The sequence below is a fragment of the Gemmobacter lutimaris genome (assembly GCF_003570715.1).
Lineage (GTDB): Bacteria > Pseudomonadota > Alphaproteobacteria > Rhodobacterales > Rhodobacteraceae > Gemmobacter > Gemmobacter lutimaris.
This window is the reverse complement of the sequence record NZ_QXXQ01000011.1, coordinates 1-57266: the sequence shown is the minus strand read 5'-3', so window position 1 is coordinate 57266 and position 57266 is coordinate 1. Positions and strand designations below refer to the sequence as shown.

Annotated in this window: 50 protein-coding genes (1 of these 50 running past the window's edge); 18 read left to right on the top strand and 32 right to left on the bottom strand. The window is 65.9% G+C overall.

Annotated features, from left to right (window positions below; all coding sequences use genetic code 11):
• The 6 genes from D2N39_RS16675 to hutI all read right to left on the bottom strand — a co-directional run.
• Window positions 1-156: the beginning of a flavin reductase family protein gene (locus tag D2N39_RS16675; RefSeq protein ID WP_119135914.1), read on the bottom strand. Its footprint begins 498 nt before the window's first position; 156 of the gene's 654 nt are visible here — the first part of the coding sequence; it begins with the start codon at window positions 154-156; the stop codon falls past the left edge of the window.
• Between the two features lie 95 nt (window positions 157-251).
• Window positions 252-1934 (bottom strand): urocanate hydratase, encoded by a 1683-nt coding sequence (hutU, locus tag D2N39_RS16670; RefSeq protein WP_119135913.1) that lies wholly within the window; start codon window positions 1932-1934, stop codon window positions 252-254.
• 11 nt (window positions 1935-1945) lie between these two features.
• Window positions 1946-3085: an acyl-CoA dehydrogenase family protein gene (locus D2N39_RS16665; protein WP_119135912.1), complete on the bottom strand. Its 1140-nt coding sequence runs from the start codon at window positions 3083-3085 to the stop codon at window positions 1946-1948.
• A complete protein-coding gene (locus D2N39_RS16660) occupies window positions 3078-4217 on the bottom strand; it encodes a CaiB/BaiF CoA transferase family protein (RefSeq protein WP_119135911.1) in 1140 nt (379 codons plus the stop codon). Before D2N39_RS16660 ends, D2N39_RS16665 begins: the two co-directional genes overlap by 8 nt.
• Entirely contained in the window at window positions 4214-5746 is a 1533-nt protein-coding gene (gene hutH / locus D2N39_RS16655; RefSeq protein WP_233557220.1) for a histidine ammonia-lyase, read from the bottom strand. Before hutH ends, D2N39_RS16660 begins: the two co-directional genes overlap by 4 nt.
• Window positions 5736-6923, bottom strand: a complete 1188-nt coding sequence (hutI, locus tag D2N39_RS16650) for an imidazolonepropionase (protein ID WP_233557218.1) — start codon at window positions 6921-6923, stop codon at window positions 5736-5738. The genes hutH and hutI overlap by 11 nt, the downstream gene beginning before the upstream one ends.
• A gap of 75 nt (window positions 6924-6998) precedes the next feature.
• Between hutI and D2N39_RS16645 the strand changes: the two genes are divergently transcribed.
• Together D2N39_RS16645 and D2N39_RS16640 are read left to right on the top strand one after the other, a co-directional pair.
• Window positions 6999-8348: a formimidoylglutamate deiminase gene (locus D2N39_RS16645; RefSeq protein ID WP_119135976.1), complete on the top strand. Its 1350-nt coding sequence runs from the start codon at window positions 6999-7001 to the stop codon at window positions 8346-8348.
• A complete protein-coding gene (locus tag D2N39_RS16640) occupies window positions 8345-9034 on the top strand; it encodes a GntR family transcriptional regulator (RefSeq protein WP_199725279.1) in 690 nt (229 codons plus the stop codon). The genes D2N39_RS16645 and D2N39_RS16640 overlap by 4 nt, the downstream gene beginning before the upstream one ends.
• A gap of 93 nt (window positions 9035-9127) precedes the next feature.
• On the opposite strand, the gene D2N39_RS16635 is transcribed toward D2N39_RS16640, so the two are convergent.
• Entirely contained in the window at window positions 9128-9436 is a 309-nt protein-coding gene (locus D2N39_RS16635; protein ID WP_119135909.1) for a monooxygenase, read from the bottom strand.
• A gap of 31 nt (window positions 9437-9467) precedes the next feature.
• Window positions 9468-10385: a LysR family transcriptional regulator gene (locus D2N39_RS16630; RefSeq protein WP_233557217.1), complete on the bottom strand. Its 918-nt coding sequence runs from the start codon at window positions 10383-10385 to the stop codon at window positions 9468-9470.
• Between the two features lie 70 nt (window positions 10386-10455).
• On the opposite strand from D2N39_RS16630, the gene D2N39_RS16625 reads away from it, so the two are divergent.
• The 5 genes from D2N39_RS16625 (at window position 10456) to D2N39_RS16605 (ending at window position 19450) form a co-directional block, all read left to right on the top strand.
• The gene (locus D2N39_RS16625; protein ID WP_119135907.1) at window positions 10456-12897 is read left to right on the top strand and encodes a GcvT family protein; all 2442 of its coding nucleotides are present in this window, start codon (window positions 10456-10458) and stop codon (window positions 12895-12897) included.
• A gap of 78 nt (window positions 12898-12975) precedes the next feature.
• Window positions 12976-15426: a GcvT family protein gene (locus D2N39_RS16620; protein WP_119135906.1), complete on the top strand. Its 2451-nt coding sequence runs from the start codon at window positions 12976-12978 to the stop codon at window positions 15424-15426.
• Window positions 15427-15547: 121 nt separating this feature from the next.
• Complete coding sequence (locus D2N39_RS16615; protein ID WP_119135905.1) at window positions 15548-17113, top strand: trimethylamine methyltransferase family protein; 1566 nt, start codon at window positions 15548-15550, stop codon at window positions 17111-17113.
• Between the two features lie 4 nt (window positions 17114-17117).
• Window positions 17118-18551, top strand: coding sequence for an aldehyde dehydrogenase family protein (locus D2N39_RS16610; RefSeq protein WP_119135974.1), 1434 nt, complete (start codon window positions 17118-17120; stop codon window positions 18549-18551).
• Window positions 18551-19450, top strand: coding sequence for an NAD(P)-dependent oxidoreductase (locus tag D2N39_RS16605; RefSeq protein WP_119135904.1), 900 nt, complete (start codon window positions 18551-18553; stop codon window positions 19448-19450). The genes D2N39_RS16610 and D2N39_RS16605 overlap by 1 nt, the downstream gene beginning before the upstream one ends.
• 36 nt (window positions 19451-19486) lie before the next feature.
• Here D2N39_RS16605 and D2N39_RS16600 read toward each other — a convergent pair whose 3' ends face one another.
• The 14 genes from D2N39_RS16600 to pyrC all read right to left on the bottom strand — a co-directional run bounded on the left by D2N39_RS16600 (window position 19487) and on the right by pyrC (window position 34011).
• The gene (locus D2N39_RS16600; RefSeq protein WP_119135903.1) at window positions 19487-20146 is read right to left on the bottom strand and encodes an SDR family NAD(P)-dependent oxidoreductase; all 660 of its coding nucleotides are present in this window, start codon (window positions 20144-20146) and stop codon (window positions 19487-19489) included.
• A gap of 124 nt (window positions 20147-20270) precedes the next feature.
• Window positions 20271-21746 carry an amidophosphoribosyltransferase gene (gene purF / locus D2N39_RS16595; protein ID WP_119135902.1) on the bottom strand — a complete coding sequence of 492 codons (1476 nt, stop codon included), beginning with the start codon at window positions 21744-21746 and terminating at the stop codon, window positions 20271-20273.
• 78 nt (window positions 21747-21824) lie between these two features.
• The gene (locus D2N39_RS16590; RefSeq protein WP_119135901.1) at window positions 21825-22421 is read right to left on the bottom strand and encodes a CvpA family protein; all 597 of its coding nucleotides are present in this window, start codon (window positions 22419-22421) and stop codon (window positions 21825-21827) included.
• Window positions 22422-22440: 19 nt separating this feature from the next.
• Window positions 22441-23796 (bottom strand): DNA repair protein RadA, encoded by a 1356-nt coding sequence (radA, locus tag D2N39_RS16585; protein WP_054303230.1) that lies wholly within the window; start codon window positions 23794-23796, stop codon window positions 22441-22443.
• The gene (locus D2N39_RS16580) at window positions 23796-24773 is read right to left on the bottom strand and encodes an LLM class flavin-dependent oxidoreductase (protein WP_119135900.1); all 978 of its coding nucleotides are present in this window, start codon (window positions 24771-24773) and stop codon (window positions 23796-23798) included. The genes radA and D2N39_RS16580 overlap by 1 nt, the downstream gene beginning before the upstream one ends.
• Window positions 24770-25186 (bottom strand): paraquat-inducible protein A, encoded by a 417-nt coding sequence (locus D2N39_RS16575; protein WP_119135973.1) that lies wholly within the window; start codon window positions 25184-25186, stop codon window positions 24770-24772. The genes D2N39_RS16580 and D2N39_RS16575 overlap by 4 nt, the downstream gene beginning before the upstream one ends.
• 46 nt (window positions 25187-25232) lie before the next feature.
• Window positions 25233-26027, bottom strand: coding sequence for a DNA repair protein (locus D2N39_RS16570; protein WP_119135899.1), 795 nt, complete (start codon window positions 26025-26027; stop codon window positions 25233-25235).
• Window positions 26028-26202: 175 nt separating this feature from the next.
• Window positions 26203-26949 carry an ABC transporter ATP-binding protein gene (locus D2N39_RS16565; RefSeq protein ID WP_119135898.1) on the bottom strand — a complete coding sequence of 249 codons (747 nt, stop codon included), beginning with the start codon at window positions 26947-26949 and terminating at the stop codon, window positions 26203-26205.
• Window positions 26946-27716 carry an MlaE family ABC transporter permease gene (locus tag D2N39_RS16560; RefSeq protein WP_407645595.1) on the bottom strand — a complete coding sequence of 257 codons (771 nt, stop codon included), beginning with the start codon at window positions 27714-27716 and terminating at the stop codon, window positions 26946-26948. Before D2N39_RS16560 ends, D2N39_RS16565 begins: the two co-directional genes overlap by 4 nt.
• A gap of 5 nt (window positions 27717-27721) precedes the next feature.
• Window positions 27722-28783, bottom strand: a complete 1062-nt coding sequence (gene alr, locus D2N39_RS16555) for an alanine racemase (RefSeq protein WP_119135897.1) — start codon at window positions 28781-28783, stop codon at window positions 27722-27724.
• 132 nt (window positions 28784-28915) lie between these two features.
• Complete coding sequence (locus D2N39_RS16550) at window positions 28916-30403, bottom strand: replicative DNA helicase (protein WP_119135896.1); 1488 nt, start codon at window positions 30401-30403, stop codon at window positions 28916-28918.
• 299 nt (window positions 30404-30702) lie between these two features.
• Window positions 30703-31380, bottom strand: a complete 678-nt coding sequence (locus tag D2N39_RS16545; protein ID WP_119135895.1) for an orotate phosphoribosyltransferase — start codon at window positions 31378-31380, stop codon at window positions 30703-30705.
• Between the two features lie 109 nt (window positions 31381-31489).
• On the bottom strand, window positions 31490-32839 hold the full coding sequence (locus D2N39_RS16540) for a calcium-binding protein (protein ID WP_119135894.1): 1350 nt from the start codon (window positions 32837-32839) through the stop codon (window positions 31490-31492).
• 131 nt (window positions 32840-32970) lie between these two features.
• Window positions 32971-34011 (bottom strand): dihydroorotase, encoded by a 1041-nt coding sequence (gene pyrC, locus D2N39_RS16535; protein WP_119135893.1) that lies wholly within the window; start codon window positions 34009-34011, stop codon window positions 32971-32973.
• A gap of 93 nt (window positions 34012-34104) precedes the next feature.
• Between pyrC and D2N39_RS16530 the strand changes: the two genes are divergently transcribed.
• Both D2N39_RS16530 and D2N39_RS16525 read left to right on the top strand, forming a co-directional pair.
• Window positions 34105-34458, top strand: a complete 354-nt coding sequence (locus tag D2N39_RS16530) for a GFA family protein (RefSeq protein ID WP_119135892.1) — start codon at window positions 34105-34107, stop codon at window positions 34456-34458.
• Window positions 34458-34850, top strand: a complete 393-nt coding sequence (locus tag D2N39_RS16525; RefSeq protein ID WP_119135891.1) for a lysozyme inhibitor LprI family protein — start codon at window positions 34458-34460, stop codon at window positions 34848-34850. Before D2N39_RS16530 ends, D2N39_RS16525 begins: the two co-directional genes overlap by 1 nt.
• Window positions 34851-34871: 21 nt before the next feature.
• Here D2N39_RS16525 and D2N39_RS16520 read toward each other — a convergent pair whose 3' ends face one another.
• The 4 genes from D2N39_RS16520 to D2N39_RS16505 form a co-directional block, all read right to left on the bottom strand.
• Window positions 34872-35816, bottom strand: a complete 945-nt coding sequence (locus D2N39_RS16520) for a phosphoadenosine phosphosulfate reductase (RefSeq protein WP_199725278.1) — start codon at window positions 35814-35816, stop codon at window positions 34872-34874.
• Between the two features lie 136 nt (window positions 35817-35952).
• Window positions 35953-36996, bottom strand: a complete 1044-nt coding sequence (locus D2N39_RS16515) for a glycosyltransferase family 2 protein (RefSeq protein ID WP_119135890.1) — start codon at window positions 36994-36996, stop codon at window positions 35953-35955.
• On the bottom strand, window positions 36996-38057 hold the full coding sequence (locus D2N39_RS16510; RefSeq protein WP_119135889.1) for a glycosyltransferase family 2 protein: 1062 nt from the start codon (window positions 38055-38057) through the stop codon (window positions 36996-36998). Before D2N39_RS16510 ends, D2N39_RS16515 begins: the two co-directional genes overlap by 1 nt.
• Window positions 38058-38068: 11 nt before the next feature.
• Complete coding sequence (locus D2N39_RS16505) at window positions 38069-40393, bottom strand: glycosyltransferase family 2 protein (protein ID WP_119135888.1); 2325 nt, start codon at window positions 40391-40393, stop codon at window positions 38069-38071.
• Between the two features lie 240 nt (window positions 40394-40633).
• Here D2N39_RS16505 and D2N39_RS16500 point away from each other — a divergent pair, with 240 nt between their 5' ends.
• Window positions 40634-42865 (top strand): glycosyltransferase family 32 protein, encoded by a 2232-nt coding sequence (locus D2N39_RS16500; RefSeq protein ID WP_119135887.1) that lies wholly within the window; start codon window positions 40634-40636, stop codon window positions 42863-42865.
• Here the strand turns inward: D2N39_RS16500 and D2N39_RS16495 are convergent.
• Window positions 42862-43896, bottom strand: coding sequence for an AbrB family transcriptional regulator (locus D2N39_RS16495; RefSeq protein ID WP_119135886.1), 1035 nt, complete (start codon window positions 43894-43896; stop codon window positions 42862-42864). The two genes, D2N39_RS16500 and D2N39_RS16495, sit on opposite strands and share 4 nt — an antisense overlap.
• 145 nt (window positions 43897-44041) lie before the next feature.
• Here D2N39_RS16495 and D2N39_RS16490 point away from each other — a divergent pair, with 145 nt between their 5' ends.
• The 3 genes from D2N39_RS16490 (at window position 44042) to D2N39_RS16480 (ending at window position 46667) form a co-directional block, all read left to right on the top strand.
• Window positions 44042-44914: an AAA family ATPase gene (locus D2N39_RS16490; RefSeq protein ID WP_119135972.1), complete on the top strand. Its 873-nt coding sequence runs from the start codon at window positions 44042-44044 to the stop codon at window positions 44912-44914.
• Between the two features lie 75 nt (window positions 44915-44989).
• The gene (locus D2N39_RS16485; protein ID WP_119135885.1) at window positions 44990-46246 is read left to right on the top strand and encodes a vWA domain-containing protein; all 1257 of its coding nucleotides are present in this window, start codon (window positions 44990-44992) and stop codon (window positions 46244-46246) included.
• Window position 46247: 1 nt separating this feature from the next.
• Complete coding sequence (locus D2N39_RS16480; RefSeq protein WP_119135884.1) at window positions 46248-46667, top strand: bleomycin resistance protein; 420 nt, start codon at window positions 46248-46250, stop codon at window positions 46665-46667.
• 154 nt (window positions 46668-46821) lie between these two features.
• Here the strand turns inward: D2N39_RS16480 and D2N39_RS16475 are convergent, their stop codons facing one another.
• A complete protein-coding gene (locus D2N39_RS16475) occupies window positions 46822-48012 on the bottom strand; it encodes a cytochrome b/b6 domain-containing protein (protein WP_119135883.1) in 1191 nt (396 codons plus the stop codon).
• 169 nt (window positions 48013-48181) lie between these two features.
• Between D2N39_RS16475 and fabD the strand changes: the two genes are divergently transcribed.
• From fabD to D2N39_RS16460, 3 genes are all read left to right on the top strand, one after another.
• Window positions 48182-49111: an ACP S-malonyltransferase gene (gene fabD / locus D2N39_RS16470; protein WP_119135882.1), complete on the top strand. Its 930-nt coding sequence runs from the start codon at window positions 48182-48184 to the stop codon at window positions 49109-49111.
• Between the two features lie 161 nt (window positions 49112-49272).
• Window positions 49273-50010: a 3-oxoacyl-ACP reductase FabG gene (gene fabG / locus D2N39_RS16465; protein WP_119135971.1), complete on the top strand. Its 738-nt coding sequence runs from the start codon at window positions 49273-49275 to the stop codon at window positions 50008-50010.
• Window positions 50011-50200: 190 nt separating this feature from the next.
• Complete coding sequence (locus tag D2N39_RS16460; protein ID WP_091300786.1) at window positions 50201-50434, top strand: acyl carrier protein; 234 nt, start codon at window positions 50201-50203, stop codon at window positions 50432-50434.
• A 114-nt stretch (window positions 50435-50548) separates the two neighbouring features.
• Here the strand turns inward: D2N39_RS16460 and D2N39_RS16455 are convergent, their stop codons facing one another.
• Entirely contained in the window at window positions 50549-51184 is a 636-nt protein-coding gene (locus tag D2N39_RS16455; protein ID WP_119135881.1) for a hypothetical protein, read from the bottom strand.
• Between the two features lie 193 nt (window positions 51185-51377).
• Between D2N39_RS16455 and fabF the strand changes: the two genes are divergently transcribed.
• The gene (gene fabF, locus D2N39_RS16450; RefSeq protein ID WP_119135880.1) at window positions 51378-52640 is read left to right on the top strand and encodes a beta-ketoacyl-ACP synthase II; all 1263 of its coding nucleotides are present in this window, start codon (window positions 51378-51380) and stop codon (window positions 52638-52640) included.
• Entirely contained in the window at window positions 52640-53818 is a 1179-nt protein-coding gene (mltG, locus tag D2N39_RS16445) for an endolytic transglycosylase MltG (RefSeq protein ID WP_119135879.1), read from the top strand. Before fabF ends, mltG begins: the two co-directional genes overlap by 1 nt.
• Before the next feature lie 9 nt (window positions 53819-53827).
• Here the strand turns inward: mltG and D2N39_RS16440 are convergent, their stop codons facing one another.
• The 3 genes from D2N39_RS16440 to D2N39_RS16430 form a co-directional block, all read right to left on the bottom strand.
• A complete protein-coding gene (locus tag D2N39_RS16440; protein ID WP_119135970.1) occupies window positions 53828-55063 on the bottom strand; it encodes an AGE family epimerase/isomerase in 1236 nt (411 codons plus the stop codon).
• Between the two features lie 64 nt (window positions 55064-55127).
• Window positions 55128-56165 (bottom strand): 5-oxoprolinase subunit C family protein, encoded by a 1038-nt coding sequence (locus D2N39_RS16435; protein WP_119135878.1) that lies wholly within the window; start codon window positions 56163-56165, stop codon window positions 55128-55130.
• The gene (locus D2N39_RS16430) at window positions 56162-56953 is read right to left on the bottom strand and encodes a 5-oxoprolinase subunit B family protein (RefSeq protein WP_119135877.1); all 792 of its coding nucleotides are present in this window, start codon (window positions 56951-56953) and stop codon (window positions 56162-56164) included. Before D2N39_RS16430 ends, D2N39_RS16435 begins: the two co-directional genes overlap by 4 nt.
• Window positions 56954-57266: the final 313 nt, after the last annotated feature.

Here is a 57266-nt window from a genome sequence, read left to right as displayed (position 1 = left end):
ATCGAAGGTCAGGTTCTGCCACTGGCTGTAGGGCGCGAGATTGGGAATGCCCGATTTCGAAATCGTCGAAAGCCAGCCGATCGGGCGCGGCACGGTGCAGGCCTTGAACGGGGAGTAGGGCAGCGGGCAGGGCTCGGACCCCGGAGCGTAATGCATGTAAGGTTCCTTCCGTTGGCGCGGGTTTTGCGGTGCGGACCGGGGGTTTCACACCCCCGGACCCCCGTGGAGTATTTTGGCAAGAAGCAAGAGCCTCAGTTGCCGAGGATGCCGGGCAGGCGCAGGCCGTGGTCGCGGGCGCAATCCAACGCGATGTCATAGCCTGCATCGGCATGGCGCATGACGCCCGAGGCCGGGTCGTTCCACAGCACGCGTTCGAGGCGTTTGGCGGCCTCGGGCGTGCCGTCGGCCACGATGACCACGCCTGCATGTTGCGAAAAGCCCATGCCGACGCCGCCGCCGTGATGCAGGCTGACCCAGGTGGCGCCCGAGGCAGTATTGGTCAGCGCGTTCAGAAGCGGCCAGTCCGACACGGCATCCGAGCCGTCGCGCATGGCCTCGGTCTCGCGGTTGGGCGAGGCGACGGAGCCGCTATCGAGGTGGTCGCGGCCGATGACGACAGGCGCCTTGAGTTCGCCGCTGGCAACCATGTCATTGAACATCAGCCCCGCGCGGTGGCGGTCGCCAAGGCCGATCCAGCAGATGCGCGCGGGCAGGCCCTGAAAGGCGATGCGTTCGGCGGCCATGTCCAGCCAGCGGTGAAGATGCTTGTTTTCCGGGAATAGTTTCTTCATCGCGGCGTCGGTTTTCGCGATGTCCTCGGGGTCGCCCGACAGCGCGGCCCAGCGGAACGGACCGATGCCCTTGCAGAACAGCGGGCGGATATAGGCCGGCACGAAGCCGGGGAAGGCGAAGGCGTTGTCCAGCCCCTCGTCCGTGGCCACCTGACGGATGTTGTTGCCGTAATCGAGGGTGGGCACGCCGGCCTCATGGAAGCCGACCATGGCCGCGACATGCTGTTTCATCGAGGCGCGGGCGGCGCGTTCGACCTCGGCCGGCGCGGTTTCCTGTTTTGCGCGCCAGTCGCCGACGCTCCATCCCGCAGGGCAATAGCCGTGCAGCGGATCATGGGCGGAGGTCTGGTCGGTCACGATATCGGGGCGGGGGCCGCCCGATTGCATGCGCTTCAGGAGTTCGGGGAAGACCTCGGCGGCATTGCCCAGAAGGCCCACCGATTTGGCTTCGCCCTTCGCGGTCCAGTCGTCGATCAGCGCCAGCGCCTCGTCCAGCGTTTTCGCCTTGGCATCGACGTAGCGGGTGCGCAGGCGGAAGTCGATCCGCGTCTCGTCCACCTCGACCGCGAGGCAGCAGGCCCCGGCCATCACGGCCGCCAGCGGCTGCGCGCCGCCCATGCCGCCAAGCCCGCCGGTCAGCACCCATTTGCCGGTCAGATCGCCCGCATAATGCTGGCGCCCGGCCTCGGCGAAGGTCTCGTAGGTGCCCTGCACGATGCCCTGGGTGCCGATATAGATCCATGACCCGGCGGTCATCTGGCCATACATCATCAGGCCCTTGCGATCCAACTCGTTGAAATGTTCCCAGGTGGCCCAATGCGGCACGAGGTTGGAATTGGCGATCAGCACGCGCGGGGCGTCGGCATGGGTGCGCACGATGGCGACGGGTTTGCCCGATTGCACCAGCAGCGTCTCGTCCGCCTCCAGATCCTTCAGCGCGGCGCAGATGCGGTCGAAATCCTCCCACGTGCGGGCGGCGCGGCCGATGCCGCCATAGACCACCAGCTCATGCGGGTTTTCCGCCACATCGGGGTGGAGGTTGTTCATCAGCATGCGCAGCGCGGCCTCGGCCTGCCAGTTCTTTGCGTTCAGTGTGGGGCCGGTGGGCGGAAAGATGTCGCGGGTGTTGTGACGGCTGTTCATGGAGGCGATCCTCAGGCAAGCAGATGGGCGGCGATGATGCCGCGCTGGATTTCGGAAGAGCCTTCGTAAATCCGCATGATGCGGACATCGCGGGCGTGGCGTTCAAGCGGGAAGTCGGCGGTGTAGCCATAGCCGCCATGCAGTTGCAGCGCGCCGTCGGTGACGCGCCCGGCCATTTCGGATGCGGCGAGTTTCGCCATGCTGGCGGCCTCGCTGAAGCGCAGGCCGAGGGCGCGTTGCCGCGCGGCCTCCAGCGCCAGAAGGCGGGCGGCGCGCAGGTCCAGCGCCATGTCGGCCAGTTGCCAGCGGATGCCCTGACGATTGGCCAGTGGCTCGCCGCCGATGATGCGGGTCTTGGTCCATGCGACGGCGGCATCAAGGGCGGCTTGCGCGATGCCAGTGCACATGGCAGCGACCTCGACCCGGCCATTGTCGAGCACCTTCATCGCGGTGCGAAAGCCGGTGCCCTCGTCGCCCAGCAAGGCGTCGGGGGGCAGGTGGCAATCCAGATCCAGTTCCCACACATGGCCGCCGCGCAGGCCCATGGTGCGTTCGGCGCGGCCGGGTGTCAGGCCGGGCGTGCCCCTGGGCACGAGGAAGGCGCTGATGCCCTTATGGGCTTTCGAGGGGTCGGTGACGGCGTAGACGATCAGGAAATCCGCGACACCGCCATTGGAGATGAAGCATTTGGCGCCCTTGAGGTGCCAGCCCTCCGCCGTGCGGGTGGCTCGGGTCCGCATATCGGCGGGGTCGGACCCGGCATTGCGTTCGGTCAGTGCAAAGGCGCCAAGCGCGGTGCCCTCGGCCGCCCGGGGCAGCCAGTGGTCGCGCTGCGCCGCGGTGCCGCCGATCAGGATGGAATCGGTCGCGAGGTAATGCGCGGTCAGCGCCGAGACGGTGGACCCGCAGCCGCCCGCCACCAGTTCAACGGCCCGCAGCAGCGCCTGCGCGCTGATGCCCGGCCCCCAGGGTTCGGGCAGGTTGGCGCCCATCATGCCGGTCGCGGCAAGGGCGGCAAGCTGGTCATGGACGAAGGCGCCGCTTTCATCTGTCGCGGCGGCTTTCGGCGCCAGTTCCTGCGCGCAAAAGCGGGCGAGCATGTCGAGGAAGGCGCGTTCCTCATCGCTGAGCATGTGGAAAAGGTCAGTCATGGTCGGTAAGTCCAAGGCGGTGCAGGATCGCGGCGCGGTCGGCGCCAAGCTGCGGCGCGGAGGTGGGTGATATCGGCTTTTCGCCATTGAAGCGAACGGGTTGCCCGATGATCTTCGCATTGCCCAGCACCGGATGCGGCAGGTCGGAGACCAGCCCACGCGCCTGCGCATGGGGGCTTTCCGCCGCCTGCGCCAGCGTTTGCACCTCGGCCGTGGGAATACCCGCTGCCGCAAGGGCGGCGACCACCTCGGCCGTCGAACGCGGGCCTGTCCAGCTCTCGATCATCGCGCGAACCTCGGGTTCATGTGCGGTGCGGGCCTCGTCCGTTGCCAGATGCGGTGCGGGCGTCACGCCGATCAGGGCGCAAAGCCGCTGCCACTGACCATCGCCCAGCACCGCGATCACCGCCTGCCCGTCGGCGCAGGTGAAACATCCGAAGGGCGTGGACAGCGGGTGACGGTTGCCGGTGCGCGCGGGCGCCTTCCCGGCGTAGAAATGCAGTGCGTGGCTGGTGGGCAAGAGCGAGAACAGCGCGTCAAACATCGCCACGTCGATCGTGGCGCCTTCGCCGGTGCGATCCCGCTGGTGCAGCGCGGCAAGAATGGCCCAGCTTGCGTAAAGACCGGCCATCAGATCGCCGTAGCTTTCGCCCACCTTGAGGGGGGCGCCGCCTTCCTCGCCGGTTGCGGCCATCAGGCCGGACATGGCCTGCGCCACAAGATCATAGGCCGGCAGATGCGCCGCCGGCCCGGATTGGCCGAAGCCCGAGATCGAGGCATAGATCAGCCCCGGTTTCGCCGCGCGCAGCGTCTCGGCGCCCAGCCCCAGACGGGCCGCGACGCCGGGGCGGAAGTTTTCCACCACCACATCGCATTGCAGGGCGATGTCGCGGGCAAGCGCCTGATCCGCCGGGGATTTCAGGTCCAGAACGATTGACTGTTTGCCGCGGTTCACCAGCGTGAACAGCGCGCTTTCACCCTGCACGAAGGGGCCGATATGGCGGTAATCATCGCCTGCGGGCGGCTCCAGCTTGATCACCTCGGCGCCCAGATCTGCCAGCAGCGCGGTGCAGAACGGACCCGCCAGAACGCGGGTCAGATCCAGCACGCGCAGACCGTCCAGCGGCTTCATGCCAGCGCCGGGGGCGCGATGCCCGCCGCCTCCACCAACGCGCCGCTGCTGGCCAGCCTTGCGGCGGTGGCCAGATCTGGCGCCATGTAGCGGTCGTCCTTCAACGCAGGAACTTCGGCCCGCAGCCGTGCCACCACCCCGGCCAGCGGCGCAGAGGTCGCCAACGGTGCGCGGAACTCCACGCCCTGCGCGGCACACAGCGCCTCGACCCCCAGAATGACGTTCAGGTTCTCGACCATCCGCCCCAGCCGCCGCGCACCATGCGCAGCCATGGAGACGTGATCCTCTTGGTTGGCGGAGGTAGGCGTGCTGTCGGTGACGCAAGGGTGCGCCAGATGCTTGTTCTCGCTCATCAGCGCGGCGGTGGTGACCTCGGCGATCATCAGGCCCGAATTGAGGCCGGGGTTCGGCGTCAGGAAGGGCGGCAGGTCGAAGCTGAGCGTCGGGTCCACCATCAGGGCCACGCGGCGTTGTGCGATGGCGCCGGTCTCGCTGATCGCAAGTGCAATCATATCCGCTGCAAAACCAACAGGTTCCGCGTGAAAGTTACCACCCGAGACGATGGCCCCGTCGCTGAGCACCAGCGGGTTGTCGGTGGCGGCATTGGCCTCGATCTCCAGCGTGCGGGCGGCCTGACGCAGGATGTCCATCGCCGCGCCGGTCACCTGCGGCTGGCAGCGGATGCAGTAAGGGTCCTGCACCCGGCTGTCGCCCTCGCGGTGGCTTTCGCGGATTTCCGAACCGTCCAGCAGCGCACGCATGAATCCGGCGGCCTCGATCTGACCGGCATGGCCGCGCAGGGTGTGGATTTCCGGCCGCAGCGGTGCGGTCGAGCCCATGATGGCGTCGGTCGACAGGGCCGAGACGGTCAGCGCGGTCGTCGCCGCACGCCATGCGCCGAACAGACCGGCCAGCGCATAGGCGGTGGAAAACTGTGTGCCGTTGATGAGCGCCAGACCCTCTTTCGGGCCAAGCGTGATCGGAGAAAGCCCTGCATGTGCAAGAGCTTCTGCGGCGGGCTTTACCCTGCCTGCGAATTCGGCCTCGCCCGCGCCCAGCATGGCAGCCGCCATATGCGCCAGCGGCGCCAGATCGCCCGAGGCCCCGACGGACCCCTGCGCCGGGATCACCGGGGTCACGCCCTTGTCGAGCATGGCCTCCAGCATCGCCACAACCTCCCACCGCACGCCCGAGGCGCCACGGCCCAGCGACAGGAGTTTCAGCGCCATCATCAGCCGTGCGGTGGCACGAGGCATCGGTTCGCCCACGCCGCAGCAATGGCTAAGGATCAGGTTTTTCTGAAGTTTGGCGGTATCTTGCGCGGCGATCTTCAGGCTTGCCAGCTTGCCGAAGCCGGTGTTCACGCCATAAACAGGCACGTCACCCGCAGCGGCGGCAGCGATCTTTGCGGCGGCGGCCTCGACGCCCGCGCGGGCCTCGGGGGCCAGCCGTGCCGGGGCCTCATTGCGCCACAGCCGTTCAAGCTGGTCAAGCGTGGTTTGGCCGGGGATCAGAATTTCAGGCGTCAAGGCGGCCTCCGAAAATGCGGGCGTGAAGGGGTGTGGCCCCGATGCGATAGGCAAGCTCGGCCGGGTGCCGGGCCTGCCAGATCGCCACATCGGCGCGGAAGTCGGGGGCGATCTGGCCTTCCTCGGCCTGACCCAGCGCGCGGGCGGCGATGCAGGTGGTGCCCGACAGCGCTTCCAGCGGGGTCAGGCGGAACAGGGTGCAGGCCATGTTCATGGCAAGGCAAAGCGAAGTCATCGGTGCGGTGCCGGGGTTGCAATCGGTGGCCACCGCCATCGCCACACCGGCCTCGCGCAAAACCGCCACAGGCGGCAGTTGCGTTTCGCGCAGGGCATAGAAGGCGCCGGGCAGGATCACCGCCACCGTGCCCGCCGCCGCCATGGCGCGCGCGCCTTCGGCATCCAGATACTCCAGATGGTCGGCACTCAACGCCCTGTGCCGCGCCGCCAGCGCCGCGCCATGCAGGTTCGACAATTGCTCGGCATGCAGCTTGACGGGCAGGTTCAGGGCGCGGGCCTCGGCGAAGACGCGGGCGATCTGGTCGGGCGAAAAGGCGATGCCCTCGCAGAAGCCGTCTACCGCATCGACCAGCCCCTCGGCATGGGCGCGGCGCAGGGCGGGGATCACCTGTTCGGTGAGGTAATCATCGGCGCGGTCCTTGTATTCGGCCGGAATGGCATGGGCGCCCAGAAAGGTCGTGCTGATCCGCACCGGGCGCAGCGTTTCCAGCCGCCGCGCTACGCGCAGCATCCGCAGTTCGGTCTCGATGTCGAGGCCGTAACCCGATTTCACCTCGATCCGCGTCACGCCCTCGGCCAGCATCTGATCGAGCCGGGGCAGTGCCTGCGCGAGCAGGCTGTCCTCGGATGCCGCGCGTGTGGCGGTGACGGTGGAGACGATGCCGCCACCGGCGCGGGCGATGTCTTCGTAAGAGGCGCCGGTCAGCCGCATCTCGAATTCCCGCGCGCGGTCGCCGCCGAACACCAGATGGGTGTGGCAGTCGATCAGGCCCGGCGTCACCAGCCGGCCGCCAAGATCGGTCACCGGCGCGGCGCTGGCGGGCAGGTCGGCCATCGGCCCCACCCAGGCGATGCGGTCGCCCTCGATCACAATGGCAGCCTGCGGGATCAGCCCATAGCCCTCCTGCATCGTTGCCACGGTTGCATTGGTCAGAATCATCGCGCTCCCCGCTTGCTTTTGTCTGCGCTTGATGTGAATATGTCTGCACATAATAACGACTGTCAAGAGGATGCGATGACGGTGATCTGGGCGGAGGTGGCGCTGCTGCCGCAGGGCTGGGCCGAGGCGGTGCGGGTGGATCTGGCCGAAGGGCGCATTGCCGCCGTCACGCCGGGCGCGGCGCCGGAAGGCAGGCGCGTGGGCTGTCTGCTGGCGGCCGGGCAGAACCTGCATTCGCATGCCTTCCAGCGCGCCATGGCCGGGATGACCGAACGGCGCGGGGCGGGGCAGGATTCGTTCTGGACCTGGCGGACGCTGATGTATCGCTTTCTCGACCATCTGACGCCCGAGGATGTGCAGGCCATCGCCGCGCTGGTGCAGGTGGAAATGCTGGAGGCCGGTTTCGCCGGGGTCAGCGAGTTCCATTACCTGCATCACCAGCCGGGCGGCGCGCCCTATGCCGATCTGGCCGAGATGTCGGCGCGGATCGTGGCGGCGGCGCAGGAAACCGGCATCGGGCTGACACTGCTGCCGGTGGCTTACGAGCGCGGCGGTTGCGACGGGCGGGCGCTGACCACGGGGCAGTTGCGCTTCGGCAATGACCTTGACCGTTTTGCCCAGCTGCATGAGCGCGCGGCGCAGGCGGTGGCGGCGTTGCCGGACGGGGCGATCGGCGTGGCGCCGCATTCGCTGCGCGCGGTCAACCCGGACACGCTCGCCGCAATGCCGGGCTTCGGCGGGCCGGTGCATCTGCATCTGGCAGAGCAGGTGGCCGAGGTGGAGGAAGTGCAGGCGGCTTACGGCGCGCGGCCAACCGAATGGCTGCTGGACCATGCGCCGGTGGATGCGCGCTGGTGCCTGATCCATGCGACCCAGATGCTGCCGGCCGAGACCGCGGCGCTGGCCCGCACCGGCGCGGTGGCGGGGCTTTGCCCGATCACCGAGGCCAATCTGGGCGATGGCATCTTTGACGGCCTACGCTGGCAGGCGGCGGGCGGCGTGTTCGGCGTGGGGTCCGACAGCAATATCCGTATCTCGCAGGCCGAGGAGCTGCGATCCTACGAATATTCGCAACGCCTGCGCGATCGGGGGCGGGCGATGCTGGCGAGCGCCGAGGCCTCGAACGGCCGGGTGCTGGTGGAAGGTGCCGCGCGCGGCGGGGCGCAGGCGGCGGGACGGGCCGCCGGGGCGATTGCGCCGGGGCTCTGGGCCGATCTGGTGGCGCTGGACATGGGCGCGCTGATGCTGGAAGGACGGCGGGGCGATGCGATCCTCGACGCCTGGATTTTCGCGGGCGACGACCGGCTGGTGGCCGATCTGTGGTCGGCGGGGCGTCATGTGGTGCAGGGTGGGCGCCATGTAGCGCGGGACGGGATCGAGGCACGCTATCGCGCGGTGATGCGGCGGCTGGTGGGGGTGATGTGAAGGTTTCGGGCTGGGAGGACATCCGCGAAGAGGTGCTGCGCCGCATCCGCGCCCGCGACTGGGCGCCGGGCGCCGCCATTCCGACGGAAGAGGCGCTGGCGGGCGAATTCGGCGTGGCGCGGGCCACGGTGAACCGGGCCCTGCGTGAACTGGCCGAGGAGGGCGTGCTGGAACGGCGCCGCAAGGCCGGCACCCGCGTGGCGCTGCATCCGGTGCGGAAGGCGACGCTGGATATTCCCGTGACCCGGCTGGAGATTGAGGGGCGCGGCCAGCGCTATGGTTACCGCCTGCTGGCCGAAGACCGCGACGAGCCGCCGCCGGCCATCGCCTCGCGTCTGGGGCTGGCGAAAGGGGCCGCGCTGCTGCATCTGACCGCACTGCATCTGGCGGACGGGCGGCCTGTCCTGCTGGAGGACCGCTGGCTGAACCCCGAGGTTCTGGGGCGGGCCGCGCCGGATTTCCATGCGGTCAGCGCGAATGAATGGCTGCTGACGCATGTGCCCTATACCACCGGCGACATCGGTTTTTCCGCCGCCAACGCCAGTGCGGCGGAAGCGCGGTTGCTGGAGGTTGCGGAGGGGGCGGCGCTTTTCGTCATCGACCGCACCACATGGGAGGGCGAGCGGCCCATCACCTGCGTGCGGCTGGCCCATGCGCCGGGGTATCGGATGCAGACGATGGTCTGAGGCGTTGCGGTCCGAGGCGTTGCAAGGGGGGCGCTGCCCCCCGGCCTGCGGCCGTCCCCCGGGATATTTATGCCAAGATGAAAGGGGCGGGGTTCAGAGCACGGGTGCCTTGTCGATGCGTGACAATGTGTCGTTCACATCGAGGATCAGGCCCCGGATGCCGCTGACGCCGAAGCCCTGAAGCCGGGCGGTGTGCATGGTCAGATAGGCTTCGGCCTCCGTCCGGCTGGCAAATCCGTAGATGCCGCCCGCGATGCCCTGTGCCTGATCCTCGGTCCAGTATTTGAACAGGAAGCCCGGCTCGGCCGCGATGGATTGCGCCAGCCCTTCGAAGGCGGCGGCCATTTCGGCGCCCCAGGGGCCGGAATGGGGAAAATCGACCTGAACGAGGGTGACGGGCATCGGGACCTCCTGCATACGTTGCCGGGCGAGGCTAGGCGGCGCGGGGCGGGCTGTCCAGTGGCTCGGGGCCTGCGGCGGCAAGGCGGCGGCGCACGATGCGGGTGAGGCGGCGGTGCAGCGGCGAGATGCGGTGCCGCAGGTGCAACGCGGCATAGACCGGCTGGCGCAGCACCGGCGCATCGGTGACATGGCGGAAATGCCCGCTGGCAACGAGCCCGGTCGCGGTTTTCTCCAGCACATAACCCGCGCCGCCCATCGCGGTCAGCAGGCTGGCGACGGTGGCGCTTTGGCCCACCGAAATGGCGGAGCCCGCGAATTGCGGCGTCACCTCGCGGTGCATCCGCTCGAAGGCGGGCGAAAAATGCGCGAAGACAAAACTGTCGGGGCTGACCTGTTCCAGCGTCTCGGCCTCGGACGAGACCATGACATAGGGCACTTCGCCCACGGTTTCGAAATGCAGGTCGGGGTGGGGCTTGGGCGAGAACATCACCGCGAAATCCTGCACCCCGGTCAGCAGGTCGGCGCACATCTGGTTGGAATAATCCGGCTCGATATAAAAGGCGGTTTCCGGCAGGGCGCGGCGGAAATCGGCAACCCATTCGCCGATATGCTGGGCGGCAAGGTCATTCTGGATGCCCAGCCGGATCAGCTGTGCCGCGCGGTCGGGCAGGCGGATGCGGCGGCGCGCCTCGTTCCATTCATGGCGCAGGCTGCGGGCATGGGATTCGAAGCGCCGCCCTTCCATCGTCAGATCGGTGCCTGCGCGGGACCGGGCAAAAAGCCGGGCGCCCAACGCCGTTTCCAGCGCCGCGATCCGGGCCGAGACGGTGCTTTGTGTCACGTCCAGCCGTTCTGCGGTTCGGTTGAAGCTGCGCGTTTCACAAAGGTCGAGAAACGTGTCCAGAAGGTCGATCTGCATGGCGGCACCGTGATCGGGTTTTCCGATCAATAGGGCGCGTCCCGGTGAATTGAAAGCGCGAAAAAGCGGGCAGATACTCCGCCCAAACAGGGAGTGGATCATGGCGGATTTTCCGACAACGGCGCGGGTTGTGATCATCGGGGGCGGGGCGGTCGGAGCCTCTGCGCTTTACCATCTGGCGAAAGCGGGATGGAGCGACTGCGTGCTGCTGGAGAAGAACGAACTGACCGCCGGGTCCACCTGGCATGCGGCGGGCAATGTGCCGACGTTTTCCTCAAGCTGGTCGATCATGAACATGCAGCGCTATTCGGCGCAATTGTATCGTGGTCTGGGGGCCGAGGTCGATTATCCGATGAACTACCATGTCACCGGCTCGGTCCGGCTGGCGCATACGGCGGAACGCTTGCAGGAATTCAAGCGTGTCGTCGGCATGGGGCGCTATCAGGGGATGGACCTCGACATCCTGTCGCCCGAGGACATCCGCACGCGCTATCCCTTCCTTGAAACGCATGACCTGACCGGGGCGCTTTACGATCCCTATGACGGCGACATCGACCCGGCGCAGCTGACGCAGGCGCTGGCCAAGGGGGCGCGTTCCATGGGCGCGCGGATCGAGCGCTTCTGCCCGGCGACCGGCGTGCGACGCGAGGGCGAGGAATGGGTGGTTTCCACCCCCAAGGGAGAGATCCGCTGCGAGATCGTGGTGAATGCCGCCGGCTACTATGCCCGTGAGGTCAGCAAATGGTTCGGCCGCGACGTGCCGATGATGGTGATGAGCCATCAATACATGCTGTTCGACACCATCTCCGAGATCGAAAGCTGGTCGAAAGAGGTGGGCCACAAGCTGCCGCTGCTGCGCGACGTAGACAGCAGTTACTACCTGCGGCAGGAAAAATACGGCTTCAACCTTGGCCCCTATGAGCGGAACTGCAAGGCGCATTGGGTGACGAAGGACGATCCCTTCCCCGAGGATTTCAGCTTCCAGCTTTTCCCCGACGATCTGGAGCGGCTGGAATGGTATATCGCCGATGCCATGGCGCGGGTGCCCTTGCTGGAGAAGGCGGCACTGACCAAGGTGATCAACGGGCCGATCCCCTATACGCCGGACGGCAATCCGCTGATCGGGCCGATGCCGGGGGTGCCCAATGCCTTCGAGGCCTGCGTTTTCACCTTCGGCATCTGTCAGGCCGGCGGCGCGGGCAAGGTGCTGGCGGAATGGGTGACCGAGGGCGCGACCGAATGGGACATGTGGTCCTGCGACCCGCGCCGTTTCACCGGCTGGGAGGACCGCGACTATTGCGTGCAGAAGGGGATGGAGGTTTACGGTCACGAATATGCCATCCACTTCCCGCACCACGCCTGGCCGGTGGCGCGCGACCGCCGCCTCAGCCCGGTGCATGCACAGACCAGGGCGCTGGGGGCGCAATTCGGCGCCTATAACGGCTGGGAACGTGCGCTGTGGTATGCGCGGCCGGGCGATGACACTTCCGAGCAAGGCACCCAGACCTGGCGCCGCGACGGGCCGTGGTTCGGTGCGGTGGCCGAGGAATGCGCGGCGGTGCGCGATGCGGCGGGGATTCTGGACCTGCCGGGCTTCTCGCGCTTCCGGCTGACCGGACCGGGCGCGGCCGAGTGGCTGTCCCGGCAGATCAGCGGCAAGGTGCCGTCGGTCGGGCGGCTGGGGTTGGCCTATTTCGCCGATGACAAGGGCCGCATCGTGACCGAAATGTCGGTGGCGCGGCTGGCGGAGGACGAGCTTTGGCTCATCACCGCCGCCACGGCGCAGGCGCATGACCGCGAATGGCTGGAACGTCATCTGGAACCGGGGCTGAGCCTGACGGACGAAAGCGCCGATTGGGCGACGCAGATCCTGACCGGGCCGAATGCGCGCGCCATCCTTGCCGAAGTGGCGGAGGCAGATCTTTCCCGCCCTTGGCTGACCTGGCAGAAGGCGGTGATCGCCGGGGCCGACTGCCTGCTGATGCGCGTGAGCTTCGCGGGCGAGCTTGGCTGGGAAATCCATTCGCGCAACGCCGATACGCCGCGCATCTGGGAGGCGGTGATGGCTGCGGGCGAAGGCCACGGGCTGAAACCCTTCGGCATGTTCGCGCTGAACAGTCTGCGGGTGGAGAAGGGCTATCGCGCCTGGAAGGGTGACCTTTCGACCGATTACACCCTGCTGCAAGGCGGGCTGGAGCGCTTCATCGACTGGTCGAAACCCGCCTTCCGCGGCAAGGCGGCGCTGGAGGCGGAAAAGCAGGCGGGCGTCACCAAGCGCTTTGCCACGCTGGTGATCGAGACCGGCGATTTCGATCCGCCCTATATGTCGACGATCTGGCAGGACGGGCAGGTGGTGGGCGAGCTGACCAGTGGCTACTGGGGCCACCGCGTCGGCGCCTGCATCGGGCTGGGCATGATCCGCGCCGATCTGGCGGTGCCGGGCACCGAGGTCGAGGTGGAAGTCTTCGGCGAGCGGCTGAAAGCGCGGGTGCAGAAGGATGAACCGCTCTGGGATCCGGCGAATGCGCGGATCCGGGCGTGACGCAAATTTCTTGCAAAGAAATTTGCAAAAGTTTTCGGAAAACTTTTGCCTGCAAGCGGCGGGCGCAGGAGCGGTGACATGACGGAACTTCCGCAAAAGGCGCGGGCGGTGATCATCGGCGGCGGGGTCTCGGGTTGTTCGGTCGCCTATCATCTGGCGAAGGCCGGGTGGCGCGACATCGTGCTGCTGGAGCGCAAGCGGCTGACTTCAGGCACCACATGGCATGCGGCGGGGCTGATCGGGCAGTTGCGCGGTTCCGCCAACATGACGCGGCTGGCGAAATATTCGGCCGATCTTTACGTCCGGCTGGCGCAGGAAACCGGGGTTGAAACGGGGATGCGGCAGGTCGGCTCGATCTCGGTCGCGCTGACGAAGGAACGGCATGAGGAGTTGTTGCGTCAGGCCACGGTGGCGCGCATCTTCGACGTGGCGGTGCACGAGATTTCGCCCGCCGAGGTCAAGGCGATGTATCCGCATCTGAACACCGATGGCGTGGTGGGGGCGGTGCATCTGCCGCTGGACGGGCAATGCGACCCGGCCAATATTGCCATGGCGCTGGCCAAAGGCGCGCGGATGCAGGGCGCGACGATTGCCGAGAACGTCAAGGTCACCGGCGTCACCGAGGCGGCCGAGAATGGCCGCCGTCGTGTCACCGGCGTGTCCTGGCAGCGCGGCGAGGAGCAGGGCCATATCGCCGCCGATGTCGTCATCAACTGCGGCGGCATGTGGGGGCGTGATCTGGCGGCCTCCAGCGGTGTCACGCTGCCCCTGCATGCCTGCGAGCATTTCTATCTGGTGACGGAAGGCATTGACGGCCTCGGCCATCTGCCGGTGCTGCGGGTGCCGGACGAATGCGCCTATTACAAATCGGACGCGGGCAAGATGATGGTCGGCGCGTTTGAGCCGAAGGCGAAACCCTGGGGCATGGGCGGCATCCGCGAGGATTTCGAATTCGACACCCTGCCCGAGGACTGGGACCATTTCGCGCCGATCCTCGAGATGGCGACCAATCGTATGCCGCTGTTTGAAACGGCGGGCATCCATACCTTCTTCAACGGGCCGGAAAGTTTTACCCCCGATGATCGCTATTATCTGGGCGAGGCGCCGGAGCTGGGCGGCTACTGGATCGCGGCGGGGTATAATTCGGTGGGCATCGCCTCCTCTGGTGGGGCGGGCATGGCGCTGGCGCATTGGATCACCGAGGGCGAGGCGCCGTTTGACCTGTGGGAGGTGGACATCCGCCGCGCCCAGCCGTTCCAGAAGAACCGCCGCTACCTGAAAGAGCGGGTGAGCGAGACGCTGGGCCTGCTTTACGCCGATCATTTTCCCTATCGCCAGATGGCCACGGCGCGCGGGGTCCGGCGGTCACCGCTGCACGAACATCTGAAGGCGCGCGGCGCGGTCTTTGGCGAGGTTGCGGGATGGGAGCGGGCGAACTGGTTCGCGGCCGAGGGGCAGGAACGGGACTACCGCTATTCGTGGAAGCGGCAGAACTGGTTCGACAACCAGCGCGCAGAACATATGGCGGTGCGGACCGGCGTGGGCCTGTTCGACATGACGAGTTTCGGCAAGATCCGGGTCGAGGGGCGCGATGCGGCGGCTTTCCTCAACCGGGTCTGCGCCAATCAGATCGACGTGGCGCCGGGCCGGATCGTCTATACCCAGATGCTGAATGAACGCGGCGGCATCGAAAGCGACCTGACGGTGACGCGGTTGAGCGAAACCGCCTTCCTGCTGGTGGTGCCGGGGGCGACGCTGCAACGCGATCTGGCCTGGCTGCGGCGGCATCTGGGCGAGGATTTCGCGGTCATCACCGATGTGACGGCGGGCGAGGCGGTGCTGTGCCTGATGGGGCCAGAGGCGCGGGCGGTGATGGAACGGGTCAGCCCGAACGATTTTTCCAACGCCGCGCATCCCTTTGGCACTGCGCGCGAAATCGAGATCGGCATGGGCCTCGCCCGCGCGCATCGGGTGACCTATGTAGGCGAACTGGGCTGGGAGATCTATGTGCCGACCGATCAGGCCGCGCATGTTTTCGAGGCGCTAGAGGAAGCGGCGCCGGAGATGAAGCTGTGTGGTCTGCACACGCTCGACAGTTGCCGCATCGAAAAGGCCTTCCGCCATTTCGGCCACGACATCACCGACGAGGATCATGTGCTGGAGGCGGGGCTGGGCTTCGCGGTGCGGACCTCGAAACCCGGATTCATCGGGCGCGAGGCGGTGCTGCGGAAAGAAGAGGCCGGGCTTTCGCGCCGCATGGTGCAATTCCGCCTGACCGACCCCGAGCCGTTGCTGTTCCACAACGAGGCCATCGTGCGCGACGGCCGGATCGTCGGGCCGGTGACCAGCGGAAACTATGGCCACGCGCTCGGTGGCGCTATCGGCATGGGCTATGTGCCCTGCGCGGGCGAGAGTGAGGCGGAGGTTCTGGCCTCGCGCTACGAGATCGAGGTGGCGGGGGTGCGACATGCGGCCGAAGCCTCGCTGGTGCCGATGTATGACCCCAAGGCCGCGCGGGTGCGGATGTAGGGACGGACAGAAACCGGGGGGCTTTTTACCCCGCCGGACGGAACAAAAGCCGGGGGGCTGTCTGCCCCCCGGACCCCCCGAGGATATTTTTGCCAAGATGAAGGCAGGGCAGGAGCGTGCGATGAGTGAACAGGGCGAAGTTTGCGAGCCGTCGCGGGCGCGGCGGGCAGCGGGACGGACGGGCGGACGGGCGGCGCGGGTGGCAGAGCGGGCGGCGCCGCTGGCCGAGGCGCTGCGGCCGGTGCGGGCCGGGATGCCGGGCGGGCGCTACCGGCCGCTGAGTGATGCCGGTGTAGCGAAAATCCATGCGCAGGCTTTGGAGGCGCTGGAGGTCATCGGGCTGGCCAATGCGCCCGCCAGCGGGGTGGAGATCCTGACCGGGGCCGGGGCGGTGCTGGGCGATGACGGGCGTATCCGTTTTCCGCGCGCGCTGGTCGAGGACATGCTGGCGGTCGCCGCGCGCGACCTGACGCTGTATGGGCGCGACGAAAAGTATGACCTGCATTTGAGCGGCTCCAATGTGCATTTCGGCACGGCGGGCGCGGCGGTGCATATCGTCGATCCGGTGACATTGGAGTATCGTGAATCGACGGCGCAGGATCTGTATGACGCGGCGCGGCTGGTGCAGAACCTCGACAACATCCATTTCTACCAGCGAACCATGGTCTGCCGCGATGTGGTGGACAATTTCGACATGGATGTGAACACGCTCTATGGCTGCCTTGCGGGAACGCGCAAGCATGTCGGCACCTCGTTCAGCGACCCGGGCCATGTGGCGGGCTGTTTCGAGCTGCTGCATATGGTGGCGGGCGGCGAGGAGGCGTGGCGCGCGCGGCCTTTTGTCAGCAATTCCAATTGCTTTGTCGTGCCGCCGATGAAATTCGCCGAAGAAAGCTGCATGGTGATGGAGGATTGTGTGCGCCGCGGCATGCCGGTCCTGCTGCTGTCTGCCGGGCAGGCCGGGGCGACGGCACCCGCGCCCATCGCGCTGGCCATCGTGCAGGCCATGGCGGAATGTCTGGCCGGGGTGGTCTATGTGAACGCCATCCAGAAGGGCGCGCCCGCGATCTTCGGCACCTGGCCCTTTGTCAGCGATCTGCGCACCGGCGCCATGTCGGGGGGCAGTGCGGAACAGGCGCTGCTGACAGCGGGCTGCGCGCAGATGCACCGCTTCTACAACCTTCCCGGCGGTGCCGCCTCAGGCATCACCGACAGCAAGCTGCCCGACATGCAGGCGGGATGGGAACAGGGCATCACCAATACGCTGGCGGGCCTGTCCGGGCTGAACATGTGTTACGAAGCGGTCGGGATGCATGCCTCGCTGCTGGGCTTCTGTCTGGAAAGCCTGATCATGGGGGATGACATTCTGGGGCAGGTCATGCGGCTGGTGCGCGGCATTGACGTGACCGAGGATTCCACCTCGATCGACGCGATGAAGGAGGCCTGTCTGGGCGGGCCGGGCCATTACCTCGGCTCCGGCCAGACGCTGAGCCTGATGCAGACCGAATATGTCTATCCCGTGGTCGGCAATCGCATGTCCCCGAAGGAATGGAATGAGGCGGGCAAGCCGGTGTTGCTCGACCGGGCGATTGCGCGCAAGAATGACATCCTCGCCAAGGCCGGTTGCCAGATCGCCCCAGAGGTCGATGCGGCAATCCGCGCCCGTTTCAACATTCATTTCCGGTGATGCCATGATCCCTGCGAATCTGCTGAAATTCTATATCGACGGTGCGTGGGTCGATCCGCTGGGCGGCGAACGCATCGGCGTGGAAAATCCGGCGACGGAAGAGATCGTGGCCGAGGTGGCGCTGGGGTCGGAGGCCGATGCCGACCGTGCCATCATGGCTGCGCGTGCAGCTTTCGACAGCTATACCGCCACGCCGCTGGCGGATCGCATCGCGCTCGTCCGCCGGGTGCTGGAGGTCTATAACAGCCGCTATGAGGATTTCGCGCAGGCGATGAGCCTTGAGATGGGCGCGCCGATCGAATGGGCGCGCGGCGCGCAGGCATGGGCGGGGCAGGTGCATATCGAAAGCACCATCACCGCCGCCGAGGAAATGGTCTGGGAATATTCGCGCGGCAATACGCGGATCATTTACGAAGGCATCGGGGTCTGCGCGCTGATCACGCCATGGAACTGGCCGATGAACCAGATCGCCTGCAAGGTGGCGCCCGCGCTGATCGCCGGTTGCACCATGGTGCTGAAGCCCTCGGAAATCGCACCGCTGTCAGGCACGCTGTTTGCCGAGATCTGCCATGAGGCGGGCGTGCCGAAAGGCGTGTTCAACATGGTGAACGGCAATGGCCCGGTGGTCGGTGCGCGGATGAGCTGTCACCCCGAGGTGGATATGGTCAGCTTCACAGGATCGACCCGCGCAGGCACAGCCGTCGCGGCGGCGGCGGCGCCCACGGTGAAACGCGTGGCGCAGGAGCTGGGTGGCAAATCGGCCAATATCATCCTGCCCGGTGCCGATCTGGCGGCGGCGGTCAGCGGCGGGGTCGAGGGCTGCTTCGGCAATACCGGGCAAAGCTGTGACGCGCCGACGCGGATGTTCGTGCCGCGCGCCCAGCATGACGCGGCGCTGGAGATTGCGGCGGGCGCGGCGGCGGCCGTTGTCGTGGGCGATCCGCGCGACAGCGCCACCACCATGGGGCCGCTGGTCAGCCGCATGCAATTCGACAAGGTGCAGGCGCTGATCGAAAAGGGCATCGCCGAGGGCGCGACGCTGGTCTGCGGCGGACCGGGGCGACCCGAGGGCGTCAATCGCGGCTGGTTCGCGCGGCCGACGATCTTTGGCAATGTCACCAATGACATGACCATCGCGCGCGAGGAGATCTTTGGCCCGGTGCTGGCGATCCTGCCCTATGATACGGTCGATGAGGCCGTCGCCATGGCCAATGACACACCCTATGGGCTGGCCGCCTATGTGCAGGGGCCGGAGGCCGAGGCGCGCGCCGTCGGGCGGCGGCTGCGGGCAGGGCAGGTGAGCCTCAACTACCCCGACTGGGACACGTTCGCGCCCTTCGGCGGCTACAAGCAATCGGGCAACGGCCGGGAATATGCGGGCTGGGGCATCCATGACTTCTGCGAGGTCAAGGCGCTGGTCGGATACGGAGAGGCATGATGCGCTATGGCTATGTGGGTCTGGGCAATCTGGGCGGGCATCTTGCGGCCAGCCTGATCGGCGCGGGCTTCGATGTGACGGTCCATGACCGCAGCCCGGCGCTGGCGGAACGGCACCGGGCGCTGGGTGCGAAAGTCGCGGGGTCGGCAGCGGAACTGGCGGCGGAGGTCGATCACGTCTTCACCTGCCTGCCCTCGCCGCAGATCAGCGAAACGGTGCTGGCACAGATTCTGCCGGTGATGAAACCGGGCGCGCACTGGATCGAGAATTCCACGCTCGGCCGCGAGGATGTGCTACGGCTGGGTCAACTGGCGGCGGAACAGGGTGTCGCCATGCTTGAGGCGCCGGTGACCGGCGGCGTGCATCTGGCGGCGCGCGGCCAGATCACGGTTCTGGTAGGGGGCGAGCCTGCGCTTTACGAGACGCACAAGCCCGCGCTGGATGCCATCGGCGGGCAGCATTTCCACATGGGGCCGCTGGGCAGCGCGGCGGTGATCAAGGTCATCACCAACATGCTGGCCTTCATTCATCTGGTCGCCGATGGCGAGGCGCTGATGCTGGCCAAACGCGGCGGGCTGGATCTGAAAACCGCGTGGGAGGCGATCCGGGCCTCATCCGGCAACAGCTTCGTGCATGAAACCGAAGGTCAGCTGATCCTGAACGGCAGCTATGACATCGCCTTCACCATGGATCTGGCGCTGAAGGATCTGGGCTTTGCCATGGGCTTTGGCCGCGAATTCGGCGTGCCGCTGGATCTGGCCTCGGTGACCAACCAGACCTTCCTCAAGGGCAAGGCGGCCTATGGCGGCGCGGCGCAATCCTCGCAGATCGTCAAGCTGCTGGAGGATCTGCTGGGCACCGACCTGCGCGCCGAAGGCTTCCCGGCACGGCTGGAATAAGCCGCCGCCGTCCCACATCTGCCGCGAGGGCCGGTCTCAGATCAGCGCGACCAGACGCGCTGCCTCGGCCCGCACATCCGCCAGCGCGCTGCGGTCCTCGCCGGGGTGGAAGCGGGCGCGGGTGGCGGTGGCCATCGGTGCGGGCGTTTCGATCAGCACACGCGGCCCGACCTTGGCGGCCTCGGCCTGCCAGGATCGCGCCAGCGCGATCTGCGCCGCCTTGGTGGCACCATAAGCGCCGTAATACATCTCGCCGCCATGCGGATCGTCCAAAAACAGCGCCGTTGCCTGGTCGGAGCCGCGCAGCAGCGGCTCCATCATCGGGATCAGCACGCCGGTCGCCCGCACATTGGTGGCGATGGATTTGTCCCAATCCTTCACATCAAGGAAGTTCGCCGGGGCCAGCGGGGCGGCATGGATGGCGGCATGGACCCAGAGATCGGCATGGCCCCAGCGGTCATAGACCGCGCGGCACAGATGCGCCATGGCATCGTCATTGGTGATGTCCATGGGGGCGAGGGTCAGCTCGCCCGCGCCGGGCTGGCGGGCAGCCTTCACCCGGTCATCCACCTCTTCCAGCCCGCCAGTGGTGCGCGCCACCGCGACGACATGCCAGCCCCGGCAGGCCAGTTCCTCGGCCATGGCGGCGCCGAGACCGCGCGAAGCGCCGGTGACAATTGCGATGCGTTGGCTCATCGGGGTGACCTCCAGCCGGGGGAATGCGTTTGCCCCCGGGGGTTTCACACCCCCGGACCCCCGTGGGATATTTGAGCCAAGATGAAAGGACAAGAGCGGCGGCTGCGACGCGGCCGCGCAGGGCTTATTCGGCGGCCTTCATCTCGAAGCCTTCGGCGAGTTTGTCCGATGGCGCGATGGGGTATTCGCCCGAGAAGCAGGCGTCACAGAATTTCGGCGATTTCGGATCGCGGCCCGCCGCCTCGCCCGCAGCCCTGTAAAGCCCGTCGAGCGAGATGAACTTCAGGCTGTCAACGCCGATCCAGTCGCGCATCTCGTCTTCCGTCATGGTGGCGGCAAGGAGCTTGGAGCGTTCGGGCGTGTCCACACCGTAGAAGCAGGGCCAGGCGGTCGGTGGCGAGGCGATGCGGAAATGCACCTCGGCGGCCCCGGCGTCGAGGATCATGTCCTTGATCTTCCGCGAAGTGGTGCCGCGCACCACCGAATCGTCCACGAGGATCACGCGCTTGCCCCGGATCAGGGCGCGGTTCACGTTCAGCTTCAGCCGGACGCCCATGTTGCGGATCGCGTCGGTCGGCTCGATGAAAGTGCGGCCCATGTATTGGTTGCGGATGATCCCCATGGCGTAGGGGATGCCGGATTGCTGTGAATAGCCGATGGCGGCGGGGGTGCCGCTGTCCGGGACCGGGCAGACCAGATCGGCCTCGACCGGGGCTTCCTTCGCCAGTTCCACACCGATCTGGCGGCGGGTTTCATAGACCGAGCGGCCTTGCAGGATCGAATCGGGGCGCGAGAAATAGACCTGTTCGAAGATGCAAAAGCGCGAGGCGGCCTGATTGAAGGGGCGGGTGCTTTCGACCTTGTTGCCCTCGATCACCACCATTTCGCCCGGCTCGATCTCGCGCACGAATTCGGCGCCGATGATGTCAAGGGCGCAGGTTTCGGACGAGAGGGCCCAGCCGCTGTCCCCGATCCGGCCCAGCACCAGCGGGCGCACGCCATGCGGATCGCGCACGCCGATCAGTTTGGTCCGCGTCATGGCGACCACCGAGAAGGCGCCCTCCACCCGGCGCAGCGCATCCTTGATGCGTTCGGCGATGTTCTTCTGGATCGAGCGCGCCATCAGGTGAATGATGCATTCGCTGTCCGAGGAGGACTGGAAGATCGAGCCGCGCTCGATCAACTCCTTGCGCAGGGCGGCGGCATTGGTGAGGTTGCCGTTATGGGCGATGGCGGCGCCGCCCATGGAAAACTCACCGAAGAAGGGCTGCACGTCGCGGATGGCTGTCGCGCCTTTGGAACCGGCGGTGGAATAGCGCACATGGCCGATGCCCAGCGCGCCGGGCAGGGTGGCCATGACATCGGCGCGAGTGAAATTGTCGCGCACATAGCCGAAGCGACGGGCCGAGTTGAACCCCTGTTCCGGGTCATAGGTGACGATGCCACCGGCCTCCTGCCCGCGATGTTGCAGGGCATGCAGGCCAAGCGCCACGAAGTTTGCGGCATCGCTGACGCCGGTCACACCGAAGACGCCGCATTCTTCCTTGAGCTTGTCGCCGTCCTCGACGGGGTCGAAAGGGGTGCCGGGGATGGCGCGCATGGTGGCTCTCCGAATCCGAGGGGGGCTTTCGCGCCCCATGTAATGCGAAGGGGCGTGAGTGTCACGCCCCTTACACATTCAGTTGTTCGCTGCCGGGGCCTCGGGTGAGGCGGGTTGTGTCGGGGCGGCACAGATCCCCACCAGCCCTTCGTATTTGCTGACGATCCAGCCCGGCGCATCCGAGGGGATCTGATCGTCGATATTCCCTTGGAACGAGGCAAAAACCTTGGCCGAGCGCGAGTTGTCCACCATGGGGATGGAATTGTCGGCCACCGCACGGTCATAGACGATGAAGGCAATGGCGACGAGGACGACGCCGCGAATGACGCCGAACAGGAAGCCAAGCCCCTGGTCGAGACCGCCGAGCATCGTCTGGTTGACCCAGCCCGACAGCAGTGGCGTGAAGATCGCGGCGACCACAAGCCCCACGGCAAAGACGGCGGCGAAGGCGGCGATGACCGAAAGTTCGCAGCTGTCCGCCAGCATCGGGCCGACGACCGGCAGTTCCTTCACCAGTGGCTGTGCCTCGGCGGCAAACAGATAGGCCAGCAGTGCCGCGCCGATCCAGCCAAGGATGGCCATGGCCTCGCGGATCAGACCGCGCGAATAGGCGAGGATCGCCGACAGCACGATGACCCCGGCCACCACGCCGTCAATGATGGTGAAACCTTCCATTCCCGTCTCCCCTCGGGGCTTATCCTGCCCCGAACATTTCGCCGACAAGGGCCGTCAGATCGGCCATCTCGCGCAGGCGCATTCCCTCGGCCTGCCCGGATTTCGACCGGGCGGGCAGTGTCGCCTGTGAAAAACCAAGTTTCGCCGCTTCTTTCAACCTGTTTTCGGTCTGGCCGACCGGACGCAGGGCACCTGACAGCGAGATTTCCCCGAAAAGCACCATGTCGGGCGGAATTGCCACATCCTCGCGCGCGCTCAGAAGTGCTGCGGCCACGGCCATGTCGGCGGCGGGTTCTGTGACGCGCATGCCGCCCGCGACGTTCAGGAAGACATCAAGCCCGGCGAAGGGGATGCCGCAACGCGCCTCCAGCACCGCGAGGATGGTGGAAAGCCGCCCCGAATCGAGCCCGACGACCGTGCGGCGCGGCGTGCCGAGGTTGGAGGGCGCGACCAGCGCCTGAATCTCGGTCAGCACCGGGCGCGTGCCCTCGATCCCGGCAAAGACGGCAGAGCCGGGGGTGGCGGCCTCGCGGTCCGACAGAAACAGGGCCGAGGGGTTCAGCACTTCGGTCAGCCCGTCGCCTGCCATTTCGAACACGCCGATTTCATCGGCGGGACCAAAGCGGTTCTTCACCGCGCGCAGGATGCGGAACTGGTGGCCGCGCTCGCCCTCAAAATAAAGGACGGTATCAACCATATGTTCCAGCACGCGGGGTCCGGCAATGGCGCCTTCCTTCGTCACATGGCCCACGATCACCACCGCCGTGCCGCGGCGTTTGGCGAAGTTTACCAACTCATGCGCGGCGGCGCGCACCTGGCTGACCGAGCCGGGTGCGCTTTCGACATTATCGAGCCACATGGTCTGGATCGAATCAATGATGGCCAGTGCCGGGCGTTCGGTATCCAGTGTGGTCAGGATGTCGCGCAGGTTGGTTTCGGCGCCAAGGCCGACGGGGGCCTGTTGCAGGCCAAGGCGTTGCGCGCGCATGCGGACCTGCGCCGCCGCTTCCTCGCCCGAGATATACAGGCATTTCAGCCCCTTGCGTGCGAAACTGGCGGCGGCTTGCAGAAGCAGCGTCGATTTTCCGATGCCCGGATCGCCACCGACCAGAATGGCCGAGGCGGGGACGAGGCCACCACCCAGCACGCGGTCCAGCTCGCCAATGCCGCTTTGGGCGCGGGGCGGCGGGGCTTCCTCGGTCGCCAGATCGGTCAGGGGGATGGTGCGACCGCGCGCGGTGGGTTTGGGCCCGGCGGACAGGGCCGCTTCCTCGGCGATGGAGTTCCACGCCCCGCAGGCGTCGCATTTGCCCGCCCATTTGGTATAGGCCGCCCCGCAGGCGGAACAGACGTAGCTGACCGTTGCCTTCGCCATCAGACCCACGCCTCGGCGGTCAGGGTCAGCGAGCGTTTGCGCGCTTCGAAATCCCAGGTATCGGTGACGAGGATCAGCTCATCCGCCTGCGTGGCGGCGATGATCCCTTCCAGCCCCGCGCGCACCTGATCCGGGGTGCCGACGGCATGGCTGCTGAGCATTGCTGCCACATGCGCCTGTTCGCGCGGCGTCCAGTCCAGATCGCCGGGCGGCATCTGATAGCGGCGGTTGTTGCGGATCAGGCCCAGAAAGCCCTTCTGCATGGTGGTGAACAGATGCCGCGCCTCGGCCTCGGTTTCGGCGCAGACCACATTGGCGGCAACGATGGCATGCGGCGCCTTCAGCCGGTCCGAGGGTTTGAAATGCGCGCGGTAAAGATGCAGCGCCTCATGCAATGCCGCAGGGGCGAAATGCGAGGCGAAAGCATAGGGCAGGCCCAGTTCGGCGGCCAACATCGCACCGAAATGCGACGAGCCGAGGATGATGGTCTGCACCTCGGTCCCGGCGGCGGGAACGGCGGTGATGCCCAGATTGTTTTCGGGCGCGAACCAGCCCATCAGCTCCACCACATCCTGCGGGAAATGATCGGCCCCATGCGGGTTGCGGCGCAGCGCGCGGATCAGCGTCGCGCCGTCGGTGCCCGGCGCGCGGCCAAGGCCAAGGTCGATCCGGCCGGGGAACAGTTGCGCCAGCGTGCCGAATTGTTCGGCCACCACATAGGGCGCGTGATTGGGCAGCATGACGCCCCCTGCGCCAATGCGGATGCGCGAGGTCGCGGCGCCGACATGGGCGATAACCACGGGCGTCGCGGCCGAGGCGACGCCGACCATATTGTGATGCTCTGCCACCCAGTAGCGGGCAAAGCCCAGCGATTCGACATGCGCTGCAACAGATGCCGCATTGTGCAGCGCCTGAGCGGGCCCCTGATCCTCGCGCACACGGGTCAGATCGAGCAGCGACAGCGGGGGACGGGTCATTTCGGGCTCCGTAGAAACAGCGAGATCAGGATGAGGGCGGTGAACAGGTAAAGTCCCCATGCCACCTCGACCGTGGCAAGCCCCACGCCCTTCACGATCACGACATAAAGCGCGATCAGGAACACATCGGCCATGGCCAACTTGCCTAGCACGGCCAGTGCCGGTTCGGCACGCACGTCCAGCAGGCCGAAATCACGCAAGGCGCGACCCAGAACCTTCATCATGGGCGCAAAGACCGCGCAGAAAGTGACGACCAGCGCCAGCACGGCATCGCTTTGCCACAAGGATTGCAGCCCGGAAATGACCGAGATTTCCGACAGGCCGAACACCGGCAAGATCCCTGCGCGCAGCAGCGGCGCGAACCAGGATACGGGGAACAGCAGCACAAGGGCGAGATTCACATAGCGCGACATGGCCGCGACCATGGGGGCAAATGCGGGCCGCCGCAAGGCGCCCCGATCAGTGCAGCCCGTCGCTCTTCGGTCCGTCGGTCTTGCCGTTGTGCAGCGCCAGCGGCACCACATTCGCCTCGCGCGGTTCGTCGAAATCATAGCCGAGCGCGGGTAGAACCTCGCGCAGATCGGCCTCCAGCCGCCGGATCTGGGTATGGTTGCGGCGTTCCTCGGCCTCCACATCGGTCAGCCAGCGCTTGAGTTCATCGCAGGTCATGCGCGCCAGCTTGATACGTTCCGCCAGCAGATCGGCATCGGATTGCCGCGCCTTCAGGAATTCGCGCGCGCGGTTCACCTTGTCATCGGAATAGGCGCGGGCCAGATCGCGCGACTGGAAGGACATCTGCGCCGCCAGTTCCAGCAGCTCGGGTTCAACATGGCGCAGGTCGGGGTGCCTGCGCAGAAGCTCCATCCGCTGTCGCATCGATTCGAACTCGTTCGACAGGCTGAACACGCCTGTCCGGTCGGCGGCATGGGCAAGGCTGTAGGCGCGCTTCACATCTTCCATCCCGATCTGGAACGACCGATGGGTCTTTTCCAGCTTCGCCATGCGGGCATTTGCCGGGATGAAGAAGCAGATACAAAGCATCAGGAGGGTCAGCGCCAGTTGCACCCACATGCCGGCATCGGGCAGCGGCACATCGCCCCATGACAGTGTCATGCTCGGCCATGGCATCTGACCAAGCGCCGCCAGCAGGCTGGAAAGGCAGAGGAAAGCGGTAACCGAGACGATGGCCCCGAAAGCGAGGGATTGTGCAACGCCCTGGGCCTGCCGGACCAGAGGACCGTGACTGTCGAACATGCGAAACCCCCGTTAACGAATTTGTTCCAGAATTCCGCTCGACGCCTCAAAGGCAACACATTTTCGCCATGATTGCGGAAAACGCCTGAAAAATCCAGTGGATCGCATGTATTGTTTCCACGGCGGAAACGCCGGGTGCAATCAGAGCGGGAAACCGGCGAGGGCGCGGCCGTGATCAGCGCAGCGATTCGATGGGGCCTTCGGCGCGACCATGGATGAACTGCTGGACGTAAGGGTCTGGCGTCGCATCCATTTCCGAAACCGGCCCGGTCCACCGCACCTTGCCGCCATGCAGCATCGCCACATTGTCGGCGATGGCCCGGACCGAGGACATGTCATGCGTGATCGTCATGGCGGTCGCGCCCATTTCGGTCACGATCTCGCGGATCAGATCATTGATGACGCCCGACATGATCGGGTCCAGCCCGGTGGTCGGCTCGTCGAAGAAGATGATCTCCGGCTCGGCCGCGATGGCGCGGGCGAGGCTGACGCGCTTCTGCATCCCGCCCGAAAGCTCTGCCGGATAAAGGTCTGCGACCTGCGGGCCAAGGCCGACGCGGCGCAGCTTTTCAATGGCGATCTCGCGCGCTTCGGCCTTGGGCCGTTTCAGCGTGCCACGCAGCAGGCGGAAGGCGACGTTTTCCCAGATGCGCATGCTGTCGAACAGCGCGCCGCCCTGAAACAACATGCCAAACCGCGCGAGAAAGGCATCGCGGTCGCCCCGCGTCACATCCTGCCCGTCCAGCGTGATCTGGCCCGCATCCGGCGTCACCAGCCCGAGAATGGATTTCAACAGCACCGACTTGCCGGTGCCCGAACCGCCGATGATGACCATGGAGGTGCCGCTGGCAATGGTCAGATCCACGCCGCGCAACACCTTGTTGCTGCCGAAGGTCTTGTGGACGCCGGAAAGCTCGATCATGAGAAGAACAGCTCCGTCAGCAGGTAGTTTGCCGCGAAGATCAGCACCGAGGCAGACACCACGGCGGCCTTGGTCGCAGCCCCCACACCCTGCGCGCCACGCCCCGAATGCATGCCGTGATAGCAGCCCATCAGCGCCACCAGAAAGCCGAAGGCCGCGCCCTTGATCAGGCCCGAGGACACGTCCCAGACCTCAAGAAAATCCATTGTGTTCTTCAGATAGGCGGCGGAATTGAAATGCAGCCGGTTCACGCCGACCAGCCAGCCGCCCATGATGCCGATGGCATCGCCCACGCCCACCAGCACCGGCACCGCCAGCGTCGCGGCGACTACGCGCGGCACCGCTAGGTATTTCAGCGGGTTGGTGGACAGGGTGACCAGCGCGTCAATCTGTTCCGTCACCTTCATCGTGCCGATTTCCGCCGCGATGGAGGAGGCGACGCGCGCCGCCACCATCAGACCGCCCAGCACCGGCCCAAGCTCGCGCACCATGCCGATGGCCACGATGGCGGGCACCACCGCCTCGGCGCTGAAGCGCGCGCCGCCGGCATAGATCTGCAAGGCCAGCGCGCCGCCGGTGAACAGGGCTGTCAGCCCCACGACCGGCAGCGAGAACCAGCCGATCTGCATCAGCGCATGAAAGAACTCGCGCGGATACCACGGCGGGCGGAAGATGTGGCTGACCACCTGCGCGGCAAAGATGGCCACCCGGCCCAGATGCGCCAGCAGACCCAGCGTCACGCGCCCCAGCGCGGCAACCGGCGACAGAAGGCTCACACCTGCCCCCGGGTGGCGGTGGTGGCGTAACGGCGGGTATAGCGATGGCCCAGCGAGGTCAGCACCTCATAGCCGATGGTCCCGGCAATATCGGCCAGATCATCCACCCCCTGCATCGGTCCCAGCAGGTCCAGCGTGCGGGGGATGTCGCGCAGATGGCTGACATCGACAGTGATCAGGTCCATCGACACGCGGCCGACCACGGGGCAGGGCACCGCCCCGTCCCACAGCGTCGCCGCATTTGAATAGCGCCGGGTCAGCCCGTCCGCATAGCCAGCGGCAACGGTGGCGATCAGCCGCGGCTCCTCGGCAGTATAGCCGCAGGAATAGCCCACGATCTCGCCCGCCGCGACCTCGCGGATCTGGATGACCGGCAGGGCCAGGGCCACCACCGGCTGCGCGCTTTCCCACGGGCGGCCGCCATACAGACCCACTCCGGGGCGGGTCAGTTCGAAATGGTAATCCGCCCCCAGCAGGATGCCGCCGGTTGCCGCAAGGCTGCGCGGCACACCGATGCCGTCGGTCATGGCGTGAAATTCGGCCAGTTGTGCGGCATTCAGCGGGTGATCAGGCTCGTCGGCGCAGGCCAGATGGCTCATCACCAGTTCCGGGCCCTGTTCCAGCACCAGCGCCGCCACCGCCTCCCATTCCGGGGCTTCCAGCCCCAGACGGTTCATCCCGGTGTCAAGCTGGATGCCGAATGGATGGCCGGGCAGGCTTTCCAGATGCCGGGTGATCTGTTCCACCGAATTGAGCATTGGCGTCAGGTCGAGGTCATGCACCATCTCGGTGTCGCCGGCCATATGGCCGGACAGCACGCAGATCTGCGGGCCGGGGCCAAGCGCCTGCCGCACGGCGGCGCCTTCCTCGGCCACCGCCACGAAGAAGCGCCGCGCCCCGGCCTCGGCCAGCGCACGCACAACGCGTTTGGCGCCAAGCCCATAGGCATCGGCTTTCACCACCGCAGCAGTCTGGGTGGTCGGGTCACTCATCCGGTCCAGCGCGCGCCAGTTGGCGGCGATGGCATCAAGGTCAATGGTCAGGGTCGCGGTAGCCATGAAGCGGTTTTGACAGGGCGGGCGGGAAGGTCAAGGGGAAATGGCGGCCGCCCGGCGCACCAGATCCGTTCCAGCGGATTTGCAAATTTCCTTGAAGAAATCTGCGGCCGCGCAAGGCGGCGGGCCCGAGCCTCAGAACCCCTCGTCGCCACGCGGCTCCCAGTGCTTCTCCAGATTGCCGAAGCGGGTAAAACGGCCCTCGAAGCTCAGTTCCACCGTGCCAATCGGGCCGTGGCGCTGCTTGCCGATGATGACCTCGGCCTTGCCATGACATTTCGACATCATGTCCTGCCAGGCGGCCATCTTCTCAAGCTCGTGATCCGCGGGCTTTTCGCGTTCACGATAATATTCCTCGCGGAAGACGAACATCACCACATCGGCATCCTGTTCGATGGAGCCGGATTCGCGCAGGTCGCTCAATTGCGGACGCTTGTCCTCGCGGCTTTCCACCTGACGCGACAGCTGTGACAGCGCGATGACCGGGATGTTCAGCTCTTTTGCAATGGCCTTCAGGCCTTGCGTGATCTCGCTGACCTCCTGCACCCGGTTCGCCTCGGAGCCTTTGGACGAGCCTTTCAGAAGCTGAAGGTAGTCGATCATCAAAACATCCAGCCCGTGCGTCCGCTTCAGGCGGCGGGCGCGGGCGGCGACCTGACTGATCGGCAGGGCGGGCGTGTCGTCGATGTAAAGCGGGCAGGATTCCAGCTCTTTCGCGGCGTCCACGAACTTGCGGAACTCGAATTCCTCCATGTCGCCCCGGCGGATCTTTTCCGACGGCACTTCCGAGGCTTCCGAGAGAATCCGCGCAGCCAACTGCTCGGCGCTCATCTCGAGGCTGAAGAAACCCACGACACCACCGTCGACCGCACCTTCCTGACCATCGGTCTTGCGGCCCCGGCGATAGGCTTTGGCCACGTTGAAGGCGATGTTGGTCGCCAGCGAGGTTTTCCCCATCGAGGGGCGCCCGGCGAGGATGATCAGGTCGCTTTCGTGCAATCCGCCCAGCTTCTTGTCGAGGTCGATCAGCCCGGTGGAAATACCCGCCAGACCGCCGCCGCGCTGATAGGCGGCATTGGCGCTGTTCACCGCCTCGGTCACCGCCTTGAGGAAGGACTGGAAGCCGCGTTCGGCCACGCCCTGTTCGCCCAGCTTGTAAAGCCGCTGTTCCGCCTCGGTGATCTGTTCGCGCGGTTCCGAGGACAGATCGACCTTGGCTGCCTTGGCGGAAATGTCGCGGCCCAGCCCGATCAACTCGCGCCGCACCGCAAGATCATAGATCATCTGCGCATAGTCGCGCGCGGCAAAGGCGCTGATCGCGGCACCGGCAAGGCGCACCAGATAGGCCGGGCCGCCCAGTTCCTTCAGGCCCGCGTCATCCTCCAGAAACGCCTTCAGTGTCACCGGCGAGGCCAGTGCGTTCTTCTGGATGCGGGCAGCCGCGATTTCAAAGATGCGCGCATGGACCGGATCATAGAAATGTTCCGATTTCACCAGACTGGCGATACGGTCATAGACGTCGTTATTCGTCAGGATCGCGCCCAGAAGCTGTTGTTCGGCTTCGATGTTGTGCGGAAGCGTGTCTTCGGTCTCGGCCGATTTGACTGCCGTGATCTCGTTCATAAAACCCCGTGCCCCGGCCTGTCGGCCTGTCGTTTTTGTTTGGCGCCTGCCGCCCGCGCCCTGCGATACCCTGTGAGGCGCGGCTCGGGCAATTTGTAAAACAGGGCGCATAAGTGGCGGGATAAGCCTGTGGATTGATTTGGCCCGCCAACGCCCCCTTGTGGAGCGCCGCCATGATACTACCACATGATGCGGTGCGAAGGGCAGAAAAAACCGAAACCCGCGCGATTCGGCGGGGCAGTTATCCCGATCCGCCCACAGGCGGCCGCCTCGCCTCGGCGTGGTTCCGCCGATGGGGCTCAGCCCTTGCGGGCGTCCTGCCAGCCGCGCGGATCGTTCAGGAATTCCTCCACCCCGGCCAGCGTCTCGGCGTCGAAACTGCCCTGCGCGCGCGCCTCGGCCAGCATGTCCCACCAGGTGCAGAGATAGCTCAGCCGCACACCATGTTCGGCCAGCCGCGCCTCGGTTTCCTTGAAGATGCCGTAGTAGAAGATCACCGAGGTCCAGCCGCAGGTCGCGCCGGTTTCGCGGATCGCATCGACGAAGCTCAGTTTCGAGCCGCCATCGGTGGTCAGATCCTCGACCAGAAGCACGCGCTGGCCTTCGGTCATCGCGCCTTCGATCCGGGCATTGCGGCCATAGCCCTTGGGCTTTTTCCGCACATAAGTCATCGGCAGCGCCAGCCTTTCGGCCACCAGCGCGGCGAAGGGGATGCCGGCGGTTTCCCCGCCCGCCACATTGTCGAAAGCCTCGAACCCGGCGTCGCGCATCACGGTGACGGCCATGAAATCCATCAGCATCGAACGGATGCGCGGATAGGAGATCAGCTTGCGGCAGTCGATATAGGTCGGTGAGGGCAGGCCGGAGGCCAGCGTGAAGGGTTCGCGCGCGTTGAAATGCACCGCGCCGATTTCCAAGAAGGCGCGGGCGGTCAGGCGGGCGATTTCTTCTTTCGGGGGGAAGGCAGCGGTGATCATGGCGGTCCTTTCGGCGGGGTGGCGGCGTGGCTGCGACTTAGCCGAGCCCGCGCCGAAAGGAAAGACCGCCGGGGCTGCGCCTGGCCCCGGCGGCGGCGTTCAGAAGCGGTCAGAACAGGAAGTCGCCCGCCGAAAGATCGGCCTTTTCGACCCCGATCAGGGTGATCGTATTGCCCTTGCCATCGCTGATGACCGCGTTGCCGTCGACTTCGCTCAGGTGATTGCGGCTGAGATCGCGGAACGAGGTGATCGAGGAAACCCCGGCGAGGCTGATCTTCTCGACCTTCGACTCGAAGCCGAAGCCGGTGATGACGTCATCACCGAAATTGCCGCGGAAGATGAACAGATCCTCGCCGATGTTGCCGCGCAGGGTGTCGTTGCCCGCGCCACCGTCCAGCGTATCATTGCCATCGCCGCCATCGAGGGAATCACGTCCACCCAGACCGACCAGCCGGTCATTGCCGTTTTCACCCTCCAGTGTATCGGCACGGCGCGATCCGGTCAGCCGGTCGTTGAGGTCGCTGCCGCGCGCCGCCTCGAAATTGCGGATGGTGTCGCGGTCCCCGAACCCGTCGATGGCGAAGCCCTTGCCAAGGTTCACCGTCACGCCATTGTCGCCGCCGGTATGGCGGTTGTCCCGGTCATAGCGGACCTGATCATAGCCCTTGCCGCCGTCCAGCGTATCGGCTCCGCCAAGCCCCCGGATGATGTTGTCGCCATCATCGCCGGTCAGCTTGTCGGCATGGTTCGAGCCGCGCAGCATCTCGATGCTTTTCAGAACGTCCTTGTTGCCCCAGCCATCGGTGGCGCGGCCCATGGCAAGGCTGGCGATCACCCCGGCCGGATCCTGATCAAAGGTGACCTGATCGTAACCCGCGCCCCCCAGATAAGTGTCATTGCCCTTGCTGGAATAGAAATAATCATCCCCGCCGCCGCCCGACAGCCTGTCGCGGCCGGTGGTGCCGATGATCTCGTCATCCTCGGTGATGCTGTCGCGGTCAAGGCTGGTCCAGCGAATCGTCTTGCCAGCCGCAAGGGTGCCGGTCGCGCGTCCGACGGCGGTGATGCTGTCGTCCAGCGCCTCCCATTCGCTGACGCTCAGTCCGGTGGGAACAGGCGCGCCGTCAAGTGTGAAGATATAGCTGCTGTCGCTGGCCGGGCCGGTTTCGAGGTTCAGCACCAGCACGGTGGACTTCTTGCCGCCCCAGGTGACGGCGGCAATGCTGGCCGTCAGGTCATAATCGTTTTCCAGGTCGCCCAGCGGCTGCCAGTCCAGCAGGATCTGCGGCATCGCCTTGTCAAGTTCGATGACCGGCAGGTTTTCGTCGAAGCCCGTGATGCTGTAGCTGAAGGTCGCCTTCCGGCTGGGAATGGTGATCATCAACTGGCTTTCGCCGGTGCTGACGCTGTCGCCGTCAATATGTCCGACCCGAAGGCCGGTCAGCGTGATCGTGGTCATAGGGCCTCCCGCCTGCAATCCATTGAATGGAAAGGCGCCGAACCATGTTCGGCGCCATGATTGCCTCAGGCTGGTCTGTGCGGTAGCGCGCTGTCAACCCGGAAACTTGGGCTGACGTGCAGTTGCGCTGCTCAGGCGACGCCCCAGAACAGGGGAAAGCCGGGGTCGAACACCGTGACCGGCCCGGCCTCGGTGATGATCTTCGACGGATAGGCATGTGCCGTTTCGTGCTTCACCAGCCGGATCGTGCCGGGGTTGACCGGCAAGCGGTAGAAGGCCGGACCGTTCAGCGAGGTAAAGGCCTCCAGCCGGTCCAGCGCGCCCTCCTCCTCGAACACATGGGCGAGGATGGACATGGTATTGGTCGCGGTGAAGCACCCGGCGCAGCCACAGGCATGTTCCTTCAGCGCATCGACATGCGGCGCGCTGTCGGTGCCAAGGAAGAAGCAGCCCTCGCCACTGGTTGCCGCCGCGCGCAGCGCCAGACGGTGCTTTTCGCGCTTGGCGACCGGCAGGCAATAGTAATGCGGCTTGATCCCGCCCACGAGGATATGATTGCGGTTGATGATCAGGTGATGGGTGGTGATCGTGGCGCCCAGATCGGGGCCACCGGCACGGGCATAGGCCACGCCTTCCTCGGTGGTGATATGTTCCATCACCACGCGCAGACCGGGCGTCGCGCGGCGCAGCGGATCGAGCACCGTGTCAATGAACACCGCCTCGCGGTCGAAGATGTCAATCTCCGCCGTCGTCACCTCGCCATGCACACACATCGGCAGGCCGATTTCGGCCATCACTTCCAGCACACCGCGCACGCGGTCAAAGTTCCGCACGCCGGAATGGCTGTTGGTGGTGGCGCCGGCCGGGTAAAGCTTCACCGCTTTCACCAGTCCGCTTTCGGCTGCTGCGCGCACATCCGCCGGATCGGTATCTTCGGTCAGGTAAAGCGTCATCAGCGGCTCGAACGCGGCACCTTCGGGCAGGGCGGCAAGGATGCGGTCGCGGTAGGCCGCCGCCTGCGCCCCGGTCACCACCGGCGGCACGAGGTTCGGCATGATGATTGCACGGCCGAAATGGCGGGCGGTTTCGGGCAACACACCCTGCAACATTGCGCCATCGCGCAGGTGCAGGTGCCAGTCATCGGGGCGGCGGAGGGTGAGGCTCTGGGTCATGCCACGGCGCTACCGCAAGCCGCGCCGATTTTCCAGTGGATTCGGGGAGGCGCCTGCGCCTAGTCTGCGCCCGGAACCGAACAGGAGGTGACGATGCGGTATGAAGGGGGCTGCCAGTGCGGCGCAGTGCGGTATCATGTCGAGGCGAGCCTTGACCAGCCGGTGACCTGCAACTGCTCGCGCTGTCAGAAGCTGGGTTCGGTGCTGGTTTTTGCCCCGGCGGCGGATTTCGTGCTGGAGCAGGGCGGCGACAATCTGGCCGAATATCAGTTCAACAAGCATGTCATCCACCACCTGTTCTGCAAGACCTGCGGGATACAGAGCTTTTCGACCGGCAAATCCCCGGACGGGTCCGAGATGGTGGCAGTCAACGTCAATTGCCTTGATGGTGTGGACCCGCGCGAAGTGGCCACGCGGGCCTATGCCTATGACGGAAAGGCGCTTTGATGCTGAAACCTGCCTCCCTTGCCCTGCTGGCCCTGTCGCTGCCTGCCGCCGCGCAAGAGGTCGATTGTGCCAACCCGACCTTCCAGATGGAAATGACCTATTGTGCGGAACAGGACTGGAATCGTGCCGATGTGGCGTTGAACGCGGCCTATAAAGAGGCACGGGCGCTGTTGCAGCGGATGGATGCGGAATTGCCCGCCGATCAGCGCGGTGCGGCCGAGTATCTGAAAAAGGCGCAGCGGGCATGGATCGAGTTCCGCGACGCGGCCTGTGCTGCGGAAGGCTATCTGATGCACGGCGGATCGGCGGAACCTATGCTGGTCTATAGCTGCCTTGCGCGGCTGACCGATCAGCGCACCGGGGATCTGGCGGCGCTGGCCACCGCGCCCTGAGGCCCGCCTGAGGCGCTGGCCTCAGGCGGTTTCTTCCGCCAGCCGCGCCTCCAGCGTGGCGACATGGCGGCGGAAACGCGGGGCATTCATCCGCTCCACCACCGAACGGCAGATTGCCAGAGACCGCCGGGTCTGGCCGCGCGTTTCGGTCTGGTGCAGCAGCGCCTTCAGATAGGGGCCATGGTCGCGCCGCTTGCGCCATTCGCGGGCGAACAGGGCAGGGGTCAGCCGCCCTTCCCCCGCGGCGTCGATCAGCACAGGCAGGATGCCGGTCGCGGTCAGGCTGTCCGGCACCTTGTCGCCCAGCCAGGGGGTGCGCAGCTTGGTCACGAAGGGTTTGGTGAACAGCGCCGCATGCATGGAATCTTCAAGGCTGTGCGGATCGTGGATCACGAACACCTCGCCCGTGCCCTCCACCATGTCGGGGGCATAGCCATAGCGCGAGGTGAAATCCAGCCTGCGCTTCGACAGGTCGCGGCGATCCCAGGGGGCGATGGCCGGGTCCAGAGTGGCGCGCGGATGGATGGTCAGCACCGTCGCTCCCGGTGCGCAGACTGAAAAAGCGCAAGCCGCATAGCCGGCCATCCCGGTGCCATGAAACACCACGCGGTCGAAATCCTCGAAGAAGGCGTCATCGACCAGCCGGTCGAAATAGCGCCAGACCGCTGGGTCTCGATACCAGGTCTCGCCATCCGCGATGACGCAAAGATGCGACCAGCCGTTGCGCGTCACGGCATCGCAGCCCGCCGGCATCTGGTTCGGCCGGGCGCGGATTTCGTCCAGCGTCTCAAAGGTTACCAGAAGCGTCGGCCCTTCATCGGCGAAGAAGGCGAAGTGACGGGCGCCCAGAGGCTCGAAATACCCCTCTTCCTCGGTGATTTCTTCCAGACGGGCCGCCCATGACGCAAGATCGGTTGCCGCCGAAGCGTCGTAACGGGCACTGCGGTCTGTTTCGGCTACGGTCATCGCTTCGGTATCCAATCGTATCAATTCGGGTCTTCACACATACCCTGCCAGTGTCGCGTGACCAAAGGGCGCAGACAAGAGGGCAGCCAAGTGACATCTTGCCCGCAAACGGAAACAGTCCGTTTTTCAGTTCCGGTCACATTCTGTCGGCGGCGGTATTGGCCGGGCGGGCATGGCGCAGCACCAGCGCAGCTTCGGCACGGGTCAACACCCGGCTCGGCGGGGCCAGCAAAAGGCGACCGAACAGGGCGCGCCAGGGTTCCTGCTGCATCAGTTCCGTGAACCGTGCATGTCGCCATGCGCGCGCCGCCGTATCCAGACGGGCCAGCCCGGCATCGGCGAGCAGTTCGTCCCGCAGCCCCCGGCTGTCAAGCGCGAGGATCGACCGATCCTCGACCGCGCAGAAATTCCGTTCGATCCAGTAGCCCATGTCAAACGGCTCGGCCGTGCGATTGGCGCGGCCCCGGTCGCATTTCACCAGATAATCCGCCATGCTTCCAAGGGCATAGTGGTTCAGTTGCGCAAGGCTGTAGTTGTCCTGCCCGAAGTCGGAAAACACCCGGCCGGTGGCAAAGGCAGGTGCCAGAGCGCGCCCGGCCCCATCGAACCAGCGCGCGCCGTCCAGCCTTGCGCGATCCGGCGCGCGGGGGCGGTGGATACCCAGCTTGCCATAGATGCCATCATTGCGGAACAGCGTCTTGAACATCGCCGCCCGCCATGGCCAGTAAAGCACCGCAGGCGCCGCACGGGTGAAGGTCTCGGTCACCCGGCCCGCCAGTGGCCCCACCACGCCGCAATTGCCGAACATCCGCCATGTCAACGTGATTGCGGTGGCTTCGGGCAGGGCGGCCAGCAGGGCGGGAAGGGTGCGGTCGCCGGTGTGGATGTTCACGAATTCATCGACATCGAGGAACATCACCCAATCCGCCTGCGCCTTCAGCGGATGGCGGTCGGCGGCCTTCAGCGCCGCCCATTGCGGTCCTTCCTCCCAAGGGCCGGGATTGCGCACATGGGTCAGCCAGCCCAGCGTCTGAAGCCGGTCGAGCATCGCGTCCGTGCCGTCCTCGCAGTCGTTCGAGAACACCAGAAAGTCGGTGAAACCCACGGCCCGGTGATGGGCGAGCCATTCCAGCAGGAAGGCGCCCTCGTTCTTCACCGAGGTGACGGCCAGCGCGCGCATCAGGCGGCGTCGGCCTCGTCCTCGTCGCCGACATCGGTGTCGCCGCCATAGGCCGCACCCTCCGGTGCCTCGGCCTCGCCGGCCGCCATGCGGGCGCGGTGGCCTTCGATCCGGCCGATCATCTGGCTGAATTCGGGATCGGCATGCAGTTCGGCGATCTTGTTTTCATGCCAGCGCACGGATCGGTTGTGCAACGTGTTCAGCCGCTGGTCGGACAGCAGATCGTTCATCCATTTCTCGACCGCATCGTCATAGCGGCGGATCAGGTCGCAGGATTCCTCATTGGTGTCATTGCGCACCCAATAGCCGAATTCCATCTTGTCATTGACGTGGTTCACCTTGCCGCGCGCCGATTTGACCAGAAAACTGTCCATCGAGCGCAACTGGTAGTGGTTCACCTGCGCCTTCGAATAATCGGCCTGCACATGCAGGATCGACTTGCCCTGTTCGACCGGGATGCCGCCCGGCACCTCGCGGCGCAATTCGCGGCCCAGTTCTTCTTTCACCACCGGCGTATGCACACCCAGACGGCGCATGTGCTGCACCACATCGCCCCGGAACAGGGTTTTCGGGAAGGCATATTCGATGGCCTTCGGCCCGGTCGTGGCATTGGCGAGGGTGAATTGCTGCGTGATGCGGCCAGGTTTGAACTCTTTCTGCCCGCCTGTGCCGAAGCCGCGCCAAGGCACGCAGATCGCCTCCACCTCGGGCGTGGCTGCGGCCACCAGATCGCGGGCCGAGCCGTCGCCGATGCGCGAGGCCAGAAACTCGTCGGCATCGCAGACATAGATCCAGTCGGCCTGTTTCACCTCGTCATATTGCATGGCCTGACGCAGGGCACGACGCTGGATCGACTGGCCGGGGCGAAAGCGCGTGGCATGCCCCCGGCACAGGCCCATCTTCGACAGCCGCTTGATCATCTGCGCCGTCGTATCCTCGCAATCGTTGTGACAGATCACCAGATTGTCGAAGCCCAGCACCTTGTGATGCGCCACCCATTCCACGAGGAAGGCGCCTTCGTTCTTCATCGTGGTGATGAGCGTGTAGACATCGTTACTCATATACTCTCCTGTCAATGCTCGGCTTCGCCGTGGTGGTCCACGGTGAAGAAGAAGTCGGGGGGCAGGTCGCGTTCGTGCAGGTCGGGCGGGATGACACCCGGTCCGGCGGCAAAGACGGCCGATCCGAAATGGTGCTGCAAGCGGCAGAGCCGCTCCATCCGCGGGCCGGTCAGTTCGGCATAAAAGGCGCGGTAGTTATCGGTTTTCATCAGTTCCGCGATCTTGGCGCGGTGACAGGCGACGGAATGGTCATGCGCGGCGCGGATCTCGGGGTCGGCCAGCAGCCGGTCATATTCGGCCCGCGCCGCCGGGATCATCCGCTGGATCGAGGTGTCGCGGTCGATATTGTGGTTCATGCGGAACCAGTAGTTCAGCCCCTGATCGCGGTCCACATGGTTGACCCGGCCGCGATCCCGTTTGACCAGAAAGCTTTCGGCGCTGCGCACGGCGTAATGGTTCAGCTGCACCCAGTCATAGCCATAGGTTTCGGTATTGGACCGCCATGCGTTGCGGTAAGCCTCATGCGGCATCGGCTTGCCGGAACCGTTGAGCCAGCGCACCTCGGACCAAAGATCGGGTTTCAGCCCCTTGGGGCGGTGGACGCCCAGCTTCTTGTAGATGTCGATGTTGCGGAACAGGGTCTTGAAGCCCCATGCCTGATGCGGCTTGCGGATCAGCTCGGGCGCGCAGCGGTCGAACTGTTCTATCAGGAAGCGGTCCTCATAGCCGTGCACCTCGGCATTGCCGAATAGCCGCCATGTGAGCGAGATCATGTTGGCCTCGCCCATGGCATGATACAGTGCCTTCAGTGTGCCGTCACCGATCTTGATGTCGATGAATTCATCGACATCCATGCAGATACCCCAGCCGCAATTCTGCATCACGGGCTCGTTTTCGGCGGCTTGCAGCGCGGCGTGCTGCGGTTTCAGTTCGCCTCCCGGCACATAGGGGTTCACCCGGTGCTGCACGATGCCCTTGGCGGTCAGCATCTCCAGCATCGTATCGGTGCCATCGGTGCAGTCATTGGTGTAGATCAGAAAATCATCCACCCCGATGGCGCGGTGATAGGCCAGCCATTCCAGAATGAACGGCCCCTCGTTCTTCATCGTGGTGACGATGGCGGTGCGGCCGCCTTCGACGGCGCGGGCCGGGGCCGGGCGGGCTTTCGAGACCGGCGCGCGCACCGGATCGTGGCCAAGGGGGCCTTCGGCCAACGTCAGGAGCGCATCATCCTCGATCAGCGAGGTCTTGGGGGCCAGCGCCCCCGAAGGGGCGCCCGGCACCCGGATCGCCATGGCCCGCCAGAAATGCGCGGTGCCGCTGTCCTCGGGTTTGGCATAACTCACACGGACCATGCGCCAGCTGTTTTCCAGCCCCGCTTTGGCCGGCGCGACGCCCCAGCGGGCGATGCCGCGGCGCTGGTCGAACTGGCGGCAGATATGGTCGCCGAAGCGCGCCTCACGGTTGGCTCGCACCCGCCAGGGGTAGATGCGGTGCCCGACCAGCAGGATGACGCCGTTCTTCGCCATGGCGCAAAGGTCAAAGGCGGAATACCCGCCCGGTCGCCGCGCTGCGAGGATGTCGGTCACATCCAGCGTCAGCACTGCGCGCGCAGCCGCCAGAAACCGCCATTTGACCGCCTCGTAAACAATGCCCTCTGCAAGCGGGCTGCGCCACGGGTCCGGTGCGGGCGGGTCCATCCTGTCCTTGCCCGGCGCATCGGGGGCGAGGAACAGGTGGTTTTCCGGCCCGAGCCCCGGCTTGCCCAGCGGTACCGGAACATCCAGCACCACGATCTTCAGCGGCACATCGTCGAGATGCGCGCGCAGATCTTCGGCAAAGGCCGCGCCGGTTTCGGGAAGCCGGTTCACGATCAACGCGGCCTGAAGCCCGTGATGGCGCTGGTGATAGGCCAGCCCCTCGGCCACCTGGGCCGCGCTTTCTTCCAGCCGGAAGGCGAGGATGGTATTCAGGTCGCGGAACAGGTCATGTTCCGCCGGGGTGGGGGAAAGCTCCAGTCCGCTGCCATCTGCCAGTGCCAGCCGGGCGCTGCCCGAGGTATGACGGCGGGCACTCACCAGAGCAGAGCCCGAGAGCGGCCGGATTTCCAGCGGCAGCGCGCTCCCCTCGATCCCGTCTGGCAGGATGCGGCCGGTCTCCGTGCCATTGCCAAGAAAGACGCGGAAATGATCGCCCAGATCGACAGCATCCAGAACCAGCGGCAGACCTTCGTGCCCCGGCGCACAGGCGGCCAGTTCCCGGCGCAGCACCACCGCGCCGGCCCCTTTGGGCCGCTTGCGGCGCCCGGGCCGCGGTTCTGTCTGGTCTTTCGGCATAAGCCGCCTGTCCTTCGCCTCGCGTCGTTTTCCCACGACTTCACGCTAGGCTAGCATAATGGCCACAGTCGGGCAAAGCTGCGACAGGGGAATTTTATCCATTCTATTGGCAAATCAGTGGAACTTGGCCACACTGGCGACAAAATATGAACAATGATCCCCGATAATCCGGGGCGGGCAGCAAGGTGGCCACGGCCGCGCCGCATCGGGCGGGCCGGGTTTGTGACGAAGGGCAGGAAAATGGCACGAGTGCGCGAGGTCGGTAGCCTCTGGATCGGGGGCAACCTGAGCTGGATGGAACAGCTTTGCCTCAAATCTTTTGTGGATCAGGGGCAGAAGATCACGCTCTTTCATTACCAGCCCATCGAGAACGTGCCCGAGGGCGTGATCCTGCGCGACGGGCGCGAGATTCTCGATACCGAGGATTTCATCAAATACGAAGGCAAGGACAGCTATGCGCTGTTTGCCGATCTGTTCCGCCTGCACATGATGAAACATTGCCCCGGCATGATCTGGGTGGATACCGATGTCTATTGCTGGCGCCCGCTGGATTACGACAGCGATTATGTCTTCGGGCTTGAATTGCGCGAGGTCAGCCAGGGCAGTCCGCGCATCAACAATGCGGTTCTGGGCCTGCCGGCCGACAGTCAGATGCTGGCCGAGATGCTGGAATTCACCTCTGATCAATACGCGATCCCACCGTTTCTGAAACCCAAGGTCAGGGCCGAATATCAGGTGCTGGCCGATGCGGGCACGCCCCTGCATGTCAGCCAGCAGAAATGGGGCGTCTGGGGGCCGACGATGGTGTCCTATTTCGCGCGGAAGCTGGGCCTGACCGATCTGGCGCTGCCGGTGGATGCCTTCTATCCGGTGACCTTTCCCGAACGGCTGGACATCATCCGCGCGGCGCGGCGGGTGCATGAGAAGATTACCGAAAACACCACCGGCATGCATCTCTGGGCCTCGAACAAGCGCGAGCTTTCGTTGCGCCATAATGGGGTGCCCAGCAAGGGCAGCTTCATCCTTGAGCTGATGGAAAAACACGGGCTGAGGGCCGAGGATGCGCCACTGCGCGCGCGGGGCTGGCGTCTTCTGGATGGCGAGTTGGTGGAAAACATCGACCTTGAAGATGTGGACCTGTTCACCGACATTGGCGGCCGTTCGCGCCCGCTGGCTTATGAAATCTGGAAGCGCTGGGGCGCCGCCGTGCAGATCGTGGATGTGGACGGGCATGGCAAGTTTCCCGACCGCCCCACCAAGGCCATCGCGGAATACCGCGACTATCTGATTGGCCTAGGCCTGCCCGAGGATCGCGTGACCATCGCCCGCACGCTGGAAGACGTGCAGCCCGCCGATGTCATTGCCCATCTTCCGGGGTTCGAGAAAGAGGGCAAGCTGAAGGATTTCCTGCCGGTCTTCGGCCGTGTCCTGAAACCCGGCTCCCGTATGTTCACCGATATTCGCGGCGGCTCCGGCGGCTTTGGCGTGCTGCGCCCCATGGGCACCAACGAGGTGCTGTCAGAGCGTGAAAGCGAAGGGGTGAAGGTGGCGCGTGTGCTGTTCCGTGCAGGCGAGGCAGAGGAAATTGCGGCGACCGTGCCCACCCCCGAACCCGGCTGGTCCGAAATTGCCCGCGATCTGGCTGGCAAGGACGGCTTCTTCCGCGAAAGCGACACGCATTCCTTCCTTTATATCCCGCGCGGCAGCGATACGCTGGTGGTGACCTTCGACAATCTCGACATCGCGATGGAAAAGCGCGAGGACCGGCGGCCCTGGGGCTTCTCGTTCATCGAGAAACAGGGCTGGTCGATGCTGGGTGTCATGGCGAACGGCTGGACATGGTATCGTGACCCATGGGTCTGGGACCAGTTCGACGACCTCGCCACCTCGGATTTCTTCGACCAGTTCAAGCGCGTGGTGTTCTATGGCGCCTCGATGGGCGGCTATGCCGCCTGCGCATTTGTCGCGGCCTGTCCGGGTGCCCATGTGGTGGCGATCAGCCCGCAATCGACGCTGGACCGTTCCATCGTGCCCTGGGAAACCCGCTACAAGGCGGCCTGGGACCGCGATTTCAGCGGCCATTACGGCGATGCGTCGGAGGTGTCGAAAGCGGCGGGCAAGGTGTTCATCCTTTATGACCCCTATGAGCCGCTGGATTCCGGCCATGTCGATCGCTTCACCCACAACAATGTGCTGAAACTGCGCGCGCCGCTGCTGGGGCACCGGCTGGGGTCCAGCCTGCAACAGATGGGCGTGCTGTCGCCGATCACGCTTGGCGCGCTGAACGGCACGCTGACCGAGCTGGAGTTCTACCGCCTGATCCGCGCCCGCAAGACCTCGACCCGCTATCAGAAAGAGCTGTTCAAGCGGGTGGTCGGCAAGGGGCGCAAGGATCTGGCACGCAAGCTGGGCCGTTATGTGCTGACGCGGGGTGACAACCGCTATATCCGCAAGGAGCTGGCGCTGCTTTAGCGCCGCGCCATCCAGCGCGCGATCAGGGGCGCCGCGGTGATCACAAGGAAGATCCGGGTCAGGTGATGGGCCACCACGAAGGCCACATCTGCCCCGGTCATCAGCGCGATCACCGCCATTTCCGCCTGCCCGCCGGGCAGGAAGCTTAACGCGACTTCCAGTGCCGGGCGGCCGGACAGCAGCGCCGCCGTCTCGATAAATCCCAGCGAAAGGATGGCCAGCAACAGTGCATAGCCAAGCCCCGCCGTCACGTCATGGCGCAATTCACGCGGGGTGATGCCCGCGTATTTCGACCCGACCGCAATGCCGATGAAGAATTGCGCGGCCCAGATCATTTCGGCCGGCGGGCGGCCCTGAATGACACCCGCAAGGCTCAGGCAGGCCGTGAGGATCAAGGGGCCTAGGATCGAGGCACCGAACATGCCGATGCGTTCGGCGATCTTCCAGCCTGCGATGCCCGACGCGACCATCAACGCGATCTGCGACAGCGGCACTTCTGACGCGGGGCGCCCCGGCGCCTGCGACAGATCCACGTCATACAAAAGCGCCAGCAGGAAGGGTGTGGCGGTGACGATCACCAGAACCCGCGTTGCATGGATCAGCGACATGCTGCGCACATTGCCACCCGCCTCCTCGCCGAAGATCAGCATATCCTGCAAGCCGCCGGGCATGGCGGAATAGAAGGCGGTCGGATGGTCATAGCCCATGACCCGCCGGAAGAACGGATAGCCCACCAGCCCGATCAGCCCGACGAACAATGGCACCAGCGCCAGCGTCGCCCCCATGCGGGGCAGATCATGCAGCAGGGCGGGCGTCACGGTCGATCCGATGGCAACCCCCAGCCATGTGCGCAAGGCCGTGCCAAGGACGCCCATCCCCTGAAGCGGCGCCCCGGCCAGTGCCGCCAGCAGGCAACCCAGCATCGGGCCCAGCAGCAGGGGCAGCGGCAGGGCAAGCGCCAGAAACATCGCGGCGCCAAGGGCGGCGGCGGCCAATGTGAGGAGTCGGGGTCGGGTGATCATCGCGCGCATGATCGTCTTCGCTTACGCCCCCTGTCCAAAGGTCGCAAGGTCCGCCTTCACCCTTGACCCTCTGCCGCCCCGGCGCCAGCATGACCGCAAAACAAGGGGGGAACCTGTGAGCGGAATTCCGACGTCGATCGACGGGGTGGAGCAGATGCTCGGCGCCCATGGCTATGTGGCGGCGCGCGCGCTTTCGACGGTGACCTTCCTGTCGCTGAAACTGGGCCGCCCGCTGTTTCTGGAGGGCGAGGCCGGGGTCGGCAAGACCGAAATCGCCAAGGTGATCGCCCATGCGCTCGGCCGTCGGCTGATCCGCCTGCAATGCTACGAGGGGCTGGATGCCGCCTCGGCGGTGGCCGAATGGAACTTCGCGGCGCAGATGGTCGCCATCCGCACGGCCGAGGCGGCGGGCGGCGCCGACCGCGACACGCTGAAATCCGAACTTTTCACCGAGGATTACCTGATCGAACGCCCGCTGCTGGCCGCCATGCGCCCGCAACCCGGCGGCGCGCCGGTCCTGTTGATCGACGAGCTTGACCGCACCGACGAACCCTTCGAGGCTTACCTGCTGGAGGCGCTGTCGGATTTTCAGGTGACGATCCCGGAACTTGGCACCATCCGCGCGCCCGAACCGCCCATCGTCATCCTCACCTCCAACCGCACGCGCGAGGTGCATGACGCGCTCAAGCGCCGCTGCCTCTACCATTGGGTCGATTACCCCACGGCCGAACGCGAGATGCAGATCCTCGCCGCCCGCTGCCCCGAGGCGCAGGAAACCCTCAGCCGCGAAATCGTGGCCTTCGTGCAGCGCCTGCGCACCGAAGACCTGTTCAAGAAACCCGGCGTTGCCGAAACGATCGACTGGGCGAAATGCCTGCTGGCGCTCGACGTCATCAGCCTCACCCCCGAGGTCATCGCCGACACGCTGGGCGCCATTCTGAAATATCAGGACGACATCCAGAAGATCCAGGGTTCCGAGGCCAAGCGCCTGCTCGATGAAATCCGCAAGGAAGCGGTGCCCGCATGACGGCCCGCTCATTTCCCGCTTTCATCTTGGCAAAAATATCCCGGGGGTCCGGGGGCAGCGCCCCCGGCGCATCGCATGGCCAGCTACGCTGAACTCACCCTGCCGGAAGACGGCAAGATCAGCCGCAACATCCTGTGGTTCGCCCGCGCCCTGCGCAAGACCGGGTTGCCCATCGGATCGGGCCGGGTGATTGACGCGATCCGGGCGGTGGAGGCGGTGGGCTTTACCGAACGCCGCGATTTCTACTGGACGCTGCATGCCTGTTTCGTCAGCCGCCCCGAACATCGTGCGGTCTTCGATCAGGTGTTCCGCCTCTACTGGCGTGACCCGCGTTACATGGAACAGATGATGTCCCTCATGCTGCCCGCCATTCGCGGCGTGCAGGAAGAGCGCGTGGCGCAGGCGGCCGAGAAACGTGCGGCCGAGGCGCTGCTGGACGGTGCCAACCGTGACCTGCCCGAGGCCGAAAGCCCGCCGGGCGAAGAGCAGGTGGAAATCGACGCCTCCGCCACCATGGCGCGCGAAGAACGGCTGAAGACGCTGGACTTCGAGCAGATGTCGGTGGCCGAGATTGCCGAGGCAAAGCGCATGCTTGCCCGCCTCAGCCTGCCGGTGCAGCCCTTGCCCTCGCGCCGCCAGATCGCGGCCCCGCTGGGGCAGGCTATCGATCCGCGCGCCACACTGCGCATGGCGATGCGCCGCGGCGGCGAGATCACGCGGCTGGCCCGCCGCGACCCGGCGCTGCGCTGGCCCAATCTGGTGGTGCTGTGCGACATTTCCGGCTCCATGTCGCAATATAGCCGGATGGTGCTGCATTTCCTGCATGCGGTGGCCAATCGCAAAGGACAGGGCTGGGCGCGGGTGCATGGCTTCACTTTTGGCACGCGGCTGACCAATATCACCCGGCATCTGGCGACCCGCGATGTCGATGCGGCGCTGGCTGCGGCAGGGCGCGAGGCGCAGGACTGGTCGGGCGGCACCCGCATCGGCGCCTGTCTCCATACCTTCAACCGCGACTGGTCGCGCCGGGTGCTGGGGCAGGGGGCGGTGGTGCTTCTAATCACCGACGGGCTGGACCGCGACGACAGCGGCCAGCTTGCACGCGAGACCGAGCGGCTGCATCTGTCCGCGCGGCGGCTGATCTGGCTTAACCCGTTGCTGCGCTGGGAAGGCTTTGCCCCGCGCGCCACCGGCATCCGCGCCATGCTGCCGCATGTCGATGCCTTCCGCGCCGGTCACTCCATTGCCTCGCTGGAGGCGCTGGCCGCCGCCATATCGGACGGTGCCGATACCGGCGAGAAGGCGCGGCTGATGCGCGCGCTGGCGGGCTGAGATGGCAGTGATCGTCCCCGAGCTTTCGGTCACCGACTGGCGCGCCACGCGGGCCTTCTACACCGCACTGCTGGGATTTTCCGTCCGCTACGAACGCCCCGAGGAAGGTTTTTGCTACCTCGAACGCGAAGGGGCGGAACTGATGCTTGACCAGATCGGGCTGGGCCGTGATTTTGACCCCGGTATTGCCGAAACCCCGCGCCCGCTGGGCCGTGGCGTCAACCTGCAAATCGAGGTCAGCACCATCGCGCCGCTGTTGGAAGCGCTGGCTGGGGCAGGCCACCCGCTGATCCTGCCGCCCGAGGATCGCTGGTATCGTCGCGGTGATCGGGAGGTCGGCAACCGGCAATTCGTGGTGGCGGACCCTGACGGCTATCTGTTGCGGTTCCACGAGGATCTGGGCACCCGGGCGCGGCGCTGACAGATCAGGGGCTTTCCGCCCCCTCGCCCCTGCGGGGCTCACCCCCGAGGATATTTTTTACCAAGATGAAGGTGCGGGGTTTCATCTTGGTCCAAATATCCTCCGGGGGTGAATTGCCGAAGGCAAGAGGGGGCGGAAAGCCCCCTTCGCCGGTTTATTCGGGGCGCCGCGCAGTGAGGGTTGCGGCGACCTCGACGGCGAAGCCCACGGTGGCCTCGTCACCATAGCTTGCCCCCATGCCGAAGGCCCGGCGGTCGAGTGTGGTCGTGCCGGTCATGGTGGCGGTGTCGCCTTCCATGGTCAGGGTGAAGGGCAGGATGACGGGCACGGTCGTGCCGCGCAGGGTCAGGGTGCCTTTCGCCTCATAGCCGGTATCGGCGGGCAGGATATCGGCGTCGAAAGTGGCGGTCGGGTGGGTTGCGGTATCGAAGAACTCCGCCCCCTTCGCCTGATCGGTGACCGAGCCGAGTGTCAGGGTCGTCGTGTCGATGGCGACCGTGACATGGCCATTCACGCCATTGACCGGGGTTTCATCGAAACTGATCGTGGCCTGCCAGTTCGGCAACTGGCCGCTGACCTCGGCTCCCATCTGACGCACCGTGAAACCAAGGCTGCCGCTTTCGACCTGCCAGGTTCCAGTGGTCGCGACGGGGGCCGGGGCGATGGCGGCGCGCGCCGGTTCATCCCCGCCGGTGGCAAGGATCAGGGTGAGGGTGCCGACGGCAGCGTAAACCAGCCCGGCGGCAAGTGCGGGGGCACGGGGGGCGCTGCCCTTGCCTGCGGATGTGCCGCGGATCATCCGCGACAGCGTATGGTCGCGGTCGATCAGCGCATGTTTCAACGCACCCGCGACATGCAGCAGAACCGACCCGATCAGCAGTTTGGAGAACAGCCCGTGCAGCGCGCCCGTTGCCTCGGCCACGCTTTGCGATTTCGGCACGAAGGGCAGGCCCTGGCCGAAGGGCCAGAGGATCGGCGCGAAGCCGTCCAGCGCCGCGTGATGCACCCAGCCGCTGAGCGGCATGGCGATCATGGCGACGTAAAGCGACCAGTGGATCAGGGTGGCGATCCATGTTTCCAGCCGCCGCTCGGGGTGCAGCGGTGACGGATGCGGCTGGGTCAGTGCCCAGAGGATGCGGGCCAGCGCGGTGAAGAACGCAGCCACGCCCAGCGTCTTGTGCAGTGAATAGACCAGCGCCTTGGCCGCGACAGCGGCAGACGTGTCGACGGGCATGTCCTCGGCGTAAAGGCCAAGGCCGATGGCGGCAAGGATCAGCGCGGCGGTCAGCCAGTGCAGCAGGCGGGCGGCGCTGCCATAGCTTTGCGGGGTGTTGCGGGTGCTCATGCTCTCTCCGGGCTTTCGGTTTTCCTTTGACTATCACGCATGCTGCGGTGCGGAAATGCGAGGGCGGGCACAGGCTCTGTGCATTCACGAAGGGTTGCGTCGGTGATTGCGCGAGCGATTGCATGGCTCGCCCGCACGCGGTAAGCCGGTAAAAACGCTTGGAGGAACCATGTCCCGCGCATTCGTATTCCCCGGTCAGGGGGCGCAGACCATCGGTATGGGCCGTGCCCTGGCCGAAGCATACCCGGCCGCGAAAGCCGTCTTCGACGAGGTGGACGAGGCTTTGGGCGAAAAGCTGTCCTCGCTGATCTGGGAAGGCGACATTGCCGAGTTGACGCTGACGCAGAACGCCCAGCCCGCGCTGATGGCGACCTCGATCGCGGCGCTGCGCGCGCTGGAGACCGAGGGCATCGGGATCGAGACGGCGGATTTTGTGGCCGGTCACAGCCTTGGTGAATATTCGGCGCTCTGCGCGGCGAAATCGCTGGCGTTGTCGGATACCGCGCGGCTGCTGCGCATCCGGGGGCAGGCGATGCAGGAGGCGGTGCCGGTGGGCGTGGGCGCCATGGCTGCGCTGCTGGGCCTTGATTTCGAGGCGGCGACCGAGGTTGCGGCGGAGGCTGCGCAGGGCGAGATCTGTCAGGCCGCCAATGACAATGATCCGGCGCAGGTGGTGGTTTCGGGCCACAAGGCGGCTGTGGAGCGCGCGGTGGAGATCGCCAAGGCCAAGGGCGCCAAGCGGGCGCTGATGCTGCCGGTCAGCGCGCCCTTCCATTGCGCGCTGATGCAGCCCGCCGCGCATGTGATGGCCGAGGCGCTGGCCGCCGTGGTCGTGGACAATCCGGTGGTGCCGGTGGTGGTAAATGTCCGCGCCGAGGCAGTGATGGAGGCGGATCGCATCCGTGACCTGCTGGTGGCGCAGGTGACGGGCTCTGTCCGCTGGCGCGAAAGCGTGCTTTGGATGGAAGCGGCCGGGGTCACGGAATACTGGGAAATCGGCGCGGGCAAGGCGCTGTCGGGCATGATCAAGCGGATTGTCAAGGGCGTGGAGACCCGTGCAGTGGGCGCGCCGGAGGACGTGCTGGCGGCAAAGGGCTGAGCCTGGACCAAAATTCTTTAGGAAGAATTTTGGGCGCTGACCGGCGCGGTTTTCGTGGGGCGGGGGCTGTGGACGGGGGCTGTCTGCCCCCGCGGCCTGCGGCCTACCCCCGAGGATATTTGGCCCAAGGTAAAAGCCGGGCCGGGAAAAGGATGGAAACGATGTTCGATCTGGGTGGCAAGAATGCGCTGGTAACCGGGGCTTCGGGCGGGATCGGGGGCGAGATTGCCCGCGCGCTGCATGCGGCAGGGGCTGTGGTCACACTGTCGGGGACCCGGCTTGCGCCGCTGGAGGCACTGGCGGCGGAGCTGGGGGAGCGGGTGTTCGTCGAGACCTGTGATCTGTCGGATGCGGCCAGTGTCGAGGCGCTGCCGAAGGCCGCGGCCGCGAAGATGGGGTCTGTCGATGTGCTGGTGAACAATGCCGGGATCACCCGTGACAACCTGTTCATGCGGATGTCGGATGACGAATGGCAGTCGGTGCTGGACGTGAACCTGACCTCGACCTTCCGGCTGTGCCGGGGCGTTTTGCGCGGCATGATGAAGGCACGCTGGGGGCGGATCGTGAATATCAGTTCGGTCGTGGGCGCCACCGGCAATCCGGGGCAGGGCAACTATGCCGCCTCCAAAGCCGGGATGGTGGGCATGTCCAAATCGCTGGCGGCCGAGGTGGCGAGCCGGGGAATCACCGTCAATTGCGTGGCGCCGGGCTTCATCACCACCGCGATGACCGAAAAGCTGAATGACGAGCAGAAGGCGCGCATCCTGACGCAGGTTCCCGCCGGGCGCATGGGTGAACCGGGCGAGATTGCCGCTGCCGTGCTTTACCTGGCGAGCCCGGAGGCGGGTTACGTCACCGGAACCACCTTGCATGTCAATGGCGGCATGGCGATGATCTGACGCGGGGTGCGGCGGCACGGGCGCGCGGGAAAGCGTTTGCCAAGTGCCGGTGCGCTTGCTATAGCCGCGAACGGAACCACCAGTGCCGGAAGGCTCTGGTGCCCTGCCTGACGCGGGGAAAACAGCCAAGGGCCTGGCCTGCGGCAGGGACACCAGACCGGGGACCACCCCGCAACGATGAGGAAGTGACATGAGCGATATCGCCGATCGCGTGAAGAAGATCGTCGTCGAGCATCTCGGCGTCGAAGAGGACAAGGTGACCGAGAACGCCTCGTTCATCGACGATCTGGGCGCGGACAGCCTCGACACCGTCGAGCTGGTGATGGCTTTCGAGGAAGAATTCGGCATCGAGATCCCGGATGACGCCGCCGAGACCATCCAGACCTTCGGCGATGCCGTGAAGTTCATCTCGGGCGCCGTCTGATTTCAGGCATGCGCCGGGGCGATGGCCCCGACAGATACGAAAGGGCCCTCCTTCCGGGGGCCCTTTTCATTTGGAAATGTTGTGTCCGGAAGCCTTGTCGCGGTGCCTTGGGCATCAGGCCCCGGGCGCGGCCTCTTCGGGCAGCGGGATACGCTGGCGGGCATTGTCCAGAAGACCGAGCCACGCATCAAGGTCGATGTCATTGGCGCGATTGTAGGGCGCAAAACGGGTCATGCGTCCGATATGGGTATTGCCACTGATGCGGCGCATCTCGCCGGGCAGCAGGGCCGGGGCGTTGTCGGTGACATAAAGCAGCTGGCCGGGGCCGCGCCGGGCGATTTCGGTGCCGATCTCGAAGATTTGCGCATCGGGGATACGCTTGTTGCGCTTGTAGATGAACAGAACCGAGCCCTCGGCCAGACGTTGCCGCAGCTTGCCGGTCAGATACTGGATCTTGCCGGATTCCTGTGCGTGAATCCTGCGGCGCTCTGCCTCGGATGCGTTGAAAACACCGTCGGTCGAGGTAAGCTGCGTATGGAAGGCGATGTTATAGGCGCGATCCCGCACCATTCCGGCATTGGCAGGTTCGAGGTTCTCGAACTGGTAAAGCCCCGCGAAATCCTGCTTCAGTAGTTTCAGCAACCCCTCGGGCGGGGTCGTGGCCCAGCGCAGCAGACCGCCGGGTTCCAGATTGCAGGCACGTTGCACAAAACCGAGTTCGCAATTGTCGCCGATACTTTCAATGCGCATGGCAGTCTCCACCGCTTTCAATGTCAAAAGCGGTGTAGCGATCCTGACCGGCCTGTCAATCACGCGGGGGATCTCCGCCACCGCGGTTCGCGCCAGCGGGCTTCGTCATCCGCCAATATTGCCTCGTCCCGATGCCGCGTGTATCACGTCGGGGCAATCCGGGCTGCTTGGCCTGTCAGAGAAGGAAGATCGGATGCGTCGCGTTGTTGTCACGGGTCTTGGGATGGTCACGCCGCTGGCTTGCGGAGTGGAGGAGACCTGGAAACGGCTGCTGGACGGGCAATCGGGCGCCGGGCCGATCACGCGGTTCGATGCCACGAATGTCGTGACGAAATACGCCTGCGAAATTCCGGTCGGCGATGGCCGCGACGGCACCTTCAATGCCGACGACTGGATGGAGCCGAAAGAGCGGCGCAAGGTTGATGATTTCATCCTTTATGGCATGGCGGCCGCCGTTCAGGCGGTGAAGGATGCGGGATGGGAGCCGGAGGACGAGGAAAGCCGCCTGCGCACCGGCGTGATGATCGGTTCGGGCATCGGCGGGCTTTCGACGATTGCCGATACGGCGGTTCTGATCAAGGAAAAGGGGCCGAAGCGGGTTTCGCCCTTCTTCATCCCCGGTTCGCTGATCAACCTGATCTCGGGTCAGGTGTCGATCCGTTTCGGTTTCAAGGGGCCGAACCATGCGGTCGTCACCGCCTGTTCCACCGGCGCGCATGCCATCGGCGATGCGGCGCGGCTGATCATGTGGGGCGATGCCGATGTCATGGTGGCAGGCGGGGCGGAAAGCCCGATTTCGGAAATCGGCATTGCCGGTTTCAATGCCTGCAAGGCGCTGTCCACCAAACGCGCGGATGAGCCTCAGAAGGCCAGCCGCCCTTATGATGCCGACCGTGACGGCTTCGTGATGGGCGAAGGTGCGGGTGTCGTCGTGCTGGAGGAATATGAACACGCCAAGGCGCGCGGCGCGAAGATCTACGCCGAGGTGCTGGGCTATGGTCTGTCGGGCGACGCCTATCACATCACCGCGCCCGCGGAAGATGGCGATGGCGGCTTCCGGTCCATGAGTGCGGCCCTGGCCCGCGCCGGCATCACCCCGGATCAGGTGGATTACATCAACGCGCATGGCACCTCGACCATGGCCGACACGATTGAGCTTGGCGCGGTGGAGCGGCTGATGGGCGATGCGGCGGCGGGGGCTACCATGTCCTCGACCAAATCCTCCATCGGGCACTTGCTGGGTGCTGCCGGCGCGGTTGAGGCGATCTTCTGCGTGCTGGCGATCCGTGATCAGGTGGCGCCGCCGACGATCAACCTCGACAATCCGGCCATCGCATCGAAGCTTGATCTTGCGCCGAACAAGGCCGTGCAGCGCAAGATCGACGTGGCGCTGTCGAACAGCTTCGGCTTCGGCGGCACCAATGCCAGCCTCGTTCTGGGCAAGGTGCGCGGCTGATGTGGCGGTCTGTCGCCTCGAACGCGCTGACCCTGTTCATCGTGTTGCTGATTGCGCTCGCCGGGGTTCTGGCCTGGGGGCGGCAGGAATTCAATGGTCCCGGCCCGCTGGTTCAGCCGATCTGCCTGAAGGTGGAGCGCGGCGCCTCGCTGGGGGAGGTCAGCCGCACGCTGGAAACGCAGGGCGCAGTTTCCGACGCGCGGATCTTTCGCATCGGGGCGGATTATTCGGGCAAGGCCAAGGGGTTGAAATTCGGCTCCTATCTGGTGCCGGAAGGCGCCTCGATGGCGCAGATCCTCGATCTGGTGACGGCGGGCGGTGCCTCAACCTGCGGGCGCGAGGTGAATTATCGGATCGGTGTCGCCAAGGCGGAAATCATCCTGCGCGAACTGGACCCTGAAACCAATCGCTACGCCGAGGTGGCGAAATTCGCCCCCGCGACCGATGCGCCGCCGCAGGAATATGTGGATGCGGTGGCCGAGGGCGATCTGCGCTGGCAGGTGACGCTGGCGGAAGGCGTGACAAGCTGGCAGGTGGTGGACAGCCTGAAGCGGGCCGATTTCCTTGAGGGCAATGTCGAGGGCGTGCCGCCCGAAGGCTCGCTGGCGCCCGATGGTTATGAGGTGGACAAGGGGGCCTCCCGCGCGGCGCTGCTGGCGCAGATGCAGGACAAGCAGACCCGGATCATGGATGATCTCTGGGCGTCGCGCGCGGGTGATCTGCCCTATGACACCAAGGAACAGGCCATGATCATGGCCTCCATCGTGGAAAAGGAAACCGGCATTGCCGATGAACGCCCGCTGGTCGCCAGTGTCTTCGTCAACCGGCTGAACAAGGGGATGCGGCTGCAAACTGACCCGACGGTGATCTATGGCATCACCAAGGGTGAGGGGGTGCTGGGCCGGGGTCTGCGGCAAAGCGAACTGCGCCGCGCCACGCCCTACAACACCTATGTCATCGAGGGGCTGCCGCCGACCCCTATCGCCAATCCGGGTCGGCTGAGCATCGAGGCTGCGCTGAACCCGGCGCAGAGCGACTATCTGTTCTTCGTGGCGGATGGCAGCGGCGGCCATGCCTTTGCCGCCACGCTGGAGGAACATAACGCCAATGTGGCGCGCTGGCGCGCCATCGAGGCGGAGCGTGGTCAGGCGGACGAAGGCGGGGTGCAGGGCCAGTAAGGCCCTGCACTATCCGATCCGCGGCAGGGTCTCGGCCAGCCGCGAAACGCCCGGCGACAGCGGCAGCAAGGCCGCCTGCACCGAGTGATAGATGTCGGGCTTGCCGTGGAACTGCGTCACCGTAGGCTGGCCTTCCGCGTCGATTTCCGGGAACCAGCCGCCGCGCGCATGGTCGATGAAATGCGCATCCGCGAACTGCCAGAGGCGGCGATACCATGCCTCGTCGCCCTCGGTGCCGCCCAGCTTCATCAGGGATGACAAGGCACCAATGGCCTCGGTCACCGGCCACCAATAGCGGTCTCGGATCGCAGGCGCGCCGCCAAACTGAAGCGTGTAGAAGATACCGCCCTTTTCCGCATCCCAGCCATTGGCCAGCGCCTGTTCGATCACCCGGCGCGCCGTTTCCGGGGCGCCGTTGTCGGGACGGCCCGCCAGATCCCAGTGTTGCAGCATCAACCGGCCCAGTTCGAACGAATGGCCGGGGGTGGTGCCAGCGGGGCGGAACATCGGATTGCCGGAATAGGCGCGGTCGATCTGCCAGTTTTCAGTGTAATGCTCGGGCAGGCGCCAGTCCTCGGCGGGCGCGATGCGGTTGAGGAAAAAATCCAGAATGCGGCCCGCGCGGGTCAGATAGACCTCGCGCCCGGTCGCCTCGTAAGCTGCCAGCAGCGCCTCAACCCCGTGCATATTGGCATTCATGCCGCGATAGGCAGAAAACGGCGTCCAGTCGCGGTTCCATTCGTCGGCAAACAGGCCTGCGCCGTCCTCCCAGTAATGCCGGTCCAGCACGGCGGTCGCATCGTCGATCAGCCGGTCGGCATCGGGGTGGCCTGCAAGCCGGGCACTGGCCCCGGCCAGCAGAACGAAAACATGGCCATAGGCGAGCTTGTGTGTGTCGCAGGGAGCCGCGCCGTCCAGCGCCCAGAGGTAGCCGCCATGATCCGCGTCGCGGTGATGCGACCAGAGGTAAGCCATGCCCGCGTCAATGATCGCCTCGCATCCCGCCACCCCGGCGCGATGGCCCAGAGCGTAGGAATGTACCAGCCGCGTCGTGGTATGCAGTTCCTGCACCTCACCCGGCAGCGGTGTGCCGTCATGGGCCAGAACGTGAAAGCCGCCGTTCTTGCGCGGGCTGGCACGGAAGAAGGCGAATTGCCGCCGCGCCTCGGCGGCCAGCCAGGTGCGGTGCTGCGGATCGTCGATCCAGCGGGGGGCGGCGGGGCTGGCGAGCGGCGTGTCGGTCATGCATTCCTCCATGCCGGTCCTCTCCGGCGCGCCATGTTTACGCTAACTGCGAGGTCACGCCAAGTCAGGCAGAGGCTTCGGGCGGGTCCAGATCGTTGCCCGCGGTGACACCGCTGATCAACTGATAGGACAGCAGGTCCGGCATGTCGCGCGGATCGCGGCGCAGGGGGTGGCAGGCGGCGCGCAGGCTGGCCAGACGCGCGGCACGGGGGCGGGCCAGCGTATCGGCCTCGGCCAGCGTCACCCGCTGAAAGCGCAGCACCGCACCGGGGGCGGATTGGGCCGCGCGGGGCAGGTCGGCGGGCAGGACCGTGCCGATCCGGGGATAGCCGCCGATGGTCTGGCATTCCGACAGCAGGATATAGGGCCGCCCGTCGCCGGTCATCTGGATGTCGCCGGGCAGGATGAACTCGGAGGCGAGGCCGGTTTTCGGCAGATCGGCGGCAAAGGCCGGGCCTTCGCAATCCAGCCGGATGCCCTGCCGGTTGCCGGTGGGGGCACGGCGGAAGGCCGTGGTGCCGAAGCGCGCGCGGGTTGCCACGGGGAACAGGGCGGTCTGCGGCCCGTCGATCCAGCGCAGCAGGCCGCCGGTGAAGCGATCTTCGACCGGCAGAAACTGTCCGGGTGCGTCAGGCTCGGGGTCATCACCCAGGGGCAGCCGGTCGCCCGCCGCCAGTGCCGCGCCGATCCCCGCCACCAGATGCGCGGCACGGCTGCCCTGCCATTCGGGGCCCAGAATGCCGCCCGCCGGGGTGAGATAGCCATAAACCCCTGAGGTCGCCGCGCCGATGGTCAGACGCTGACCCGGCAGGATCAGATGGCTGGCCGACCAGCGCAGCGCGCTGCCGTCCAGATCGGCCCGCATCGGCGCACCCGTCAGCGCGATGCGGGTCGGTCGCGTCACCTCGAAACTGCCGCCCAGTGCGGGCATCTCCAGCGCGGCGACGGGCGCGCGCAGGCCCAGCAGGGCCGTGGCCTCCAGCAGCGCCAGCCGATCGGCGGCGCCACCGCGCGACAGGCCCAGCCGGGCCAGACCGGGGCGACCCATGTCCTGCACGGTCAGCCCCGGCCTGGCGCGATGCAGGATCAGCGCGCCGCTCATGCCCGCACCTGACAGCGTGCGCCGCCATCGGGATCGCCCGTATGCAGCAGCGCCTCCAGTTCATCGCCGGAACAGGGGATCAGCCGCAATGCGTCGCCCGCGCGCAGGGGGGCCGGGTCACGAGCCTCGGGGCGGAAGGGGCGGAAGGCCGCGCGGCCGATCTGGCGCCAGCCGGTCGGAGAGGCATTGGCAAACAGAACGATCTGGCGCACCGCCACCGTCACCGCCCCCTGTGGCACCTGCGGGGCAAGGTCCGACAGGCGCGGCAGGTTCCAGCCCTCGGGCAGCAGGCCCAGATAGGGCTGGCCGGGGGCAAAGCCGATGGCCAGCACCCGCAACTCGGTTTCCGCGACCTGCCGCACCGCCGCTTCGGGGCTGAGACCGGCAAGGGCGGAGGCTTCCTCCAGCATCGGGCCATGCACCCCGCCAAAAGCCACCGGCACCTGCCAGAGCCGCATTGCGGGCCGCGGTTCGGCTGCGTGCCAGTCACGCGTGCCTGTCAGCGTGGCCAGTCGGGCCGCCAGATCGGCGCGTGTCACTTTCGCGGGATCGAAGCGCAGCATGACCGAGGCGAGGCTTGGCAGGATTTCCGTCACACCCGGCAGGTCGGCCTTGTCCAGCATGTCGTGCAGCGCCTGCACGGCGGCGGTGGCGCGTGGCGTGACCGTCAGGCCAAAGCGCAACAGCAGCGCGGTGCTGCCAAGCGGCAGAACCTCCGGCCCTTCGACGGGCGTCTTGTCACGCTGCGATCCGCTGTCCATCTGCCCGCCATGCCGAAACCCCGTCATGGATCGGGGTTCGGGGACGGCTTGTCAACATTTGCGGCCGACGCGAACCGCGCCCACAACACACCGCGCGCGATCCCGATGGTGCGAGGCAGCGGCTCCTCCTGCGTCAGGGCAAGCAACGACGTGTAATGACCCAGCGGAATCTGCTCAGGTTAAGCCGCTAATCTGAATGCCTCTGTAGGCGTGTGAACCGCCCCGGGTTTGCCGGAGGCTGATTTTGGTTAGTTACGCGGCGATGTCTTCAGTTTCCAGAGCGGCGTAGAAGTTTGCCTCTGCTTCTGCCGGAGGGACGTTCCCGATCGGCTCGAGCAGG

Coding starts and splice junctions, on each gene's coding strand:
- hutU (WP_119135913.1), bottom strand. CDS start 1,934: ATGAACAGCCGTCACAACACCCGCGACATCTTTCCGCCCACCGGCCCC.
- D2N39_RS16665 (WP_119135912.1), bottom strand. CDS start 3,085: ATGACTGACCTTTTCCACATGCTCAGCGATGAGGAACGCGCCTTCCTC.
- D2N39_RS16660 (WP_119135911.1), bottom strand. CDS start 4,217: ATGAAGCCGCTGGACGGTCTGCGCGTGCTGGATCTGACCCGCGTTCTG.
- hutI (WP_233557218.1), bottom strand. CDS start 6,923: ATGATTCTGACCAATGCAACCGTGGCAACGATGCAGGAGGGCTATGGG.
- D2N39_RS16645 (WP_119135976.1), top strand. CDS start 6,999: ATGACGGTGATCTGGGCGGAGGTGGCGCTGCTGCCGCAGGGCTGGGCC.
- D2N39_RS16635 (WP_119135909.1), bottom strand. CDS start 9,436: ATGCCCGTCACCCTCGTTCAGGTCGATTTTCCCCATTCCGGCCCCTGG.
- D2N39_RS16625 (WP_119135907.1), top strand. CDS start 10,456: ATGGCGGATTTTCCGACAACGGCGCGGGTTGTGATCATCGGGGGCGGG.
- D2N39_RS16620 (WP_119135906.1), top strand. CDS start 12,976: ATGACGGAACTTCCGCAAAAGGCGCGGGCGGTGATCATCGGCGGCGGG.
- D2N39_RS16615 (WP_119135905.1), top strand. CDS start 15,548: ATGAGTGAACAGGGCGAAGTTTGCGAGCCGTCGCGGGCGCGGCGGGCA.
- D2N39_RS16610 (WP_119135974.1), top strand. CDS start 17,118: ATGATCCCTGCGAATCTGCTGAAATTCTATATCGACGGTGCGTGGGTC.
- D2N39_RS16605 (WP_119135904.1), top strand. CDS start 18,551: ATGCGCTATGGCTATGTGGGTCTGGGCAATCTGGGCGGGCATCTTGCG.
- D2N39_RS16600 (WP_119135903.1), bottom strand. CDS start 20,146: ATGAGCCAACGCATCGCAATTGTCACCGGCGCTTCGCGCGGTCTCGGC.
- purF (WP_119135902.1), bottom strand. CDS start 21,746: ATGCGCGCCATCCCCGGCACCCCTTTCGACCCCGTCGAGGACGGCGAC.
- D2N39_RS16590 (WP_119135901.1), bottom strand. CDS start 22,421: ATGGAAGGTTTCACCATCATTGACGGCGTGGTGGCCGGGGTCATCGTG.
- radA (WP_054303230.1), bottom strand. CDS start 23,796: ATGGCGAAGGCAACGGTCAGCTACGTCTGTTCCGCCTGCGGGGCGGCC.
- D2N39_RS16580 (WP_119135900.1), bottom strand. CDS start 24,773: ATGACCCGTCCCCCGCTGTCGCTGCTCGATCTGACCCGTGTGCGCGAG.
- D2N39_RS16575 (WP_119135973.1), bottom strand. CDS start 25,186: ATGTCGCGCTATGTGAATCTCGCCCTTGTGCTGCTGTTCCCCGTATCC.
- D2N39_RS16570 (WP_119135899.1), bottom strand. CDS start 26,027: ATGTTCGACAGTCACGGTCCTCTGGTCCGGCAGGCCCAGGGCGTTGCA.
- D2N39_RS16565 (WP_119135898.1), bottom strand. CDS start 26,949: ATGATCGAGCTTTCCGGCGTCCACAAGACCTTCGGCAGCAACAAGGTG.
- alr (WP_119135897.1), bottom strand. CDS start 28,783: ATGGCTACCGCGACCCTGACCATTGACCTTGATGCCATCGCCGCCAAC.
- D2N39_RS16550 (WP_119135896.1), bottom strand. CDS start 30,403: ATGAACGAGATCACGGCAGTCAAATCGGCCGAGACCGAAGACACGCTT.
- D2N39_RS16545 (WP_119135895.1), bottom strand. CDS start 31,380: ATGATCACCGCTGCCTTCCCCCCGAAAGAAGAAATCGCCCGCCTGACC.
- D2N39_RS16540 (WP_119135894.1), bottom strand. CDS start 32,839: ATGACCACGATCACGCTGACCGGCCTTCGGGTCGGACATATTGACGGC.
- pyrC (WP_119135893.1), bottom strand. CDS start 34,011: ATGACCCAGAGCCTCACCCTCCGCCGCCCCGATGACTGGCACCTGCAC.
- D2N39_RS16530 (WP_119135892.1), top strand. CDS start 34,105: ATGCGGTATGAAGGGGGCTGCCAGTGCGGCGCAGTGCGGTATCATGTC.
- D2N39_RS16525 (WP_119135891.1), top strand. CDS start 34,458: ATGCTGAAACCTGCCTCCCTTGCCCTGCTGGCCCTGTCGCTGCCTGCC.
- D2N39_RS16520 (WP_199725278.1), bottom strand. CDS start 35,816: ATGACCGTAGCCGAAACAGACCGCAGTGCCCGTTACGACGCTTCGGCG.
- D2N39_RS16515 (WP_119135890.1), bottom strand. CDS start 36,996: ATGCGCGCGCTGGCCGTCACCTCGGTGAAGAACGAGGGCGCCTTCCTG.
- D2N39_RS16510 (WP_119135889.1), bottom strand. CDS start 38,057: ATGAGTAACGATGTCTACACGCTCATCACCACGATGAAGAACGAAGGC.
- D2N39_RS16505 (WP_119135888.1), bottom strand. CDS start 40,393: ATGCCGAAAGACCAGACAGAACCGCGGCCCGGGCGCCGCAAGCGGCCC.
- D2N39_RS16500 (WP_119135887.1), top strand. CDS start 40,634: ATGGCACGAGTGCGCGAGGTCGGTAGCCTCTGGATCGGGGGCAACCTG.
- D2N39_RS16495 (WP_119135886.1), bottom strand. CDS start 43,896: ATGCGCGCGATGATCACCCGACCCCGACTCCTCACATTGGCCGCCGCC.
- D2N39_RS16490 (WP_119135972.1), top strand. CDS start 44,042: ATGCTCGGCGCCCATGGCTATGTGGCGGCGCGCGCGCTTTCGACGGTG.
- D2N39_RS16485 (WP_119135885.1), top strand. CDS start 44,990: ATGGCCAGCTACGCTGAACTCACCCTGCCGGAAGACGGCAAGATCAGC.
- D2N39_RS16480 (WP_119135884.1), top strand. CDS start 46,248: ATGGCAGTGATCGTCCCCGAGCTTTCGGTCACCGACTGGCGCGCCACG.
- D2N39_RS16475 (WP_119135883.1), bottom strand. CDS start 48,012: ATGAGCACCCGCAACACCCCGCAAAGCTATGGCAGCGCCGCCCGCCTG.
- fabD (WP_119135882.1), top strand. CDS start 48,182: ATGTCCCGCGCATTCGTATTCCCCGGTCAGGGGGCGCAGACCATCGGT.
- fabG (WP_119135971.1), top strand. CDS start 49,273: ATGTTCGATCTGGGTGGCAAGAATGCGCTGGTAACCGGGGCTTCGGGC.
- D2N39_RS16460 (WP_091300786.1), top strand. CDS start 50,201: ATGAGCGATATCGCCGATCGCGTGAAGAAGATCGTCGTCGAGCATCTC.
- D2N39_RS16455 (WP_119135881.1), bottom strand. CDS start 51,184: ATGCGCATTGAAAGTATCGGCGACAATTGCGAACTCGGTTTTGTGCAA.
- fabF (WP_119135880.1), top strand. CDS start 51,378: ATGCGTCGCGTTGTTGTCACGGGTCTTGGGATGGTCACGCCGCTGGCT.
- mltG (WP_119135879.1), top strand. CDS start 52,640: ATGTGGCGGTCTGTCGCCTCGAACGCGCTGACCCTGTTCATCGTGTTG.
- D2N39_RS16440 (WP_119135970.1), bottom strand. CDS start 55,063: ATGACCGACACGCCGCTCGCCAGCCCCGCCGCCCCCCGCTGGATCGAC.
- D2N39_RS16435 (WP_119135878.1), bottom strand. CDS start 56,165: ATGAGCGGCGCGCTGATCCTGCATCGCGCCAGGCCGGGGCTGACCGTG.
- D2N39_RS16430 (WP_119135877.1), bottom strand. CDS start 56,953: ATGACGGGGTTTCGGCATGGCGGGCAGATGGACAGCGGATCGCAGCGT.